Here is a 53,272-nt window from a genome sequence, read left to right as displayed (position 1 = left end):
AGGCTCAGTTGACCAAGCACACGATCGACCATCCGAATCATCTCCCTATCTTCCTTGCGAACGGAATCACCAATCCGATTCTGTGCAAAGGCCTCACAAGGGGGGAGATCGGCCGTTACGCCGGCTTTCGCCAACCTCCAGCGTTGGAGAAAAGGCGCCGTCGTCAAAGCTGCCAATCTCCCCCCAAGTGGGGGAGATGTCCGGCAGGACAGAGGGGGGCGCGACAGAACGTCGACTTTGCGGATTGGCGATTTTTCTTGCAACCCTCGTTGCCCTCATCCTCGCCGCCCCCGCCTCCGCCGCAAAAATCGACGACCAGTTCCGCGCCTGGCTCAACAGCGATCTTTGGCCCGAGGCCAACGCCAAGGGCATCTCCAGAAAAACCTTCGACGCCGCCTTCGATGGCGTCAAACCGAACCTCAAACTGCCCGACCTCGTGATGCCGGGCAAAAAGGCGAAGACGCCGCAAAAGCAGCATCAGGCGGAGTTCGGTTCACCCGGCGCCTATTTCGCCGAAAAAACGGTCCGCGCTGTCACCGCTGGTGGCCGCACGCGCAAGGCGGCCAATGCCAGGACCATCGCCGCGATCGAGAAGCGCTACGGCGTGCCGGGCGAGGTGCTGCTGGCGATCTGGGGTCGCGAGAGCGGCTTTGGCGCGGCAAAAATGCCTTACGATGCTTTCGAAGTTCTGGGCACCAAGGCGTTCATGGCGACCAGGAAGGATTTCTTCCGCACCGAGCTTATGGCGGCACTCGAGATCGTCGAGCGTGGGCTGGCCCCGGTCGGCGCGATGAAGTCGTCCTGGGCAGGCGCGCTCGGCCAGCCGCAATTCATGCCGACTTCGTTCCTGACCCATGCCGTCGATTTCGATGGCGACGGTCGGGTCGACATCTGGAACTCGGTGCCGGACACGCTGGCCTCGATCGCCAACTATCTCGTCCACTATGGCTGGATTAAAGACCGCGGCTGGGGCTTCGAGGTGACGGTGCCGGAAGCGGTCTCCTGCTCGCTCGAAGGTCCGGACCAGGGCCAGAGGATTTCCGAGTGGGCTGATATGGGCATCAAACGCGTCGCGGCAAGACCGTTTCCGGCGCGCGAGTTGAAGGCCGAAGGCTTTCTTTTGATGCCAGCCGGCCGCAGCGGTCCGGCCTTCATCGTCACGCCCAATTTCTACGTGCTGAAGCAATACAACACCAGCGATCTCTACGCCCTGTTCATCGGCCACGGCGCTGACCGCATCGCGAATGGCGACAGCAATTTTTCAGGGCGTTGGGGTGCGGTCGGCGGGCTCCACAGGTCTGACATCGCCGCCTTGCAGCGGGCGCTGGAGGCCGAGGGCTACGACGTCGGCAGCGCCGACGGCCTGCCCGGTTTCAAGACGCGCCGCTCGATCGGCAAGTGGCAGGCCGGGAAAGGTCGCGCCGCCACCTGTTTTCCCGACGCCGACCTGGTCACCGCGTTGAAATAGCTGCACTCCGGGCGTCGCTCCCGGCCATGGTGGCTGCCTGATCTGGCCCAACCAACAGTCTTGTAAATGCTCGTTGCCGTGCTTGAAAGCGCCGGATATGGTGAGGCGGAACTGGGCAAAAATTGCCCCGACAACCGGTCCAGGGGCCATCGTTCGGTTAGAGCGCCGCGCGTCCGTTGGACGCGCAAAGGACGCTCTAAGACTTTGACCTACACATCGTGCCTTCCGAAAATCGATTCCGATTTTCGGGCCGATGTGGCAAAAGAACGCTGCAACCCTGAGCCGGGAACTCAGGTCAACAAAAACAGGGAACAGTTAAAAATGATGATGGAAAAGTTTGCTCTACGCTCCCGCTTCTTGCTCGCGGGCGCAGCCATGTCCGCGCTGCTTCTGGCCGGCGCACCTGCCTTTGCGGTCACGCCCGCCGACACGCTGGTCGAGGGTTTCGCGATCGACGACATCATCTCCATGGATCCGGGCGAAGCGTTCGAGCTGTCGACCGCCGAGGTCACCGGCAACACCTACGATCTTCTTGTTCGCCTCGATCTCAGCGATACCTCCAAGGTCAAGGGCGATCTCGCCGAAAGCTGGAGCGTCTCCGACGACGGGCTGACCTACACCTTCAAGCTCAAGCCCGGCCTGAAGTTCGCCTCGGGCAATCCGATCACCGCGGCGGACGTCGCCTATTCGTTCGAGCGCGCCATCAAGCTCGACAAGAGCCCGGCGTTCATCATCGGACAGTTCGGCATCAACGGCGACAACGTCACTGAGAAGGCCAAGGCCATCGATGACACGACGTTCCAGTTTACCGTCGACAAGGCCTATGCGCCGAGCTTCGTCCTGAACTGCCTGTCGGCAACCGTCGCCTCGGTCGTCGACGCCAAGCTGGTCAAGGAACATGTCGCCGCGGTCACGCCGAGTGCCGACTACAAATACGACAATGACTTCGGCAACGCCTGGCTGAAGACCGGCTATGCCGGCTCCGGCGCCTTCAAGCTGCGAGAATGGCGGGCCAACGAGGTCGTCGTCATGGAGCGCAACGACAATTATCACGGCGAAAAGGCCAAGCTTGCCCGCGTCATCTACCGCAACATGAAGGAAAGTTCGGGCCAGCGCCTGGCGCTGGAGGCCGGCGACATCGATGTTGCCCGCAACCTCGAGCCGAACGACCTCGACGCCATCGCCAAGAACGCCGATCTCACCACCACCAGCGCGCCGAAGGGCACGGTCTTTTACATCAGCCTCAATCAGAAGAACCCGAACCTCGCCAAGCCCGAGGTTCGCCAGGCCTTCAAATATCTTGTCGATTATGATGCCTTGAGCTCGACGATCCTCAAGGGCATCGGCGAGATCCACCAGACCTTCCTGCCAAAAGGCGTGCTCGGCGAGCTGGACGAAAATCCGTTCAAATTCGATCTCGCCAAGGCCAAGGAACTGCTCGCCAAGGCCGGCTTGGCCGACGGCTTCAGCGTCACCATGGACGTACGCAACACCCAGCCGGTGACCGGCATGGCGGAATCTTTCCAGCAGACGCTCGGCCAGGCCGGCGTCAAGCTGGAGATCATTCCCGGCGACGGCAAGCAGACACTGACCAAATACCGCGCCCGCAACCACGACATCTATATCGGCCAGTGGGGCCAGGATTATTTCGATCCGAACTCCAACGCCCAGACCTTCGCCAGCAACCCCGACAATTCGGATGAAGGCAAGACCAAGACCCTGGCCTGGCGCAACGCCTGGGACATTCCGGAATTGACCAAGCAGACGGAAGCGGCCCTGCTCGAGAAAGATCCGGCCAAGCGCGCCGCAATGTACCAGGATCTGCAGAGGGAGATTCTCGAAACCAGCCCTTTCATCATCGTTCACCAGCAGCTGGAAGTGGCCGGCCTGCGCAAGAACCTCAAAGGCTTTGCGCTCGGCCCGAGCTTCGACACCAACTTCGTCGGCCAGATCTCCAAGGAGTGATGCCGGCGGACGCGCCGCATGAGCACTGTTGAAAGCGAAGTGACGGCAGGGCGCGGCAGCGCCCGTGCTGTCGCAGTCGCGTCGTCGATCGCCCGTTTCCTGGTCATCGCTATAACCACCTATCTCGGTCTTCTCGCGGTGACCTTCTTCATCGGCCGGGTGATCCCGATCGACCCGGTGCTGGCGGTGCTCGGCGACCGGGCGCCGGCCAATGTCGTCGAGCGCACCCGCCGCGAGATGGGGCTCGACCTGCCATTGATCGAGCAGTTCTACATCTATGTGAAAAATGCCCTGAACGGCAATTTCGGCACCTCGGTGCTGACCACCAATCCTGTCATGACCGACATTCGCCGCGCCTTTCCGGCGACGATCGAGCTGGCGACGCTGGGAACTCTGATCGGTGCATTCCTTGGTGTGCCGCTCGGCGTGCTGGCCGCGGTCCGGCGCGGCAGCATCATCGACCAGATCGTGCGCATCATCGGCCTGGTCGGCTACTCCGTGCCGATCTTCTGGCTGGGACTGCTGGCGCTCGTGCTGTTCTACGCCAAGCTGCAATGGGTGGCTTTTCCCGGCCGCCTCGATATCGTCTACGAATACACCTTCACGCCGATCACCGGCTTCTATCTTCTGGATGCGCTGTGGCAGCGGCAGTGGGATGTGTTTCTCGATGCCTTTCGCCACATCATCCTGCCGGCCTCGTTGCTCGGCTATTTCTCGCTTGCCTACGTCAGCCGGATGACTCGCTCGTTCATGCTGAACGAGCTTGCCCAGGAATACATCGTCGCAGCGCGCGCCAAGGGCCTGTCGGAAACACGCATCATCTGGGGCCACGCGCTGCGCAACGCGGCGGTGCCGATGGTCACCGTGATTGCGCTTTCCTATGCCGGCCTGCTCGAAGGATCGGTGCTGACCGAGACCGTGTTTTCATGGCCGGGTATCGGCCTTTACATCACCAATTCCCTGCAGAACGCCGACATGAACGCCGTGCTCGGCGGCACCATCATCATCGGCTCGGTCTTCATCGGCATCAATCTCCTGTCCGACCTGCTCTACCGAGTGCTCGATCCGAGGACCAAAGTGAGATGAGCGCTGAGGCGATCCAAAGCCGTCGCGACTGGCTGCTCAGCGAGCGGCCGGCGTCGCGCATGCAGGCTAGGCTCGGCCGCGCCTATGTGGCGTGGCGGCGCTTTTCCGCCAACCGGCTGGCGTTTCTCGGCCTGCTCATCATCATCGCTTTGCTGGTGGTCGCGGCCCTTGCCGATATGCTGGCGCCCTATTCGCCGACATTCGGCGACCTCAAGGGTTCGCGCCTGCTGGCGCCGAGTGCCGAGCATTGGTTCGGCACCGACGACCTCGGCCGCGACATCCTTTCGCGCGTCATCTTCGGCTCGCGATGGACGCTCTACGTCGTCATTCTCGTCGCCGTCATTGCCGCCCCTATCGGCCTGCTGGTCGGCACGGTCGCCGGCTATGCCGGCGGCTGGATCGATGCGATCCTGATGCGCATCACCGACATCTTTCTCGCCTTTCCGAAGCTGATCCTGGCGCTCGCCTTTGTCGCCGCACTCGGCCCCGGCATCGAGAATGCGGTGCTCGCCATCGCCATCACCTCGTGGCCGCCTTATGCGCGTATTGCGCGTGCCGAAACGCTCACCGTGCGCAATTCGGATTACATCAAGGCGGTGCAATTGATGGGCGCCTCGCCGTTCCGCATCGTGCTGCGCCACATCATGCCGCTCTGCATCTCGTCGCTGATCGTCAGGGTGACGCTCGACATGGCCGGTATCATCCTGACCGCGGCCGGTCTCGGCTTCCTCGGCCTCGGCGCGCAGCCGCCGCTGCCGGAATGGGGCGCGATGATCGCGTCGGGCCGCCGCTTCGTGCTCGATCAGTGGTGGGTGGCCGGTGCGCCGGGCTTTGCCATCCTCTTCGTCAGCCTCGGCTTCAACCTGCTCGGCGACGGCCTGCGCGACGCGCTCGACCCCCGGAGTGGTGACCAGTGAGCGGCGACCGATGAGTGGCGACCCAATGAGCACGCTTCTGGAGGTCGACGATCTGCGTGTCACCTTTCCGACGCGCCCCGGCCGGCTCGAGGCGGTGCGCGGCGTTTCCTTCTCGCTCGGCCGCGAACGGCTTGGCATCGTCGGCGAGAGCGGTTCCGGCAAGTCGCAGACCGGCCGCGCCATCATGGGTCTGACCCCGCCGCAGGCCGAGGTCACCGCCAGGAAACTTGCTTTCGACGGCATCGACCTGCTCGCCGCCTCACCCCGCGACCGCCGTGCCCTGCGCGGGAAGCGTATCGCCATGATCCTGCAGGATCCGAAATACTCGCTCGACCCGGTGATGAGCATTGGCCGCCAGATCGTCGAGACGCTGCGCACGCATGAGAAGGTCGGCAAGGCCGAAGCGCGCGACCGCGCGCTCGCCATGCTGGAGGCGGTGCAGATCCGCGATCCCGCCCGTGTCTTCGACCTGCATCCACACGAGGTTTCGGGCGGCATGGGCCAGCGCGCCATGATCGCCATGATGCTGATCGCCGGGCCGGAGATGATGATCGCCGACGAGCCGACCTCGGCGCTCGACGTCACCGTGCAACTCGACGTGCTCGGCATCCTCGACAGGCTGGTCAGCGAGCGCGGCATGGGGCTGATCTTCATCTCGCACGATCTGCGCCTGGTTTCCTCCTTCTGCGACCGGGTGATCGTCATGTATGCCGGCAAGGTCGTCGAGCAGCTGGCGGCCTCGGAACTCGGCCGCGCCCAGCATCCCTATACGCGCGGCCTGCTCAACTGCATGCCCAAGATCGGCGCCGACCGTCACCCGCTACTGGTGCTCGACCGCAAGCCGGAGTGGGCGGCATGACGGCGGCACTTTCCGTCGACAGGCTGGAAGTGATCTTCGACCGTTTTCGCGCGCTGAAGGGTGTCAGCCTCAAGGTGCAATCGGGCGAATCCTTCGGCCTGGTCGGCGAATCCGGCTCCGGCAAATCGACGCTGCTGCGGGCGATCGCCGGTCTCGCCCCGGCCGCTTCAGGCAGCATCACCGTCAACGGCAAGAAACTCGGCGCGCGCCGCGACAAGGCTTTCTATCGCGAGGTGCAGATGGTCTTCCAGGACCCTTACGGCTCGCTGCATCCTCGCCAGACCGTCGACCGCCTGCTGCAGGAGCCGCTCGCCATCCACGGCTTTGCCGATGGCGAGAAGCGCATCCAGCGGGCGCTGGACGAAGTCGGCCTGGGGACCGGCTTCCGCTTTCGTTATTCGCATCAATTGTCGGGCGGCCAGCGCCAGCGCGTGGCAATTGCCCGCGCCCTGATCCTCGAACCGTCGATCCTGCTGCTCGACGAGCCGACCTCGGCGCTGGACGCTTCGGTGCAGGCCGAAGTGCTTAATTTGCTGGAGGAGATCCGGCGGCGGCGCAAGCTGACCTTCCTGATGGTCAGCCACGACCTCGCCATCATCACCCATATGTGCGAGCGGCTGATGGTGATGCAGAACGGCGAAGCAGTGGAGCACCTCACCGCGGGTAATCTCGTCGAGCGCCGTGTGACCAGGGATTATACACGCAATCTTTTGCGGGCCAGCGACGGGTTTGTGCGGACTGCGTGAGCGGCTTGCTTTCAATTCCCCCGCGTCGCGTTCCTTCGCGCCCCCCTCTGGCCTGCCGGCCATCTCCCCCACAAGGGGGAGATCGGCAGCTTCGTCGACGGCTTCCTTCGGCGACGTTGGAGATTGGCGAAGCGATTAATGACAGCCAATCTCCCCACCCGTGGGGGAGATGGCGGCAGGCCAGAGGGGGCGCGAAAGAACACGACGTTAACGGCGGCAGGCCCAATCGCCTGGCGGCGGTGCCAACTTGAGGAAAACGTGAAATAAGATCAGAACAATTCCCGGCAATCATCCAAACGAGAACGGGGCGCCGGCCCGGCGAGGGACATCATGAAGAATTCAGCCATTTCCGAACGCAAGAACCAGTCGATCTCGCGCGGGGTCGGCATGACCACGCAGATCTATGCCGACCGCGCCGAAAACTCGGAAATCTGGGATGTCGAAGGCCGCCGCTATATCGACTTCTCCTCCGGCATCGCCGTCGTCAATACCGGCCACCGCCATCCCAAGGTGATCGAGGCGGTCAAGGCGCAGCTCGACCGCTTCACTCACACCTGCCACCAGGTGGTGCCCTATGAGAGCTATGTCAGGCTGGCCGAACGGCTGAACGGCATGCTGCCGGGCAAGTTCGACAAGAAGACGATTTTCGTCACCACCGGCGCCGAGGCCGTGGAGAACGCCATCAAGATCGCCCGCAACGCCACCGGCCGGCCGGCGGTCATCGCCTTTGCCGGCGGCTTCCATGGCCGCACCTTCATGGGCATGGCGCTGACCGGCAAGGTCGTGCCCTATAAGGTCGGCTTCGGCGCCATGCCGGCCGATGTCTTCCACGCGCCGTTCCCGGTGGCATTGCACGGGATCTCGGTCGCCGATTCGCTGGCCGCGCTCGACCGGCTGTTCAAGGCCGATGTCGATCCGGCCCGCGTCGCCGCCATCATCGTCGAGCCGGTGCAGGGCGAGGGCGGGTTCTACGAGGCGCCGCGCGAGTTCATGACGGCGCTGCGCAAGATCTGCGACCAGCACGGCATGCTGTTGATCGCCGACGAAGTGCAGACCGGCTTTGCCCGCACCGGAAAGATGTTCGCCATGGATCATCACGAAGTGGCGCCCGACATCACCACCATGGCCAAGAGCCTGGCCGGCGGCTTTCCGCTGTCGGCGGTCACCGGCCGCGCCGAAATCATGGATGCACCCAATCCCGGCGGGCTGGGCGGCACCTATGGCGGCAGCCCGATCGGCGTTGCCGCGGCGCACGCCGTGCTCGACGTGATCGACGAGGAAAAGCTCTGCGACCGCGCCAACACACTGGGCAACAGGCTGAAGCAGCGGCTGCAATCGATCCGCGACGACACGCCGGAGATCGTCGATATCAGAGGCCCCGGCTTCATGAACGCTGTCGAGTTCAACGACGTGAAGAAGGGCTTGCCGTCGGCCGAGATCGCCAATGCGGTCCGGCTGAAGGCGCTCGATAAGGGCCTGATCCTGCTCACCTGCGGCGTCTACGGCAACGTCATCCGCTTCCTGGCGCCGATCACCATCCAGGACGGCGTCATGAACGAAGCGCTCGACATCCTGGAAAGCTCGATCCGCGAGGTCCGCGCCACCTGAGCGGTTGCGGCTTGCCTTCTCCCCTTGTGGGAGAAGGTGGATCGGCGCGGAGCGCGGAGACGGAAGAGGGGTGTTGGACGGAGTGCTGTTGATGCCAAGCTGGAGCACCCCTCATCCGACCTCGCTTCGCGAGGCCACCTTCTCCCACAAGGGGAGAAGGGAAGAATCAGCGCAGGAAACCGCCGTTCGCAGGCCGGCATCACCTGAATATCAACATATCCTTATTCAGCGGCGCGGACGGGCTCTTCCTGCTGGAAGGCGGCGAGCGCCGCCTTCAATCCGTCCGGTCCTGTCGCAACCGTCTGCGGCGTCGGCGAGAAGCCGACGCCGAGCATCTTGCGGCCAAGCATATGGTCGCCCGGCCGGTTGACCGATTCGATGCCGAGCAGCCGGTTTGCCGCATAGTGATAGATTGAGAATCTGTTCTCGTTGACGTCGCCGAGCACGACATGGCTGTCGCCGCCCGAAATCAGGCCGACCATCTGCAGCTTCATGTCGCCGATATCAGACCAGAACCATGGCACCGCCGCAAAGGCGTCCGCATGGCCGAGGATGGTGCGCGCGGCAAGACGCGCCTGGTCGGTTGCATTCTGCACCGATTCCAGCCGCACATCGCTGCCGGTGAGCCAGTGTCGGTAGGAGGCGGCATCGCCGATGGCGAGGATTTCGGGCACAGATGTGCGCATCTGCTGGTCGACGCGGGTGCCGTTGGCGACAGTGATACCTGCGGCTTGCGCCAGCTCGACGTTCGGCACCACGCCGACGCCGATGATGACCATCTGCGCCGGTAGCCGCTCGCCGGATGCGGTGATTGCCGCCGAGACACGGCCGTTCTCGCCTTCAAGCCGCGCAATCGTGGTGCCGGTGAGGATGCGCACACCGGTCGCTTCCAGCCGCTGCCGTACATGGCGCGCGATGACCGGCGCCACCGCCCGGCCAAGCAGCCGGTCGACCGCCTCGACCACGGTGACCTTGCGGCCGGCCGCGGTGAGCGTCGCGGCGATTTCCAGTCCGATGAAGCCGCCGCCAAGGATGACGCCATCCTCGCTTTGCGCGCTCAACTCGCGGATCAGCCGCGCATCGGCGAGCGAGCGCAGCGACACCACGCCTGAAAGCTCCGAACCGGGCAGCGGCAGGATGCGCGGCCGCGAACCGGTCGCCAGGATGAGCCGATCGAAAGGCAGCACGCCGCCACCTGCTATCTCCAGCCTGCGGCCTCCGGCATCGATTCGGTCGACCCTGATGCCCGGCCGGTAATCGATCGCGCTGCCGGTATAGAAGGCCTCGCCGCGCAGCGGCTGCGGTTTGGCCTCTTGCTCCTTGATGAAGGTCTTCGACAGCGGCGGCTTGTGGTAGGGCAGTTCGTTCTCGTCGCTGACGAGGATCACGGGTCCGTCGTAACCGTCCTCGCGCAGACTGGCGGCCGCTTGCACGCCCGCATGACCCGCACCGACAATGACCACACCGTTTTTCATCGCAGCCCCAATTCCTTAATCCAAGTCTAGGACGTCTGGCCAAGTGGCGATTGTCTGACGCCGCCGCAAGACCGCCTTTGCGGGTCGCACCCGGAATGGCGGTCCGTCAATAGTGCTGTTTAACGACGACACTACAAAATGCGGCTAAAGTTGACACTTGCAGTTAGAATAATTCTAAACTGTTGTTTCGATTGGCTTTTCTCTCTGAAATTGATTGACTTCCGGCGCCTTCATCGCTTTATGGAAGCTTGCGCGTCAAGCGCTCCCTTTGATGTCTGGGCCTTGAACCCTTTCGATTGGAGGCATTTCGATGTCTTTTTTCCGCAAACCGCGCTATGCCGCGGCCTGTTTCTCGCCCAATGGCATGGGCTTGCCTTGGCGCCGATTGCCTGCCGACGCGCCTTTGGCGCCGGCATTTCACTGAATTCCGAGGAGATGACAATCATGAGAGCGATGATCACGGCACGATATGGCAGGCTCGCCGCGATCGGCGCCACCGCGGCATTGACGGCGGCGATATTCGTGCTGCCGGCCAAGGCGGAAACCGATGCCAAAACGGTCATCAAGACCTATTCCGACATTGCGCTCGCCAAATATGAGGATTCGCTGACCACGGCTCAGGCGCTCGACAAGGCCGTCGACGCGCTGCTCGCCAAGCCTTCGGTGGAAACGCTGACTGCTGCCCGCGCGGCTTGGAAGGCGTCGCGTGTTCCCTATCAGCAGACCGAAGTCTACCGCTTCGGCAACGCCATCGTCGACGACTGGGAAGGCAAGGTGAATGCCTGGCCGCTGGACGAAGGCCTGATCGACTATGTCGCCGCCGGCTACGGCACCGAGTCGGACTCGAATGCGCTCTACACCGCCAATGTGATCGCCAACAAGTCGATCGAGATCGACGGCAAGAAGATCGACGCCACCAATCTTACTCCGGAGTTCCTCTCCGGCACGTTGCAGGAGGCCGGCGGCATCGAGGCCAATGTGGCGACCGGCTATCACGCTATCGAATTCCTGCTGTGGGGCCAGGACCTGCACGGCACCGGCCCGGGCGCCGGCGAACGGCCCTATACGGACTACGATCTCGCCAACTGCACCGGCGGCAATTGCGATCGTCGCGCGCAGTACCTGAAGTCGGCCAGCGACCTTCTGGTTTCCGATCTGCAGAACATGGTCAACGAGTGGAAGGAGGGCGGCGCCGCCCGCAAGAACCTTCTCGATGGCGAGCCGAAGACAGGCATCTCGACCATCCTCACCGGCATGGGCTCGCTGTCCTATGGCGAACTCGCCGGCGAGCGCATGAAGCTCGGCCTGCTGCTGCACGATCCGGAAGAGGAGCATGACTGCTTCTCCGACAACACCTACGATTCCCATCTCTACGATGCCGTCGGCATTCGCGCCGCCTATCAGGGCAGCTACACGCGCCTCGATGGCACCGTCGTCGAAGGTCCCTCGGTATCAGGCATGGTCAAGGAGGCCGATCCGGCGATCGACAAGGAACTGTCGGACAAGCTCGAGGTCACCGTTGCCAAGATGGAAGCCATCAAGGCGCGGGCGCTTGGCGGCGAGGCCTATGACCAGCAGATCGGCGAAGGCAACACGGAAGGCAACGCCACCGTGCAGGCGGCGATCGATGCCCTGGTCGACCAGACCAAGTCGATCGAACGCGCCGTCGGCACCCTGAAACTCAATGCCATCGCCTTCGAGGGCTCGGACAGCCTTGATGCGCCAGACAAGGTGTTTCAGTAAGGCGTCAAGAACCTTGAGCACGATCCCGAACCGAAGGTCCGCGTAAAAGAAAAGTGGAAACCGGTTTTCGGCTCGATTGAGAAAATAACCCACACGGGCGCCGAGCAAGCGCCGTCAGCCAAACAGAGCAAATAATGCTGATCTGCCATTGCAACATCATCACCGAGAAGGAGATTGAGCAGACGATCGTCGGGCTGCTGGATCAGGATCCTTGGCAGCTCATCGTGCCGGCGAAGATCTATCATGCCATGCAGAAGCGTGGTCGCTGTTGCGGCTGCTTCCCAAATGTGGTCGAAACGATCATTCGGGTAACCGAAAATTACCACGCCCGCTCGGAGGCGAGCGGTGTGGATGTCGTTTCACACCTGGATCGCGTCAGAGGCCTGCGCGTCCAATACGGGAGCAGAACCCATGAAAGGCGAACAGCAGATCATAGAGCGGCTTAACGAGGCTCTATTTCTGGAACTTGGAGCGGTCAATCAGTACTGGGTGCATTTCCGGCTGCTGGAAGACTGGGGCTACGCCAAGCTGGCGAAGAAGGAACGCGCTGAATCGATCGAGGAGATGCACCATGCCGACCGGCTCGTGGCGCGCATCATCTTCCTTGAAGGCCATCCGAACCTGCAGTCGGTAGCGCCGCTGCGCATCGGCCAGAATGTCAAGGAAGTGCTCGAATCCGATCTTGCCGGCGAATACGACGCGCGCACCGCCTACAAGCGTTCGCGCGAGATTTGCGAAGAAGCAGGCGACTACGTGACGATGAAGCTGTTTGAGGATTTGCTGTCCGACGAGGAAGGTCACATCGACTTCCTCGAGACGCAACTCGACCTGCTCGCCTCGATCGGCGAGGAAAAATATGGCCAGCTCAACGCGGCATCGGCCGACGAGGCGGATTAGGGACATGCGGGAATGCGGCGCCCCTTAGATTTCTTGCGCCGCTTGCGGCGGGCCGAGGACTACGGCCTGCCGTCCCAGCAAAACCCGCGAAACAGCTGGCTTCGCGGGCTTTCGCTTGCCGTAGTGGTCCCACTTACGGCCTCGGCGCTGGCCGGCGCTTCCGAACCGGCGGGCCTCGCCACCAGCCGTACCGATCTGACGCCGAAGGATCTGGCGCGCGTCATCGCCATCACGGAGCCGACCAAAGATTTTTCCAAGCCCGAGCAGTTCGAGCCGATGCAGGGCGGCGCCAGCACGTCACGGAAAGATGCTAACAAGGACGCTTTCTCGCAATCTTCCGCCAATATCACCTTCGAGGAAGAAGGCACCTTCAAGCTCGGCAATGCCCTTTTTCGCAAGAACTGGGTGTCGTCGCCCTCATCGACGCAGGCATCGGACGGGCTTGGGCCGCTGTTCAATGAGCGGGCGTGCCAGAATTGCCATCTGAAGGACGGTCGCGGTCGTCCGCCGGAAGGCAACAGCGGTACCACCTCGATGTTCCTGCGGCTGGCGCGGCAGGCGAGCACCGAGGAGGAGAAAGCAGCCCTGGCCGCCCGCAAGGTGCTCAACTTCCCCGATCCGGTCTACGGCTCGCAATTGCAGGAATTGGCCGTTCCGGGCCTTCGGGGCGAAGGCAGGAAGCGTGTCGACTATCAGGAGCAGAAAGTCACGCTACCGGACGGCACCGTGGTTTGGCTGCGCAAGCCGAGCTATTCGGTCGACCACCTTGCCAATGGGCCGCTCGATCCGCACACCATGCTTTCGCCGCGCTTGACGCCGCCGATGATCGGCCTCGGCCTGGTCGAGCAGATCGCGCCGGCGGACATTCTCGCCCATGCCGATCCGGACGATCGGAACAGTGACGGCATCTCCGGCAAGCCCAACTTCGTGCGCGATGGCCAGAGCGGCGAACTGACGCTCGGCCGCTTCGGCTGGAAGGCGCAGACGCCATCGATCCGACAGCAAGCGGCGGACGCATTCGCCGGCGACATCGGCATTTCGACGCCGGAAGTGCCGAGCCACTGGGGCGATTGCAGCGCAGCCGAAAAGGCATGTCTTGACATGCCGAACGGCGTCCAGGAGCGCCTTGGCCCGGTTGAGGCGCCGCCGCCGGTCGTGGATCTCGTCACCTTCTATTCGCAAAACCTCGCCGTGCCGGCGCGGCGCGATCTCGACAAGCCCGATGTGCTCGCCGGCAAGAAGCTGTTCTACGACATGGGCTGCATTTCCTGCCATACGCCGAAATTCGTCACCCGTCGCGACACGCCAAACAAGGCGCAGGCCTTCCAGTTGATCTGGCCCTATTCCGATTTTCTGCTGCACGACATGGGGCCGGGTCTCGCCGACGGGCAAGCGGTGGGCGAGGCTACCGGCAGCGAGTGGCGCACGCCGCCGCTGTGGGGCATAGGCCTTACCCAGACCGTCAACGGCAACAGCTTCTTCCTGCATGACGGGCGCGCGCGCACCCTGAGCGAGGCGATCCTGTGGCATGGCGGCGAGGGGCAGAAGGCGCGCGACCGCTTTGCCGCCGCCAACGCGCCCGATCGCGCCGCACTGGTCAAATTCCTGGAGTCGTTGTGATGTCGAAGCGTCTGGCGTTTGTCCTGGTTCTCCCGCTGGTCCTCGCCGGCGGATTGCCGGCGTCCGCAGCGGTGAAGGCTTCCGACGTGCTCCAGCGAGCGATCGACGGCTTTGTCCGCCGGGCCTATGCGCGCCTGCATGACCATGCTGACAGCCTGATCAAGGCATTGCGCACGCTTTGCGACGCCCCCTCGCAGGACCATCTCGATGCGGCGCGCACCGAATTCTCCGGCACCGTGGATGCCTGGTCGGTCGTGGAAATCATCCGTATCGGACCGATAACCGAGAACAACCGGCTGGAGCGCATGCTGTTCTGGCCGGACCGCAAGAGCATCGGCCTGAGGCAGGTGCAGGCGGCGCTGGCCAGTAAAGATCAGACCGCCGCCGATCCGGCCCAGCTGGCGACAAAGAGCGTCGCCATGCAAGGGCTCGGCGCGCTGGAATTCGTGCTCTACGGCGATGGCGCCGAGCGGCTCGCCGGAAAGGACGATCCCTATCGTTGCGCTTACGGCGCCGCCGTCGCCGGCAACATCAAGACGATTGCCGCCGATGTCAGCGACGCCTGGAACAGGCCCGACGGCTTTGCAGCACTCTGGGCCAATCCGGGCCCGCAAAACGCGCTCTACCGCGACGGCACCGAAGCGGTGACCGAACTGGTCGGCGTCTTCATCAACGAACTGGAAATGGTCCGTGACGTGCGCCTGAAAGGTTTTCTGGGCAGTAGCCCGCAGGCCGACAAGCCGAAACAGGCGATCTACTGGCGCTCACAAAACACCGCGCGTTCGCTGACCGGAAATCTTGCAGGCATGGACGCGCTGTTCCAAGCCTCGCAGCTTGGCGACGCGCTGTCGCCCGACGCGCGCTGGATGGCGGAATCGATCCACATCCAGCTTGTCAACGGGGCCGCCGACGCCACGGCCATCAGAGGTCCGATCGACGAGGCGCTTGCGGATCCGGCCCTGCGCCAGAAGCTCGACCATTTCTCGTTGGTGACATCCAGCCTGTCGACCCTGATCGGCACTAGGCTGACGGCCGAATTCGGCCTGACCGCCGGTTTCTCTTCGCTCGACGGAGACTGAGCATGATCTCGAAACGGCGTCGACTTTTGGGGCGAGTTACTCGGCGAGGAAGTTTTGACAGGCCGGACGCGCTTGCGTTGACGGATCGCACACTTTGGAGATTGGCCGAAACGCCCATCGCTTCGTCATCCTGGGGCGGAGCAAGGAGCGCAGTGACGCGGCGCAGACCCCAGGATCCATGCCGTGACCTCAGAGCGTTGCTTAGGTGCAGAATTCTGCTCCGCCGTACTCTTCGGCTGAGATTACGGCATGGATCCTTGGGTCTCCGCGACGGAGCTTCGCTCCTGCTCCGCCCAAGGATGACGAAGTTGGGGAGGCTTCGGCCAATCCCGAACGCCTGCGATGATCCATTCAAACGATCGATGGATGCTGGGCGCCAAGAAGCCGTCCGATCTGTCAAAATCACCGTGTCGAGGAATGAGACCGTGTCCGAGAGGACCGTCTCTTGAAAACTCCTTTTATCGATCGTCGTGATTTTCTCAGAAGCGCAGGCGTTGGCTTTGTTGCCGCGATGGCGCCTTCGGCATGGGCAAGGACGCTTAGCACGGACGCGGTCTTCGCCACGGCGTTCGTCAAGCGCGACGGCAGCTATGGCGCGGCGATCCTGTCCGAGGCCGGCAAGGTGCTGCATGCTATCGACCTGCCCGCTCGCGGTCACGACGTCACCTTCGATCCGGTGTCGCAGCGCTCCGTGGTCTTTGCCAGGCAGCCCGGCACGTTCGCGGTTGTGTTCGACCACACCGGCCGCGACATGCCGCTGACCATTGCCAGCGTCAGTGGCCGGCATTTCTTCGGCCACGGTGTGTTTTCGGCCGACGGTGCGCTGCTCTACGCCACCGAGAACGATTTCGACAATGCCGCCGGCGTGGTCGGCGTCTATGACGCGCGTGCGAAATTCAAGCGCATCGGTGAGTTCCCGACCTACGGCATGGGTTCGCACGAGCTCCTGCTGCTGGGCGACGGCAGGACGATTGCCGTCGCCAATGGCGGCATCGAGACGCATCCGGATTATGGCCGCGCCGAGCTCAACATCGCGACGATGAAGCCATCCTATGTTCTGGTCGACCGCCTTACCGGCGATCTCGTCGAAAAGCACGAACTGCCGCCGGGGCTGCACCAGCTTTCGATCCGTCACATGGATCTCGACCGGTCCGGCACGGTCTGGTTCGGCTGCCAGTACAGAGGGCCGGGCACCGATCGTCCGCTGCTGGTCGGCCGCGCCGCGCGCGGCAAGGAATTGCAACTGCTTGACATGCCGCAAGACGTGCTCTCCGGCTTCAGGAACTATATCGGCTCGGTCGCCGCCAACCCCGCCGCAGGCACCGTCGCGGTGTCCTCGCCGGAAGGCAACTCGCTTGCGGTGATCGATGCGGCCAGCGGCCGGATCGTCGCCACCAATGCATTGGCCGAGGTCTGCGGCGTGGCGCCCGACGGGACGAGCTTCATGGCGACGACCGGCACCGGAGAAATCCTCGAAGCGGGCGGCGCGACACGGTCCGAACCGGACTATGTCTGGGACAATCACATGCTGCGCATCGAACAGGTCGGATAAGTGCTTCCGGCACCGGTTCACCGACGGTTGCGTTCGCCAGACGTTACCGCCTTCAGGCGAGGGGGCGAAGCGAAGCCGCCAAGCGATTTGTGCATTATCCCCTTGCGGGGATGAGCCATGGCAGGCACAGGGAAATTGTTTTTCGAATCCCTGTGCCCAAGCGGGTGCTCCAACCGGCCGCCTCATGAAGTTGCTTGCCATCGACTGTGCCGCCAATCTCTGCGCCGCCTGTGTCTACGACGCGGCGGCCGGGAAGGAGCTTGGCCGTTCGGTGCTCGATCTCGGAAAGGGCCATGCCGAGCATTTGATGGCCGTGATCGAAGAGGCGTTGAAGACCGGCGGCGCCGACTATGCCGGCCTCGGCGCCATCGCGGTCTCCACCGGCCCGGGCTCCTTCACCGGACTGCGCGTCGGCGTCTCGGCGGCGCGGGGCCTGGCGCTGGCGCTGAAAATCCCGGCAGTCGGGGTGACGACGCTGGAAGCGCTGGCGGCGCAAGCGAACGAGACATTTCCCGGCCGCGCCGCGCTGGCCACGCTCGACGCCGGGCGCGAGGAGATCCACGCCGCGCTTTATGACGAAGTGTCGGTTCTGCGCTATGGTCCGGCCGTGATCACGCTTTCGCAAGCCGTCGCCATGGTGGCGGATAGTTCTCCGGTTCTTGCCGGCACGGCGGCCACGCAAATCGCCGCGTCGGCCGGGCGCGCGCTCGACATCGGCCCGACAAGTGCCACGGCCGACATCGCTCTCTATGCTCGGCTGGCCGCGATCAAAGGCGAAGGCGAAAAGCCGAAACCGCTCTATCTGCGCGGCGCCGACGCAAAACCGCAGGCCGGGTTTATTCTCGCAAGGCAAAAAAACTGATGCGCATTCCTTTCCTCCAGCCGCGCCGCAGGGACTTTGCGCTCGAGCCGCTGACGATTGCCGACAGCGCGGCCTTGTCGGTGCTGCATCGCGAGGATTTCGTCCGGCCGTGGAGCGATGACGAATTCGCCGCACTGCTCGAGCAGGACACGGTGTTCGGCTATGCCGCGCGCGAGACCGGACAGGGTGCCAAGCCGCCGGTCGGCTTCGTGCTGGCGCGCCTGGCTGCCGGCGAAGGCGAGATCCTGACTGTCGCGGTGGCGCGCTCCCATCGCCGCCAGGGGCTCGGCTGGCAATTGATGGACGCGGTGCTGCGCGAACTGCATGCGCAGCGCGCCGAGGCGCTTTTTCTCGAAGTCGACGAGACCAACGTCGCCGCGATCGCGCTCTACCGGCGGCTGGGATTCCGCGAGGTCGGCAAACGTGCCAACTATTACAGATCGCCCGAGCACGGCCCGACCGGAGCGCTTGTTATGCGCCGCGATCTTCGCTAGCGCATCGGCCCGAAAATCGGAACCGATTTTCGGAAAGCACGATGCGTAGATTCAAAAGTGTTAGAGCGTACTTTGTGCGTCCAATTGGACGCGTCGCTCTAGCCAGAACTATGGGCAGGGCCAAGAGCGTATGATCGGAAAAATCAGGATTTTCCTGGCACTGGGCCTGGTTGTCGTAGGATCGTTGATCCTCGTGCCGTTGCAGATCCTGTCGATGAAGACCGGGCTCTGGCGCGAGACTTTCATCCTGAAGATCTGGCACCGGCTCATCATCCGGGCGCTGGGCATGCGTATCCATGTCAAGGGGTCCCTGTCCAGCCAGCGTCCTCTATTGATCGCATCGAACCACATCTCCTGGACCGACATCATGGTGCTGGGGTCGATGGTCGATGTGACGTTCATCGCCAGGGCTGACATGGCCGGCTGGCCATTGATCGGCATGTTGTCAAAGCTGCAGCGCACCGTCTTCATCGAGCGCGAGCGCAAGCGTTCGTCGGGCGACCAGGCGAGCGAGATCGCCAGCCGCATGGCCAAGGGCGACGCCATGGTGCTGTTTGCCGAAGGTTCGACTAGCGATGGCAACATGATCTTGCCGTTCAAGAGCACGCTGTTCGGGGCCGCCTCGATGGCGATTTCGGAAGGGGCGGCCGAAAAGGTCTTCATTCAGCCGGTGGCGATCGTCTACACGCGCCTGCACGGCGTGCCGCTCGGCCGCAGGCACCGGCCGATTGCCGCCTGGATCGGTGACGAGGATTTGATGCCGCATCTCAAGGTTCTGATGGCAGAGGGCGGGCTCGATGTCGAAGTGCATTTCGGCGAGCCGATTGCCTTTTCCAAGGGCTCCAACCGCAAGGAAGCGGCAAGGCTGATGGAAAGTCAGGTGCGTGATATGGCGCAGGCGGCGCTCGCCGATCCGCGCCCGAGCCGGTAGCCGGAAAAGCTCCGGCCAGAATCGTCTGTTTTTTGTCACCAAAAGGCGTTAGAAGCCGCCGGATGGAACTGAACACGATAGAACGGGACGACATCGAAAGCGCGGCCGAAAGTGCGGTCGTACCATCTGCCGCGACCAGGAAGGTCTTCGTCAAGACCTATGGCTGCCAGATGAATGTCTATGATTCGCAGCGCATGACCGACGCGCTGGCCGCTGACGGCTATGTGGCGACGGATACCATCGGTGAAGCCGATCTGGTGCTGCTCAACACCTGCCATATCCGCGAGAAGGCGGCCGAGAAGGTCTATTCCGAACTCGGCCGCATTCGTGAGATAAAGGCCGAACGGGCTCGGGCCGGCCGCGAGATGCTGGTCGGTGTCGCCGGCTGCGTGGCGCAGGCCGAGGGCTCCGAGATCATCCGCCGCTCGCCGGCGGTCGATCTGGTCATCGGCCCGCAGACCTATCACCGGCTGCCCGACGTGCTGGCGCGGGTGCGCGGCGGCGAAAAGATCGTCGAGACCGACTACGCCATCGAAGACAAGTTCGAGCATCTGCCGCAGCCGAAAAGCGCCGAGATCATCAGGCGCGGCGTCACCGCGTTCCTGACCGTTCAGGAGGGCTGCGACAAGTTCTGCACCTTCTGCGTCGTGCCCTATACCCGAGGCTCGGAAGTGTCGCGGTCGGTGGCGCAGATCGTCGCCGAGGCCGAGCGGCTGGCGCAAGCCGGCGTGCGCGAGGTGACGCTGCTTGGCCAGAACGTCAATGCCTGGCATGGCGAAGGTGAAAACGGCGAGGAATGGGGTCTTGGCCGCCTGCTGTTCCGGCTGGCCGAGATTCCCGGGCTGGCGCGGTTGCGCTACACCACCAGCCATCCGCGCGACATGGACGACGAATTGATCGCCGCTCATCGTGACTTGCCGGCGCTGATGCCCTATCTGCATTTGCCTGTGCAATCCGGCTCCGACCGCATACTCAAGGCGATGAACCGCAGGCATACGGCAAAGGACTATCTGACGCTGCTCGACCGGATCCGCGCCGCACGGAGCGATATCGCGCTTTCGGGCGACTTTATTGTCGGCTTTCCCGGCGAGACGGATGCGGATTTCGAGGCGACGATGGACCTTGTCCGCCAGGTGAACTATGCCTCGGCCTTCTCGTTCAAATATTCGCCGCGCCCCGGCACGCCGGGCGCCGAGATGGCCGATCATGTGCCGGAAGCCGTCAAGGACGAGCGCCTGCAGCGACTGCAGGCGCTGCTGCTGAAGCAGCAGCAGGATTTCGGCGCGAGCCTGGTCGGCAGCATCATAGACACGCTGATCGAGAAGCCGGGCCGCCAAGCCGGCCAGAAGGTCGGCCGCTCGCCGTGGCTGCAGCCGGTTATTGTTGATGAAAAGTCCGGCGAAATCGGTGAGATTATCCAGGTACGAATCACGAAGACGGGTTACAACAGCCTGTTCGCCGAATTGGCCTGAAGGTCTCGGCAGATGAGGAGAGACGGTTGAGCGCTGCGGAAGTGAAGAACCTGCCCCAGAACCTACCTTCGGGGGCTTCGGATATGGCGCACATCGTTCTGACTTTCGACAACAACAAGCTTGCCAGCGCCCTTTATGGCCAGTTCGACGAGAATCTCGCCAGGCTCGAGCAGAAGCTTGGCGTCGATATCCGCTCGCGAGGCAACCAGCTGACCATCAAGGGCTCCGCCTCGGCCGCCGAGCAGGCGCGTCGCGCCCTGGATAATCTCTACGGCATTCTCCAGAAGGGCGCTGACATCGGCCAGTCTGACGTCGACGGCGCCGTGCGCATGGCGATCGCCGCCGACGACCAGCTGACGCTGCCGACGCTGGAGCGCAAGGGCAAGGTGTCCGCCGCCCAAATATCGACGCGCAAGAAGACGATCTATGCCCGTTCGCTCAACCAGGACGCTTATATGCGCGCGCTGGAGCGGTCCGAACTCGTCTTCGGCATCGGTCCGGCTGGCACGGGAAAAACCTTCCTGGCGGTGGCGCATGCGGCGATGCTGCTCGAACGTGGCATGGTCGAGCGCATCGTGCTGTCGCGGCCGGCCGTCGAGGCCGGCGAGCGGCTCGGCTTCCTGCCCGGCGACATGAAGGAGAAGGTCGATCCCTATCTGCGGCCGCTCTACGACGCGCTTTACGAGATGATGCCGGCCGACAAGGTCGAGCGGGCGATTGCCGCCGAGGTGATCGAGATCGCGCCGCTGGCTTTCATGCGCGGCCGCACGCTGGCGCACTCCGCCGTCATCCTCGATGAGGCGCAGAACACCACGCCGATGCAGATGAAGATGTTCCTGACCCGTCTCGGCGAGAATTCTCGCATGATCGTCACCGGCGATCCGACCCAGATCGATCTGCCGCAAAACACCAAGTCCGGTCTGGTCGAGGCGCTCAGGATCCTCGACGGCGTCACCGGCATGGTGACGGTGCGCTTCAACGAAGGCGACGTCGTCAGGCATCCGCTGGTCGCCGAGATCGTCAAGGCCTACGACCGCGACGGCAAGCTGGCGAGGGGCCTAGGCGCCGAAAGCTGATGATGCGGCCGCATGGCTGAGGACAAAAAGTCTGTAGGCGGGGATCTTTCGGTTCCCGTCGACATCGATATAGCGGTCGAAGCGGGCGACTGGCCGGAAGAGGCTGCGCTGACGCGGCTAGTCGATCGCGCCGTTGCCGCTGCGTTTGCCGAAATCGGCGTAGCCGGCCGTTCCGAACTCAGCATCGTTTTTTCTGACGACGTCCATATCCGCAGTCTCAATGCGGGTTGGCGCGGCAAGGACAAACCGACCAACGTCCTGTCTTTCCCGGCTTTTCCGCTTGCCAAGGGCGGTCCGCTGTCCCCCATGCTGGGCGACATCGTACTGGCCGCCGAGACGGTCGCGCGGGAAGCCGCACTGGAAGACAAGCCTGTCGAGAACCATATCATCCATCTCGTCATCCACGGCCTGCTGCATTTGCTGGGCTACGATCACGAGACCGACGCCGAGGCCGAGGAAATGGAAGCCGTTGAACGCGCAGCGCTTGCGAGGCTTGCCATTCCCGATCCCTACGCGTAACTAAAAAGATCAAATGACCGGACGACGATGAACGACAAACCTGAGACTGCCGCCCGCCCAGACGCCGGCAGTGCAACCAAGCCATCCGAACAGACGGAAGAGGGCTCTAGTCCGAGTACCACGACCGGTAGCTTCGCCAGCGAGCCATTGTCTGCCGGTCCTTCCCTGTTCGATCGCGTGCTCGGCCTGTTCAGGCAACGCAACGGCACCAGCCTGCGCGAGGAGATCGCCGACGCGCTTGCCGAAACCGCGAGCGATGCCGGCGCCTTTTCGCCCGGCGAACGGGCCATGCTCAACAACATCCTGCGCTTGCGCGAGGTGCGCGTCGAGGACGTCATGGTGCCGCGCGCCGACATCGAGGCGGTCGAGATCACGACGAACCTGGGCGATCTTCTGGGGCTGTTCGAGCAGTCCGGCCATTCCCGCATGCCGGTCTATTCGGAGACGCTCGACGACCCGCGCGGCATGGTCCACATCCGCGACGTGCTCGCGCACATCACCAAGATCGCCCGCGTCAGAAAGGGCAGGACGACCAGGAAAACCGCCGCCGCCACGCTTCTCGATCTCGCCAAGGTCGATCTCACGCGCACCATAGGCGACCTGACCCTGATCCGCCCGGTGCTTTTCGTGCCGCCGTCGATGCTCGCCTCCGATCTCATGGGGCGGATGCAGGCGATGCGAACCCAGATGGCGCTGGTCATCGACGAATACGGCGGCACCGACGGTCTGGTCTCGCTCGAGGATATCGTCGAGATGGTGGTCGGCGACATCGAGGACGAGCATGACGAGGACGAGCCGATGATCACCCAGACCAGCGAGGGCGTGTTCGTCGTCGACGGCAAGGCCGAGATCGACGATGTCGCCAAGATGATCGGCGAGGATTTCGCCGCCGGCGAGCATGGCGAATATGTCGACACGATCGGCGGCATGATCTTCAACACGCTTGGCCGGGTTCCGGCCCGCGGCGAAGTGGTGCAGGCCATTCCTGGCTTCGAATTCCATGTGCTCGACGCCGATCCGCGCCGCGTCAAGCGCGTGCGCATCATGGAGACCCAGAAGGGCGAGCGCCGCCGGCGCGCCGTTCGCGCCGAGCAGGCTGGATAGACGCCGCTCGCCCGATGACGGTCGAGGATCCGTTCAAGCACGCAACCTTGGGCTCAGGTATATTCTAAAAGGATCCGCGCGCCGCACTGATCTGGCTTGAAAAGGCTTTCGGCTTCGAGCCGAGCATGGTGGTCAGCGACGCTTACGGCAGGCTGGTCCATTCCGAGATGCGGTTCGGTGACGCTCCGTTCCATGCGACGAGGCTGAGCGGCTAGGCGAGCTGCAGATCGAAGGCTGGCACCGATATCGTCTCGTCTGAGTTTCAGTAATGGGTGGACCGGTGCTCTGGGAGAATATCTGATGTCGTGGAAACTCGATGAGATCGTGGAAACGTCTGCGGGTGCTGTGGCAGCGGGTCGATTTGGCAGGGGGCCTGCGCTCGTGCTGGCACACGGCTGGCCGTGGTCTTCATTCTCATGGCATCGGATTATTCCAGACCTTGCAAGGCGGTATCGTGTTCATTGGTACGATATGCCCGGATACGGGCGATCCGCCAAAGCCGCGGAGCAGCGCACCTCACTCGATGTGCAAGGAGAAGTATTCGCCGAGATGCTTGCGCATTGGGACCTTGAGCAGCCTATGGTCGTTGCCCATGATTTTGGCGGAGCGACGACGCTACGGGCGCATTTGCTGCATGGCTGCGACTTCGAACGGTATGTCCTGATGAATGTCGTCGCCATGCGCCCTTGGGGATCGGAGTTCTTCGATCATGTCGGTCGCCATGTGGATGCCTTTCTGGGCCTGCCGCCGCATATCCACAGGGCGGTCGTGGAGGCATATATCAAAGGGGCGATCGCAAATGACATCGATATCGGAGATTTCGAAAAACTTGTCGAGCCGTGGCTTGCCGAGGAAGGACGAGGAAGCTTCTATCGGCAATTCGCGCAAGCCGACGAAAAATATACCGCCGAAGTCGAGCCGGCGTTCGGGGAAATTCGGTGTCCGGTAAAGATAATCTGGGGCAAGGACGATCCATGGATCCCGCTGGAGCGAGGCGAAGCGCTTCATGCGCTGATCCCGCAGGCATCGTTCGAAACGCTGCCTGGCGTCGGTCACCTACCGCAGCTCGAAGCCCCGGATCTCGTCCTGGAGCGGCTGAACGCATTTCTATCACGCGCATCCTAGTGATATACCGGCAGGCGATGCCTGCGCGACAATTCATATGCGACGCTTGTCTTGTCTTGCCGGCGTCAGTCGCCCCACCTATCCAGCAGACCTTAGAGAGTTGAAGCTTGAGTCGTCGTTCATCTATCCAGACTGTGAGCCAAAAACGACCATTGTCGGACGTCCGCAAGGAGTCGATCGCCGAAATTCAATCCGCAGGCTAGCTGAAGCGGTAGCGTTTGGAGCGCGGACTGCGGCCTGATAAATCTTCTGCCGTGATTCGCACGACTCGGAAGCATTGATGAAGCGCCTGGCCGGTCGGATAATTCTGCTATGGGGTTGGCGTCGCGCGCTTGTGGCGTTTCTTGCCGGCGCGCTGGCGGTTCTTGCCCAAGCGCCTTACGATTTCTTCGCCGTCTGTTTTATTTCGTTTCCGCTGCTGGTCTGGCTCCTTGACGGCGCGACCGGCGAAGTTTCCGATGGCTGGTTCCGGCGTTTGCGGCCGGCCTTCGCCATCGGCTGGTGGTTCGGCTTCGGCTATTTTCTCGCCGGCCTGTGGTGGATCGGCTCGGCACTTCTGGTCGAAGCCGACAGTTTCGCCTGGGCGCTTCCCTTCGCAGTGGTCGGAATTCCGCTGGCGCTCGCCTTTTTCTACGGCTTCGCGACAGCGGTTGCCCGGCTGCTGTGGAGCAACGACATCGGCCGCATCGCTGCCCTTGCCTTCGGCTTTGGCCTGGCGGAATGGCTGCGCGACTTTCTGTTCACCGGCTTTCCCTGGAATGCCGTCGGCTACGCGGCGATGCCGGTGCCCTTGCTTATGCAGAGCGCGTCGGTGACCGGCATGGTCGGCATGAACGCGCTGGCGGTCTTCGTCTTTGCATTGCCGGCCCTGCTTGCGGCGCGCCGGCATGTCCGGCTGGGGGCTGCACTGCTTGCCGTTCTCGTCGTGGCCCATGTCGGCTTCGGCTATATCAGGCTTGCTGTTCCCGAGCAGCCGGCGGAACGCAACCTCGACGTCCGCATCGTGCAGCCGTCCGTCGACCTCAGCGAGAAGTGGGACGCTTCGGTGCCCGACCGGATATTCGCTACGCTGATGGGACTTTCGGCCAAGGCGCCGGAGACCGGCCCGGAGACTGGCCACGACAAGCCGCAATTGATCCTGTGGCCAGAAACGTCCGTGCCGTTTTTTTTCGCCGAACGTCCCGATGCGCTGACCGCGCTGGGAGAGATGCTTGGCGAGGGCCAGATGCTGATCGCCGGCGTCGTCCGGGAGGAGGGCGGCTCGGCGGCAGATGCCGACAGGCGGTACTACAATTCGGTGGTGGCGATCGATGACAAAGGTGAAATCGCAGATGCCGTCGACAAGGTTCATCTGGTGCCCTTTGGCGAATATCTGCCTTTTGCCGACCTGCTTGGCCGCTTCGGGCTCAAACAGCTCGTCGCCGGGCCGACAACCTACGCGGCGGGCAATGAGCGCCATCCGATCGCGCTGCCCGACGGTATCCGCGTGCTTCCGTTCATTTGCTATGAAGTCATCTTTCCCGATCTGGTGGCGGTTGACGCAACGTCAGCCGAGCTTATTGTGAATGTCACGAACGACGCGTGGTTCGGTGATACGCCGGGCCCATACCAGCATTTCAGGCAAGCGCAGATTCGTGCCGTGGAGAACGGGGTGCCCTTGTTGCGCGCAGCCAATAACGGCATCTCCGCTGTCGTCGATCCGCGCGGGCGCATCCTCGACGCGCTGGCGATCGACGCACGCGGAGCTATTGATGTCCATGTGCCGATTTCCAATCAAGCCATCGTTTCTTCCAGCCAAAGACGCATTAACGGGCTGCTGATCTTGTTGCTGTTTGCCCTGGCCGCTTTCACATTCAATGTAAGGCAAAGGCTACGGGCGAATTGACAGTCGACACATTAGAAACTCATACTGTAACGGCCTGAAATTTCTCGAAGTCGGTACGTCGTTGTGTTGGGGCACTGGCCGCCGGCTTCGTTTGGGCAGAAAAAACACAAAAAGCCGGAAAAATTCGGCGAGGAAAAAATGGCAGAAGAAAATAAGAAGAAGCCGAATCCTATCGACATCCATGTCGGAAGTCGCATCAGGCTTCGTCGCAATATGTTGGGAATGAGTCAGGAGAAGCTGGGCGAGAACCTCGGCATAACGTTTCAGCAGATACAGAAATACGAAAAGGGGACCAATCGCGTTGGTGCCAGCCGTTTACAGGCAATCGCCTCGATACTCGGCGTTCCTGTCGCTTTCTTTTTCGAGGACGCGCCGGGCCAGGAGACCGTGGGCAACCGCGGATTTGCCGAGGATACATCAATGGCTTTTGCCGTCGAATTCTGCGGCAGTCCTGAAGGTCTTCAACTCAACCGGGCCTTCGTCAAGATCGCCGACGTGAAGATACGCCGCAAGATCATCGAGCTTGTAAAGGCCCTTTCCACCGACGAAGTCGATTGACTGGCCGATTGATTTGGCCGTTGTAAAGCCGGAAATGGCGGCGCCGCGATAGCGGGGCAGGCAAATTCTCGCGATCTCGCCCATCGTGGAATTACATCCCATGGGCATGCTGGAGAGCGGATCGATTTTGCTCGACACCCATGCTCAAAGTCTTTTTCATCAACATGCTGAAGCTAAGCAACGTGTTGGAGCTGAGCGCGCTTGCGGCATCCTGCCGCCGGTCACAGTGGTACAAGATAATAGCGCGATTTTCATGCCAGAATGACCGCACCGCTTGACGAGCGCCGCCCGGCACAGCTAACACGTGGCGCGCCAATCGGCAGCGTGCCGATATTTTTTCAAGAGGGGACACCCGTGACGCGGCAAAACTATCTATTCACCTCGGAATCCGTTGCCGAGGGTCATCCCGACAAGGTCTGCGACCGTATCTCCGACGAGATCGTCGATCTGGTCTATCGCGAGGCCAGAAAGACCGGCATGGACCCCTGGAAGGTCCGCGTCGCCTGCGAAACGCTGGCCACCACGAATCGCGTCGTCATCGCCGGCGAGGTCCGCGTCCCCGAGACCCTGCTCAAGAAGGACAAGGCCGGCAACATCCTGATGGATGCCGCCGGTCATCCGCTCGTCAATCCGGCGAAGTTCAAGTCGGCCGCCCGCAAGGCGATCCGCGAAATCGGCTATGAACAGGCCGGTTTCCACTGGAAGACGGCAAAGATCGAGGTTCTGCTGCACGGCCAGTCGCCGGATATCGGCCAGGGCGTCGACAATGCCTCCGACCGGCAAGGCGAGGAAGGGGCCGGCGACCAGGGCATCATGTTCGGCTATGCCTGCCGCGAGACGCCGGATCTGATGCCGGCGCCGATCTACTACAGCCACAAGATCCTCGAATTGCTGGCCGCCGCGCGCCATGAGGGTAACGGCGATGCCGGCCGGCTCGGGCCGGACGCCAAGAGCCAGGTCACCGTCCGCTATGTCGACGGCAAGGCCGCGGAAGTGACGCAAATCGTGCTGTCCACCCAGCATCTCGACGCCAGCTGGGATTCGAAGAAGGTCCGCAACGTCGTCGAACCCTATATCCGTGAGGCGCTGGGCGAGCTGAAGATCGCCGACAGCTGCAACTGGTACATCAACCCAACGGGCAAGTTCGTCATCGGCGGGCCCGACGGCGACGCCGGCCTGACCGGGCGCAAGATCATCGTCGACACTTACGGCGGTGCTGCGCCCCATGGCGGCGGTGCTTTTTCCGGCAAGGACACCACCAAGGTCGACCGTTCCGCAGCCTATGCGGCACGATATCTCGCCAAGAACGTGGTGGCGGCCAAGCTCGCCGACCGCTGCACCATTCAGCTTTCCTATGCCATTGGCGTCGCCCAGCCGCTGTCGGTCTATGTCGACCTGCACGGCACCGGCAAGGTCGATGAGGCAAAGCTCGAGCAGGCGCTGCGCACCGTGATGGACCTGTCGCCGTCCGGCATCCGCCGTCACCTCGATCTGAACAGGCCGATTTACGCCAAGACGTCGTCTTATGGCCATTTCGGCCGCACGGCCGGCCGCGACGGGTCCTTCTCCTGGGAAAAGACCGACCTCGCCAAGGCGCTCAAGGATGCACTCGCCGAAGCGCCCGCCGAAGCAGTCGCGGCCTAGCCGCGGCGTCCATTGATCCGAAAGACATGGATCCGAAAGTCCGGCCAAGCCGTGCGACCGAGGCATTTTTCGGTCGCCGGCGCGGCAAGACCATCCGTCCGCAGCAGGCGGCGGCACTGGAAAGCGGCTTCAGCATCTACCGGCTCGATCTGACGGCCGGACCGCCGGCCGAATTGCGCAGCCTGTTCAAAGCCGATGTCCGCGCCATTCATCTCGAAATTGGTTTCGGCGGCGGCGAGCACCTGCTGCATCGGGCGACGGCGGCTCCTGAGACCGGTTTTGTCGGAGTCGAGCCTTTCGTCAACGGCATGGCCAAGATGATGATGGCGGTCAGGGAACGGCCGCTTGCCAATCTTCGGGTCTATGACGACGACGCCACGCGCCTGCTCGACTGGCTCCCGCAAGCCTCGCTCGACGGCATCGACCTGCTCTATCCCGATCCCTGGCCGAAGAAGAAACATTGGAAACGACGCTTCGTCAGTCCGGTCAATCTCGACCGTTTCGCGCGCGTCCTGAAGTCGGGCGGAAAATTCCGTTTTGCTTCCGATATCGATAGCTATGTGAACTGGACGCTGCTGCATTGCCGGGCACATGATGCGTTTGCGTGGCAGGCTGAAGAGGCAGCCGACTGGCAGCGGCCCTATGAGGGTTGGCCGGGTACACGCTACGAGGCGAAAGCCGTTCGCGAAGGCCGTCGACCGGCCTACCTCACCTTCGTCCGAAGATAGACATGTTGCGTTAAGCTGCGCACATCGTGCGCTTTGCCGTCGACGAGGACCAAAGACGTCCTCGCCCTGCGTCGCCGGTCTTAGAAGCGACCGATCTTGTTGAAGGCGGCCGGATCCATGCCGAGATTGCGCAGATCGCGCGCGCGTGGCTTGCGGCCGGCTTCAACGGCGTGCGAAGCGGCGACGGCGCTGCCGAACACGGTGAAGAAATCGCCGATGGCCGAGAAAACCTTGCGGTTGGTCATGATTATGCCCTTTCGCCTGCTGCGATGCGTGATTGAATTTGTGCAGCGCAACATAGATAGGCGCGTATTGCCTGATCTCACAGGGACGTTGCCGCATGGCCGCCATGCGCTCTGTGCAACGCTGCCGCCTCCGGCCCTTTTCGACCCAGCCCTGCATGAGCCCTGCATGCGGACTTGAAACAACGGCCGCGATCGTCTATATCAGCCTCAAATTCTTGGTCGGTATGGCGAAGAGTGGGTCCACCCGGTCCCGCTCTTTTTTATTACCTTCCGACCGCCAATGAAGCGACAGGAATCGAATGACTGCAACGGTACCCGACAGCGACGACCGCATCATCCGCGAAAGCGGCGTCGATGCGCGCATCGCGCTGATCGTGCAGCCGGTGCTGCGTGCCATCGGCTTTCGCCTAGTCAGGGTGCATCTGACAGGCCAGAACGGGCTGACGCTGCAGATCATGGCCGAACGCGAGGACGGCACCATGACCGTCGAGGATTGCGAAGAGGTCAGCCGGGCAGTGTCGCCGGCGCTTGATGTCGATGATCCGATCGAAAAGGCGTATCATCTCGAAGTGTCGTCGCCGGGAATCGACCGGCCGCTGGTCCGCAAGTCAGATTTCGCGACCTGGACGGGTCATCTGGTGAAGATGGAAACCTCGGTCCTTGTCGCCGACCGCAAGCGCTTCAAGGGCAAGATCGCCGAGAGCGACGCGGATGGCGTGCTGATCGAGCGCGACAAGGCGGCTTATGGCGAACAGCCGACGGTGCGCGTGCCCTACGATGCGATTGCCGAAGCACGGCTGATCCTGACCGACGACCTTATCCGCGACGCACTGTCGAAGGACAACAGAGCGCGCAAGGAAGCCAAGAAGCGCCGCGGCGAACCCGAAGACGCGCCAGACGGCGCAGAGGCGGGCGCGGAAGATGAAACCGAACAGGAAATGTGATTGGGCTGCCGGGCGCAAAGGCTCGGCAATAAGCTCGGGAGAAAAAAGATGGTTGTAAGCGCAAACAGGCTTGAACTGCTGCAGATCGCCGATGCGGTCGCGCGTGAAAAGTCGATCGACAAGTCGATCGTCATCGCCGCCATGGCCGATGCGATCCAGAAGGCGGCGCGCTCGCGCTATGGCCAGGAAACCAACATCCGTGCCGACATCAATCCGAATACCGGCGAGATGAAGCTGCAGCGGCTGATGGAAGTGGTCGAGAAGGTCGACGACTATGCGACGCAGATCGCCATTTCCTCGGCGCGCGAGCGTAATCCCGACGCCCAGCTCGGTGACTTCATTGCCGAACAGCTGCCGCCGATGGATTTCGGCCGGATCGCCGCCCAGTCGGCCAAGCAGGTCATCGTGCAGAAGGTGCGCGAGGCCGAGCGTGACCGTCAGTATGACGAGTACAAGGACCGCATCGGCGAGATCGTCAACGGCACCGTCAAACGCGTCGAATACGGCAATGTCATCGTCGATCTCGGCCGTGGCGAGGCGATCATCCGCCGCGACGAGCTGATCCCGCGCGAGAACTACAAATACGGCGATCGCGTCCGCGCCTATGTCTATGACGTGCGTCGCGAGCAGCGCGGTCCGCAGATATTCCTGTCACGCACCCATCCGCAGTTCATGGCGAAGCTGTTCACCATGGAAGTGCCGGAAATCTACGACGGCATCATCGAGATCAAGTCGGTCGCCCGCGATCCGGGTTCGCGAGCCAAGATCGCCGTCATCTCGCGTGACAGTTCCATCGATCCGGTCGGCGCCTGCGTCGGCATGCGCGGCAGCCGCGTTCAGGCGGTGGTCGGCGAGTTGCAGGGCGAGAAGATCGACATCATTCCGTGGTCGCCTTCGGCCGCTTCCTTCATCGTCAACGCGCTGCAGCCGGCGGAAGTCGCCAAGGTCGTGCTCGACGAGGACGCCGAACGCATCGAGGTCGTGGTGCCGGACGACCAGCTGTCGCTGGCCATCGGCCGCCGCGGCCAGAACGTCCGGCTCGCCTCGCAGCTCACCGGCTGGGATATCGATATCCTGACGGAGCAGGAAGAGAGCGAGCGCCGTCAGAAGGAGTTCGTCGAACGCTCGGCTCTGTTCATGGATGCGCTCAACGTCGACGAGATGGTCGGCCAGGTGCTCGCCTCCGAAGGCTTCACCAGCGTCGAGGAAGTCGCCTATGTCGATGCCGACGAGATCGCGTCGATCGACGGCTTCGACGAGGACACCGCCTCGGAAATCCAGGCCCGCGCCCGCGAGTATCTGGAGAAGATCGAAGCCGAGCATGACGAGAAGCGCAAAGCGCTGGGCGTCAAGGACGAGCTGCGTGAGATCCCCGGCGTGACCACCGCCATGATGGTGACGCTCGGCGAGGATGGCGTGAAGACGATCGAGGATTTCGCCGGCTATGCGGCCGATGACCTGACCGGCTGGAAGGAACGCAAGGACGGCGAGACGAAGGTCTTCCCGGGCGTGCTCGCCAGTCACGGCGTGTCGCGCGCCGATGCCGAGCAGATGGTTCTGGCTGCCCGCCTCAAGGCCGGCTGGATCACCGAAGACGAGCTTGCAGCCGAAGACGTGACGGCTGACGAAGCCGTTGGTGCGTGAGGTGAAACCGCATCGCACACAACCCGCCCTTGGACGAGATGAACGATCGCACTTGCATCGTCACGCGCAGACAGGCCGAACCGGATGAAGTGATCCGTTTCGTCGTCGGTCCGGATTCGGCCGTCGTTCCGGATATCAAGAAAAACCTGCCCGGCCGCGGTTGCTGGGTGACCGCCGACCGCTTACATATTGAAAAGGCGGCAGCGAAGAACCTGTTCGCTCGCGCCTTCAAGGCGCAGGTGACTGTGCCGACCGATCTCGGCGGCATGGTCGACGGGCTGCTTTCCAGATACGCTCTGGGCATGCTCGGTCTTGCCCGCAAGGCAGGCGCGATCGCGCTCGGCGCCACCAAGGTCGAGAGCGCGGTGCGTGGTGGGCTGGCGCTCTTCGTGTTGCACGCGACCGAAGCGTCAGATGACGGCGTCCGCAAGATCAGCCAGGCGCGACGGGCAACCGTCCACCTCGGCGGCCCCGCCATCCACGCCTACAAACTTTTCTCCGAGGCCGAGTTGAGCTTGGCATTGGGGGGTACAAATGTGATACATGCTGCCGTTCTCGCGGGAGACGCGGGCAGGGCGGTCCAGAAGCGCATGGTTGCGCTCGACCGGTATCGGGGCGGTTCCCCGGGCGATCTGGCAATGCTTGCGGCCGTTGCTGACGAAGATGATGCCGCAGAGGATATGGAATGAGCGATACGAAATCGGGCGACGACAAAACGTTGAGTGTTACGCCGAAGAAGACCTTGACGCTGAAGCGCCCCGGTATGGAACAGGGCACCGTGCGCCAGAGTTTCTCGCATGGCCGCACCAAGGCGGTCGTGGTCGAGACCAAGAAGCGCAAGTTCTCGCTGCCCGGCGACAAGCCGGAGCCGGCTTCTGCCCCTGTGTCCGTCTTCACGCCGAAGCCGCCGGTCGCGGCGGCGCCTGTTGTGCAGGAAGCGCCCAAGGCGCCGCCGCCTCCGCCGCCTGTCGAACGCGGCGGCATGGTGCTGAACGAATTGTCGCGCAATGAGATGGAGGCGCGCCGCCGGGCCCTTGAGGGGTCGAAGGTGCGCGACGTCGAGGATCGCCAGCGCGCCATCGACGAGGCTAAGCGCCGCGCCGAGGATGAAGAGCGCCGCCGTCGCGAGCGCGAGGAGTCCGCGCGCCGCCAGGCCGAGGAAGAAGCCCGGCTGCAGGCCGAGGCCGAGTCCCGCCGACGTGCCGAGGAAGAGGCGCGCCGCCGCGCGCCGCTGGCCGCCGAACTGGCGACAGTCGACGACGAGGACATCAAGCCGAAGCGGACCGGCGCCGGTGCCCCGGTGCGCCGTCCGGTCACGCCCGAAGTGGCGCGTCCGGCCAAGCCGACCAAGGGCGAGGAAGATCGCCGCCGCGGCAAGCTGACGCTGAATGCCGCACTTTCCGATGAGGATGCGCGTGCGCGTTCGCTGTCGTCGATGCGTCGGCGCCAGGAGAAATTCAAGCGCGCGCTGCATAATGAACCGCGCGAGAAAGTCATGCGCGAAGTGATATTGCCCGAAACCATCACCATCCAGGAACTGGCGCAGCGTATGTCCGAGCGCGCCGTCGATGTGGTCAAGTTTTTCATGAAACAGGGCCAGATCCTGAAGCCGGGCGACGTCATCGACGCCGACACGGCCGAGCTGGTCGCCACCGAATTCGGCCACACGGTTCGCCGCGTCGCCGAGTCCGACATTGAGGAAGGCCTGTTCAACATCGCCGATCGCCCAGAAGATCTGGAATCGCGGCCGCCGGTGGTAACGATCATGGGCCATGTCGACCACGGCAAGACATCGCTGCTCGACGCCATCCGCAATGCCAATGTCGTGTCCGGCGAGGCCGGCGGCATCACCCAGCATATCGGCGCCTATCAGGTCGAGAAGAACGGTCACAAGATCACCTTCATCGATACGCCCGGCCACGCCGCCTTCACGGCGATGCGCGCCCGTGGCGCGCAGGCGACAGACATCGCCATCCTCGTGGTGGCGGCCGACGACAGCGTAATGCCGCAGACGATCGAATCGATCAGCCATGCCAAGGCGGCCGGCGTTCCGATCATCGTGGCAATCAACAAGATCGACAAGCATGATGCCGACCCGCAGAAGGTGCGCTCGGAACTGCTGCGCCACGAAGTCTTCGTCGAATCGATGGGCGGCGAGGTGCTGGACGTCGAAGTGTCGGCGACCAAGGGCACCAATCTCGACAAGCTGCTCGAAGCGATCCTGCTGCAGGCCGAAATCCTCGACCTGAAGGCCAACCCGGACCGTACCGCCGAGGGCGTCGTCATCGAAGCCCAGCTCGACAAGGGCCGCGGTCCCGTCGCTACCGTGCTGGTCCAGACCGGCACGCTGATGCCCGGCGATATCCTCGTTGCCGGCAACGAATGGGGCCGGGTGCGCGCGCTGGTCAACGACCGCGGCGGGCAAATCAAGGAAGCGCCGCCGGCGATGCCGGTGGAGGTGCTCGGTCTGCAGGGAACACCGCAGGCCGGCGACCGCTTCGCCGTGGTCAACAATGAAGCCCGCGCCCGCGAGATCACCGAATACCGCCAGCGTCTGGCGCGCGAGAAGGCGGTGGCCAAGCATGCTGGCCAGCGTGGCTCGCTCGAACAGATGATGTCGCAGCTGCAGACGAGCGGGCTGAAGGAATTCCCGCTGGTCATCAAGGGTGACGTGCAGGGCTCGATCGAGGCGATCAACGCGGCGCTGGACAAGCTCGGCACCGACGAGGTGCGTGCGCGCATCGTCCATGCGGGTGCCGGCGGCATCACCGAAAGCGATGTGTCGCTGGCGGAAACCTCGGGTGCCGCGATCATCGGCTTCAACGTCCGTGCCAATGTGCAGGCGCGCGCGGCTGCCGCGGCGGCAGGCATCGAGATCCGCTACTACTCGATCATCTACAATCTCGTGGATGACGTGAAGGCGGCGCTCTCCGGCCTGCTGTCGCCGGAGCGTCGCGAGACCTTCATCGGCAATGCAGAGATCCTCGAGATCTTCGACATCACCAAGGTCGGCAAGATCGCGGGCTGCCGTGTCACCGAAGGCAAGGTCGAGCGCGGTGCGGGCGTTCGCCTGATCCGCGACAATGTCGTCATCCACGAAGGCACGCTGAAGACCCTGAAGCGCTTCAAGGACGAAGTGGCGGAGGTCCCGGGTGGCCAGGAATGCGGCATGGCCTTCCAGAACTACGAGGACATGCGCGTCGGCGACGTCATCGAGTGCTTCCGCGTCGAGATGGTGACCAGGACGCTCTGAGTTCGAGCGTCTTGAGTTCGAGCATCTACTGAGACCGGGCGGTGGTCGAAAGGCTGCCGCCCAAAGCATATGAGACATGCGGCGCGGTCCCATCCCGTGCCTCACGATTTCAGGATAGAGAAAAATGCCCCGTTCAACCACGTCAGGCCCATCCCAGCGCATGCTGCGTGTCGGCGAGCAGGTGCGGCACGCGCTGTCGGAAACTTTGCAGCGCGGCGAAATCCTCGATCCCTTGATCGAGAATGCCGTGGTGTCGGTCTCGGAAGTGCGCATGTCGCCCGATCTGAAGATCGCCACAGCCTTCGTCTCGCCGCTTGGCGCTGGTGATGCCAATGCGGTGGTCGAGGCGCTCAACAAGCATGCGAAATTCGTGCGCGGCCGCGTTTCCGGCGCGCTCCGGCAGATGAAGTACATGCCGGAATTCCGCTTCCGGCTCGACACCAGCTACGATAATTTCCAGAAGATCAACGAATTGTTGCACTCGCCCGAAGTGGCGCGCGATCTCGGCACAGATGCCCAGATTGACGACCAGAACAAAGACAGTGACAAGGACGAAAAATAGTGGCGCGTCGCGGCAAGAAGAAGGGCCGGCCGATCTCCGGCTGGCTGGTGCTGGACAAGCCCGTCGGCATGGGTTCGACCGAAGCCGTCTCCAAGATCAAATGGCTGTTCCAGGCTGAAAAGGCCGGCCACGCCGGCACGCTCGACCCGCTCGCTTCCGGCATGTTGCCGATTGCGCTCGGCGAAGCGACCAAGACCGTGCCCTATGTCCAGGATGGCGCCAAGGTCTACCGCTTCACGGTTGCCTGGGGTGAGGAGCGTTCGACCGATGACCTCGAAGGGCCGGAGACGAAAAGCTCCGACCAGCGTCCGGCAGAAGCCGATGTGCTTTTGCTGATGCCGAAATACACCGGGGTCATCATGCAGACGCCGCCGCAATTTTCGGCCATCAAGATCGCAGGAGCGCGCGCCTATGACCTCGCTCGCGACGGCGCGACGGTCGACATCCCGGCGCGGGAAGTCGAGATCGGCCGTCTCGATCTTATCGAGCACAGTGCTGATCGCACCATTTTCGAGGTCGAATGCGGCAAGGGCACCTATGTGCGCTCGTTGGCCCGCGACATGGGCCGCGACCTCGGCTGTTTCGGCCACATCGCCGAACTGCGCCGGATCGAAGTCGAGCCGTTCACGCAGGAAGATTTTGTCACCCTCGCCGAGCTGGAAGCCGCCCGCTTCGGCGAACAGGGCGATGAAGATTCGGATTCAGCGGACATGGTGCCAGTCGATTTCGACGCCATCGATGCGCTTCTGGTCGACACATCAGCCGCGCTCGACTGCCTGCCGCAGATCGCGATCAGCGACGACGCTGCAACAAAAATCCGCCTCGGCAATCCGGTCATCATCCGTGGCCGCGACGCGCCAGTGGAAGCCGAGGAAGCCTGCGCTACGGCGCGCGGCAAGCTGGTCGCCATCGGCGCCATCGAGCAAGGCATGTTCAAGCCGAAGCGGGTCTTTGCCGGGTGAGTCCCGTCGTCTAATCTCGATGAGACTTAAACATCCGAGGGGCACATGGCAAAGGCCGAGACGATCAAGAAGCGGGCGCCGGTGACAGCACGGCGGCCGCCGGTCGGCGCATCACCGGGCACACTGATCGCCGACCCGGCGGCGCGGCGTAGCGAACTGCGACTGACGCTGATGTCGCCCGACAAATTCGAGACAATCGAAAATGCCAGCATCGACGACGTCAACGCTCATTGCGACACATGGCCGGTCATCTGGCTCGACTGTACTGGTCTCGCCAACATCCCGCTGATCGAGGAGATCGGCCGGATTTTCAGCCTGCATCCGCTGGCGCTGGAAGACGTCGTCAACACCGGCCAGCGGCCAAAAGTGGATTTCTTTGAGGACCATGCGTTCGTGGTCGTCAGGATGATCGACGACGTCACCGCGCATCGTTACGAGCAGATCGCGGTGTTCTTCGGCAGGAACTTCGTCGTCACCTTCCAGGAGCGCGAAGGCGATCCGTTCGATCCCGTGCGCAAGCGCATCGAAAGCTCGATGCCCAATCGGCTACGCACACGCGGTGCCGACTATCTCGCCTATGCGCTGATCGACGCCATTGTCGACAGCTATTTCCCGCCGATCGAGACCGCTGGCGAACTGGTCGACAGCATCGAGGACCAGATGCTGCGCGCGGCGGACAAGCACCAGATGCGGCGGCTTCACGAGTTGCGGCGCGACGCCAATGTGCTGAAGGGGGTACTTTGGCCGATGCGCGATGCGCTGGCGACGCTGATCCGCAACGACGTGTCCTACGTGAAGCCCGAGACCAAGATTTTCCTGAACGACACGCTCGATCACTCGCTTCGGCTCATCGAACTGATTGAGACCCAGCGCGACATGCTGACCGGTCTGATCGAGATGCATCTGTCGCTGAGCCAGGCGCGCACCAGCGACGTCATCAGCTATCTGACGATCGTCTCGGTGATCTTCATCCCGCTAACCTTTCTCGCTGGCGTGTGGGGCATGAACTTCGATCCCGAAACCTCGCCGTGGAACATGCCGGAGCTGAAGGCCCAATACGGCTATCCGGCGGCGCTCGTGTTCATGGCCGTTGTCGCGATTGGGCTTATCGCCTTCTTCAGATGGAAGAAATGGCTTTAGCGGAAGGGGAAATCTTGTTTATGCAGCAAAAAGCCGGCTTGTGAATTGGGCTGGTGTTTTCTGGGGAATTGCACTATATGCGCCGCAGCATCGTGCAATGACATGTTGCTTGTACCGGCCCCTGCTGGACGACATCCCGGCCGAGGGCGTCCCGTTTCCTCAAACAGATAAGGAAAAACACGATGTCGATTACTGCCGAGCGTAAGAAGGAATTGATGGGTGAATTCGCAACCGCCAAGGGCGATACCGGGTCTCCGGAAGTCCAGGTGGCCATCCTTTCCGAGCGCATCAAGAACCTGACCGACCATTTCAAGGACCACAAGAAGGATAACCATTCCCGCCGTGGTCTGCTTGCTCTCGTCTCCCAGCGCCGCAGCCTGCTTGATTATCTCAAGCGTAAGGATGACGCGCGTTATCAGACGCTGATCGAGAAGCTCGGTCTGCGCCGTTGACGAATTGACCGGCGGGTTCTTTCGAGAGCCCGCCGGTCGCGCATTGGAGCAGTCCATTGCTCTAATGAAGGAAGTAGAGCGCCGCGCATCGATTTGGACGCGCACATAGGACGCTCTGAAAGTTTGAATTTGCGCAAGGCATTTTCCGAAGGCCGCGGTTTTCGGGATCATGCGCAAGGCCAGTCGGATCGATTGGCCAGACCCGGTTTCGAGATAGCACAGGGCCATTCGAAACCGCCCATGGACGGTCATGGGGCAGGATTGCAGGACGCTCGCGCGGCCACCGCGCCGGATTTACCCGAGCTTCCCGTTGTCTTGCCCGTGGCTGCCCGAGAAACGAAGCCAGGGGAAAGGGGCACTCGCGCACGGTGAAACGGCGCGGCCCTTTCCGCATATGAAGGACAAGACATGTTCAATCATCACAAAGTGGAAATCGAATGGGGCGGCCGTCCGCTCATCCTCGAAACCGGCAAGATTGCGCGCCAGGCTGACGGCGCGGTGCTCGCCACCTACGGCGAAACCAAGGTTCTCGCCACCGTCGTTTCGATGAAGGAACCGAAGCCCGGCCTCGATTTCTTCCCGCTGACCGTCAATTATCAGGAAAAGACCTATGCCGCCGGCAAGATCCCGGGCGGCTATTTCAAGCGCGAAGGCCGTCCGAGCGAAAAGGAAACACTGGTCTCCCGTCTCATCGACCGTCCGATCCGCCCGCTCTTCGCTGACGGTTACAAGAATGACACGCAGATCGTTGTCACCGTCGTCCAGCATGATCTCGAAAACGATCCGGACATCCTGTCGATCGTCGCCACCTCGGCGGCCTTGACGCTGTCCGGCGTCCCCTTCATGGGCCCGATCGGCGGCGCCCGCGTCGGCTACATCAATGGCGAATATGTGCTCAATCCGCATGTCGACGAGATGCAGGAGTCCAAGCTTGACCTGATCGTCGCCGGCACCTCAGACGCAGTGCTAATGGTCGAGTCCGAAGCCAAGGAGCTCGGCGAGGATCTGATGCTCGGCGCCGTCATGTTCGGCCACCGCGGCTTCCAGCCGGTGATCGACGCGATCATCAAGCTGGCCGAGGTCGCCGCCAAGGACCCGCGCGATTTCACCGCGCCAGACTATTCGGCGCTTGAAGCCGAGATGCTGAAGATCGTCGAAGGCGAGCTTCGCGACGCTTACAAGATCACCGACAAACAGAAGCGCTATGCCGCCGTCGACGCCGTGAAGGCGAAGGTCAAGGCTGCGTTCGCGCCCGCAGAAGGCGAAGAAGCCAAGTATACGTCCGAGCAGATCGGCACCGTATTCAAGGAGCTCCAGGCCAAGGTGGTGCGCTGGAACATCCTCGACACCGGTTCGCGCATCGACGGCCGCGATCTGAAGACGGTCCGCAAGATCGTCTCCGAAGTCGGCGTCCTGCCGCGGACCCATGGCTCGGCGCTGTTCACCCGCGGCGAGACCCAGGCGCTGGTCGTCGCCACGCTCGGCACCGGCGAGGACGAGCAGTATGTCGATTCGCTGTCCGGCATGTACAAGGAGAAGTTCCTCCTTCACTACAACTTCCCTCCCTATTCGGTTGGTGAAACCGGTCGCATGGGTTCGCCCGGCCGCCGCGAGATCGGCCACGGCAAGCTGGCCTGGCGCGCGATCCGCCCGATGCTGCCGACATCAGACCAGTTCCCCTACACGCTGCGCGTCGTCTCGGAGATCACCGAGTCCAACGGTTCGTCGTCGATGGCCACCGTCTGTGGCACCTCGCTGGCGCTGATGGATGCCGGCGTGCCGCTGGCCAAGCCGGTCGCCGGCATTGCCATGGGTCTGATCAAGGAAGGCGAGCGCTTCGCGGTGCTCTCCGATATCCTTGGCGACGAGGACCATCTTGGCGACATGGACTTCAAGGTCGCGGGCACCGCCAACGGCATCACCTCGCTGCAGATGGACATCAAGATCGAGGGCATCACCGAGGAGATCATGAAGATCGCGCTGGACCAGGCCAAGGATGGCCGCCAGCATATCCTCGGCGAAATGGGCCATGCGCTGTCCGGCGCGCGTTCCGAACTCGGCGAATTCGCGCCGCGCATCGAGGTCATGCACATCCCGACCGACAAGATCCGCGACGTGATCGGCTCGGGTGGCAAGGTCATCCGCGAGATCGTCGAAAAGACCGGCGCCAAGATCAACATCGAGGACGACGGCACGGTCAAGATCGCTTCGTCCAACGCCAAGGAGATCGAGGCGGCGAAGAAGTGGATCCACACCATCGTCGCCGAGCCGGAAGTCGGCGAGATCTACGAGGGCACGGTCGTCAAGACTGCCGACTTCGGCGCTTTCGTCAACTTCTTCGGTCCGCGTGACGGCCTCGTCCACATCTCGCAACTCGCCAATGATCGCGTCGCCAAGACCTCTGACGTCGTCAAGGAAGGCGACAAGGTCTGGGTCAAGCTGATGGGCTTCGACGAGCGCGGCAAGGTCCGCCTGTCGATGAAGGTCGTCGACCAGGCCACGGGCAAGGAAATCGCCCGCGACAAGAAAGCCGAAGGCGAAGAAGACGCCGCCTGAGCGACCTGACGATGCAATCGAAGCGGGCGCGCCGGAAGGTGGCGCCCGTTTTCATTTTCAAAGCAATCCAGCTGCACTTCGAGATCGAAAAAATGTCCGCCGAGCCGCTGAAGACACTGTTCCACCCATTTGAGGCCGAAGCTGTCACCTTGCCGCATAAGGGCGAGCGTGTCCTCTTTCTCGGCGCTGAACCGGGCTTCCACCTGCCCGAAGGTTTCGATGCAGCACTGCATCTGGTGCAAGGCTTCCGCCCGCATTTTCGTGCGCTGCAGCGGTCGGGATTCACGGTCACGCCGCGCCTGGAGGGCGAAGGTTTCGATGTGGCACTGGTGCTTGCCGGCCGTCATCGCGGGCGAAACGAATTGCGCATCGCTGAGGCGATTGAGTGTGTGAGGCCGGGCGGATCGATTATCGTTGCCGGCGCCAAGGACGATGGCATTGCCAGCCTGCGCAAGCGCATCGGCGAGCTTGTGCCGCTCGACGGCCAATTGCCGAAACATCACGGCATCGCCTTCTGGTTCCGTCGACCGGCCGACGCTGCGGTCGTCGCGGCAGCGCTTCGCGCCGCCAATCCAACCCTTCTGCTCGAGACCCGGTTCCGCACCGCGCCAGGCATGTTCTCTTTCGACAAGATCGATACAGGTTCGAAATTGCTGGTGGACAACCTGCCTACCGACCTCCGTGGCAGCGTTGCCGATTTCTGCGCCGGCTGGGGCTATGTGGCGGCCGAGGTCGCCGCCCGCTCACCTGGCATATCGGCGCTCGAACTCTACGAGGCCGAGTTCGATGCGCTGGAGGCGGCGAAAGGCAATATCGGCAACACAGCGGCGGAGCCCAATTTCTTCTGGATCGATCTTTTGAGCGAGCCGGTCGAGCGGCGCTATGACGCCATCGTCATGAACCCGCCCTTCCATCGCAGCCGGGCGACCGAGCCGGAGATCGGTGCCGGCATGATCCGCGCGGCGGCAAAGGCGCTGAAGCCGGGTGGGCGGCTGTTCATGGTGGCGAACCGCCAGCTTCCCTACGAGCCGGTGCTGGCGGCCGCCTTCTCCAACCATGCCGAGATCGCCCGCGATGGCATGTTCAAGGTTCTCGCGGCGCGCCGCTGAACGCGGAGTTCACCAGACCAAGGCATCTTCTACGGGCCGAATTATTCTCGCCCGTTGTCGATCCGCTTCAACTCATCCAGCGCCGGCATCGAGACGATGTGATAGCCGGAATCGACATAGTGGATTTCGCCGGTGACGCCCGACGACAGGTCGGACAGGAGGTAGAGCGCGGAACCACCGACTTCGTCGATGGTCACTGTACGGCGCAGCGGCGAGTTGCGCTGCTGGTAGGAAAACATGTGGCGTGCATCGGAAATCCCGGCGCCGGCCAGTGTCCGCACCGGTCCCGCGGATATGCCGTTCACCCTGATGCCGCGCGGGCCATAGTCGTTGGCGAGATAGCGGACGCTGGCTTCCAGACCGGCCTTGGCCACGCCCATGACGTTGTAGTTCGGCATGACACGGACGGAACCGGCATAAGTCAGCGTGATCATCGAGCCGCTGCCCTTCATCAGCGCGGCGGCATGACGGGCGACCTCGGTGAAGGAGTAGCAGGAGATGACCATGGTGCGGACGAAATTGTCACGGCTGGTGTCGGCGTAAAGGCCCTTCAGCTCGTTCTTGTCGGAAAAGCCTATGGCATGGACGACGAAGTCCAGCCCGCCCCAGGCTTCGCCTAAGGTCTCGAAGGTAGCGGCAACCGATGCGCTGTCCTCGACATCGCAAGGCACAACCAGCGAGGAACCGAGCTTGTCGGCGAGCGGCTTGACCCGGCGCCCGAAGGCTTCGCCCTGATAGGTGAAGGCGAGTTCTGCCCCATGCTCGGACAGTTTCCGGGCGATGCCCCAGGCGATCGAATGGTCGTTGGCGACACCCATGACAAGCCCGCGCTTGCCCTTCATCAATCCGTCCATGGTCGGCAATCCTTATGCGGAATAGCGCTGGAAAATCAGCGTTGCGTTGGTGCCGCCGAAACCGAACGAATTGGATAAAACGGTGTCGATCCTGGCGTTGTCGATGCGCTCTCGCACGATCGGCATGCCCTCGAATTCCGGATCGAGCTGCTCGATGTGGGCGCTTTCGCCGATGAAGCCGCCTTGCATCATCAGGATCGAGTAGATCGATTCCTGCACACCGGCCGCACCCAGCGAATGGCCGGTCAGCGATTTCGTCGAGGTGATGAAAGGCATCTTTTCGCCGAACACCTCGCGGATCGCGCCCATTTCCCTCGAGTCGCCGACCGGCGTCGAGGTGCCATGCGTGTTGATGTAATCGACCGGCGAAGAGACCGTCGCCAGCGCCTGCCGCATGCAGCGCACCGCGCCTTCGCCCGAGGGCGCCACCATGTCGTAGCCGTCGGAGGTCGCGCCATAGCCGACGACCTCGGCGTAGATCTTTGCGCCGCGCGCCTTGGCGTGCTCGAGCTCTTCCAGGACCAGCACGCCGGCGCCGCCGGCAATGACGAAGCCGTCGCGATCGACGTCATAGGCGCGCGAGGCGGCCGATGCCCGGTCGTTGAACTTGGAGGACATGGCACCCATCGCGTCGAACAGGTCCGACATCGTCCAGTCGAGATCCTCATGACCGCCGGCGAAGACCATGTCCTGCTTGCCCCACTGGATCAGTTCGTAGCCATTGCCGATGCAATGCGCCGAGGTCGAGCAGGCCGAAGAGATTGAATAGTTGACGCCGTGGATCTTGAACCAGGTGGCGAGTGTCGCCGAAGCGGTCGACGACATCGCCTTTGGCACGGCGAACGGGCCGATGCGCTTGGGGCTGCCGTTCTTGAGCGTAGTTTCGGCGGCTTCGACGATGGTTCGGGTCGATGGTCCGCCCGATCCCATGACGATGCCGGTGCGCTCATTGGTGATGTCGTTCTCGCCAAGCCCGGCGTCCACGATAGCCTGGTCCATGGCGACATGGTTCCAAGCCGCACCTTGCGAGAGGAAGCGCATGGCGCGACGATCGATCAGCGCGGAGGGGTCGAGCGTCGGCGCTCCCCAGACCTGGCAGCGGAAGCCGTGTTCGGCGAAGGAATCGGAAAAGCTGATGCCGGACCTGGCATCGTGGAGCGAGGCCTGCACCTCATTGGCATTGTTGCCGATCGACGACACGATGCCGAGGCCTGTCACTACGACCCGTCTCATTCGCAACTCCTTCCGGCGCATGAGCCCGAAACCTGTCGGACAAGGATCATGCGCAATTAAGTTCTACAGCTTCCTTTGCGCGTCCCGCGGACTCGCGGCGCTGTGGAGGCGGCCGGTCAGGCGGCTGCCGATTGCTTGGACAGACCCACCTTGAGATCCGTTGCTGCGTATATGGGTTCGCCATCCGCCTTCAGCCAGCCATCGGCGATACCGAGCACCAGCCGGCCGCGCATCACGCGCTTGAAGTCCACGGCATATTCCACCTTCTTGACCGACGGCGTCACCATGCCTTTGAATTTCACTTCGCCGGTCGAGAGCGCCATGCCCTTGCCCGGCTCGCCGAGCCAGCCGAGGTAGAATCCCGTCAATTGCCACATGGCGTCGAGACCCAGGCACCCCGGCATGATAGGATTGCCGATGAAATGGCAGGCGAAAAACCACAGGTCCGGCTTGATGTCGAATTCCGCGCGGATGAAACCCTTGTCGAAGGCACCGCCCGTCTCGCTGATTTCGGTGATGCGGTCAAACATCAGCATCGGCGGATAGGGGAGCTGGGCGTTTCCAGGTCCGAACAGCTCGCCGCGGGCGCAGGCAAGCAGTTCTTCGTAATCGTAGCTGGATTTCGAAACCGCCATCAATCTCGTCCCCGTAATCGTCCGGGCGGTAGCGCGCCCTTGTCGTTGGTTTCCTAACACAATCTATTTCCGGCCGGAAACCGGCGTTTGCGCTTAACCTGCCCGTCTGCCTGGGTCAATGCGCGCTATTGATCGTATTCGGCCGACAGAATATATGTCGGGGGGTGTCCAGTTTCGCTCAATGTTCGGTTTTTGGCATTCTGGGCATGTCTTGAGGCAAAACTTTGAGCTTGGACGGATAGATGGATCTGGGCTGCCGGAAGGAAAATGTCGCTGTGGACAAGCGGGTTCGCGAAGCTGGCCTGAGGCCGACGCGTCAGCGCATTGCGTTGGCCGATCTGCTTTTCGCCAAAGGCGACCGCCATCTGTCGGCCGAGGAGTTGCACGAGGAGGCGATCGCCGCCGGCGTGCCGGTTTCGCTTGCCACCGTCTACAACGCCCTTCATCAATTCACCCAGGCGGGCCTTCTGCGCATCCTGGCCGTCGAGGGGTCGAAGACCTACTTCGACACCAACACCTCCGATCACCATCATTTCTACATTGAAGGCGAAAACAGGATCTTCGATATCGCCAGCGGTCCTGTCACGGTTTCCAACCTGCCGAAGCCGCCGGAAGGCATGGAGATCGCCAATGTCGATATCGTGGTGAGGCTGCGCCCCAAACGCTCCGATTGATCCGCGCTTCATGAGGCCGCGAGATACAGTCTCGGCCGTGATCCCGAACCGACAAGAAGAGGTCAGTTCTTGACCCGTTCGCCCGGATAGGCGCCCCAGACAAGCGACTGGGCGAGCCAGCCGGTGTGGCCGTTGAAGGTCATTTCGCACCACTGGCCGTCACAGGACTTGATCGTGCCCATGGCGCCCGGCTCGATGATCGCGACGATGCTGGCATCCTTTTCCGGGTCGTCGAGAAGGTTGACTCGGGCATCTTTGCCCCGCTGCCAGGGAGCTACGATCGCCGTGCGGCGGCCTGAAAGCAGCGACTGGTTGATCCAGCCTTCCGAGCCGTCGGCATCGCGCACACGACGCCAGGTGTCGAATTCCTGGATGATCTCCATCGGCAGGCCGGGCTTCATATACATCCAGTCGACGGAATAGTTGACGCCTGGTCCGACGCGGGAGTTGACGCGGCCCGCTTTCAGGCTGACGAAACGCGGCAGCGGCAGGCCGCTCGGGCCGAGCGTTGCGCTCTGGGCGGGTGCTGCCGCATTCTGTGCCGCCACATGCGGGGAATGAAGGAGAGCGCCGAGAAATGCTGCGCTGAGGGCCAGGCGGAGCGACGCGAAACCAGACACTTTCATTCCTTTCGGCGCCGGCTCATCGGCCTTGGCGCCCCTTTTTCTTTGTCTTCGGCGGAACCTCTTGTTACATGATGAACTGGCACCGCGACCGGCCTGCAGTTTCGCCTGTCTTGGTTAAAGAGGTCTCAACGAGGTCGGGTTCGAGGAAACAATGGTAGGCAGAAAAAGGCCCCTCGTCGTCATCACGCGCAAGCTGCCCGACCCGGTCGAGACCCGCATGCGTGAGCTGTTCGACGCCCGGCTGAATGTCGATGACAGGCCAATGACGCAGCCAGAACTGGTCGCGGCGGTCAAGGAAGCCGACGTGCTGGTGCCGACCATAACCGATCATATCGACGCGGCGCTGATCGCTCAGGCTGGCGACAACCTCAAGCTGATCGCCAATTTCGGTAACGGCGTCGACAAGATCGACGTGTCAGCAGCTGCGAAGAAGGGCATTACCGTCACCAACACGCCGAATGTGCTGACCGAAGATACGGCCGACATGACCATGGCGCTGATGCTGGCGGTGCCGCGGCGGCTGGCGGAAGGCGCCAATGTGCTGACCGGTGACAAGAAATGGGCCGGCTGGTCGCCGACCTGGATGCTCGGCCGGCGTATCTGGGGCAAACGCCTCGGCATTGTCGGCATGGGCCGCATCGGCACCGCTGTCGCCCGACGGGCCAAGGCCTTTGGCCTGTCGATCCACTATCACAACCGCCATCGCGTGCTGCCGGCGGTCGAGGACGAGCTGGAGGCGACGTATTGGGAAAGCCTCGACCAGATGCTTGCCCGCATGGACATCATATCGGTCAATTGTCCGTCGACGCCGGCGACTTTCCACCTGCTTTCGGCGCGGCGGCTGGCGCTTTTACAGCCGTCTGCTTACATCGTCAACACAGCGCGCGGCGACATCATCGACGAGGATTCTCTGGTCAAGCTGATCCAGGACGGCAAGATCGCCGGGGCGGGCCTCGATGTCTACGAGCATGAGCCGGCGCTGAACAGCAAGTTGCTGAAGCTCGCCGCCAAGGGCAAGGTCGTGCTGTTGCCGCATATGGGATCGGCGACGCTCGAAGGCCGTATCGATATGGGCGAGAAGGTGATCATCAACATCCGCGCCTTCTTCGATGGCCATCGCCCGCCCGACCGCGTGCTGCCGCTGCGGACGTGATGCTCATCTTAAGTTAGCGTATGCTTACGAAAGCACCTTGCGCATGGTGATCGAGGTCGGATTGTCGTAGCCGTTGTGCGCCGTCCGTTCGGTTTCGCGAAAGCCGAGGCGGGCAAAGGCCGCGTGGTTTCCGGTCAGTTCGACCCGCGTCTGAAGCTCGATCGCCGGCTTGCCGCGGTTGCGGGCAAGATCCTCGACAGCTTGCATCATCTGCCTGCCGACGCCTTGCCGCTGAAGGCCCGGGTCCACCGCCAGCTTTCCGACATAGAAATCATCGGTCCGCTCCAGAACAAAAACGCAGCCGACGATCCTGCCGTCCTTCAGCGCCGCAAAGCCAGTCTCTTGCCGGGCCTTGTCCCGGAGATATTCGACCGTGAGCCGATGCGCCGAGGATGGCGGATCTATGACGCCGTCCATCGAGGCGAAGGCGCTCATGATCAGCGCCAGCACCTCGTCCCATCGGTCGAAATCGGCCGGAAGCTGGGCGATGGAAACCGGGCTACCCAAGATCTAGTTTCTCTTGTAGCGGATCGTATCGAACCGCGCGGCCAACGCATCGTAAAGCAGCAGCCGGCCGACCAGCGGCTCGCCGATGCCGGCGATCAGCTTGATCACCTCCATCGCCTGCAGCGTGCCGACGACGCCGGTCAGCACGCCGAGCACGCCGGCCACAGCGCAGGATGGCACCAGGCCGGGCGGCGGCGGTTCCGGAAAAAGATCGCGATAGCTTGGATTCGGCCTGGCGTCCGTGCCGGTCTCGAACGGTTTCAGCACGGTCACCGAGCCGTCGAAGCGGCCGACGGCGGCATGTACCAGTGGCCGCTTTTCCGCGGCGCAGGCGTCGGCCACCGCATAGCGTGTTTCGAAATTGTCGGAGCCGTCGACGACGATGTCATAGCGGGCTACGAGAGCAGGGGCGTTGTCCGCCGTCAGCCTGAGATTGTGCAGTTCCACGGCGACGTTGGGATTGATGCGGGCGATCGCCGCTTTGGCACTGTCGGTTTTCGCCATGCCGACAGTGTCGGTGCCGTGGATCACCTGTCTTTGTAGGTTTGATAGCGAGACGCTGTCGTCGTCGACGATGCCGAGCGTGCCGACGCCTACGGCGGCAAGATATTCGAGCACCGGCGCCCCCAGCCCGCCGGCGCCGATGACCAGGACCCGGGCACGCTTCAGTCGCTGCTGGCCAGCGCCACCGATTTCAGGCAGCACGATGTGGCGGGCGTAGCGTTCGAGTTCTTCGTCGGTCAGAGGAGTCATCGGCAGACCTTAGCGCGGCGCAAAAATCTTGTCAGGCGTGAATGCATGTCGCCCAAAAGTGCGTGGCGGTTTTGGGATAACGTCAAGCATAAAGTTCAGATGGTTGGCCTAACCGTGCCATGATCGACGGTCAGGAACTGCGCGCGTTCCTTGAGACTGGAAAACAGCGCCGCATCGGTTCCGGTCATGAAAGCCTGGCAGTTCAGCTCTTCGAGGATCGAGAACAGCGCGGCACGCCGGCCTGCGTCGAGATGGGCAGCGATTTCGTCGAGCAGCAGGATCGGCGTCATGCCCGACATCTCGCCGGTCAGCCGGGCATGCGACAGGACCATGCCGACCAGCAGCGCCTTCTGCTCGCCGGTCGAACAGAGTTCGGCCGGCATCGCCTTGGGCCGGTGCCGCACCACGAGATCCGAACGATGCGGGCCGTCGAGCGTGCGCCCGGCGGCGCGGTCGCGATCGCGGCCTTCGGCAAGCGCTTGGCGGAACCGCTCTTCGACATCGACAGCCGCGGTGGTGCCGACTTCGCTCTCCAATGTGCCCGACAGGCCGATGTCGGCTTGCGGAAACGGACCGGCGCTTGGCAGCCTGTCGATCATGGCGGCGAGCAGGCGCACCAGTTCGGCACGCGCCGCGGCAATCGCCACACCGGTTTCGGCCATTTGCGTCTCGATCGCATCGAACCAGGCGCCGTCACGCGAGCCTTCCGCGAACAGCCGATTGCGGCCGCGCATCGCTTTTTCGTAGTCGAGCGCGCGCTTGCCGTGGCCCGGATCGATCGCCAGCACCTGCCGGTCGAGAAAGCGCCGGCGGTCTGCGGCCGGCCCGGTGAACAATGCATCCATCGCCGGTGTCAGCCAGACGACGCGCAGCCATTCCAGCATGTCCTCCGCCGAGCGCGCTGCCGCGCCATTGATCCGCACCCGCCGGGCGCCCTCGCCGCCGGCATCGCCGCCTGCAATGCCGGTGCCGATCTCGACCGGGCCGCCCGGCCCATCGAGCCGGGCATGGATGGCAAAGCCGCCGTCGCCACCTTCGCGCGCTACGTCGGCATAAGGTGCACGGCGCAGGCCGCGACCCGGCGTCAGCAGGGAAATTGCTTCGAGCAAGTTGGTTTTGCCGGCGCCATTGTCACCAGAAAAGATTACGGCGCCGGGGTCGAGGTCGATCGACAGCATTGCGTAATTGCGGAAATTTGTAAGTGACAGCTTACTTATATGAATCTGCTGGTCGCGCTCAGGCTGCTTCGCAACTCCGGTCATATCAGCGAGATGGCCTCGTTCGGGCCTAAAGCGCACCGCGTGTGACCGGCCTCATGCGACGCGCTTTAGGTTGTTGTTTTATGCATGTCGTTATCGCAAAACCGCTGCACACTTTTGCGCGACATGCATTAGACCCGCATCGGCATCAGCACGTAGAGCGTGGTTTCGTCGGCCATGTCGTGGATCAGCGTTGGCGAACCGGCATCCGCCAGCATGAATTTTGCCTCAGTGCCGGTCAACTGGGCGGCGACGTCGAGCAGATATTTGGCGTTGAAGCCGATTTCGATCGCGTCGGACGAATAGTCCGCGGCCAGTTCCTCGGTGGCGCTGCCCGAATCCGGATTGTTGACCGCAAGCGTGACCTGGCCTTCTCCAATCGAAAGCTTCACCGCCCGGCCGCGTTCGGACGAAATGGTTGAGACACGGTCGACGGCGGCGGCGAAACTTTGGCGGTCGATGATCAGCTTCTTGTCGTTGCCGGTGGGGATGACCCGCTGATAGTCCGGGAAGGTGCCGTCGATCAGCTTCGAGGTCAAAACGACACTGCCGATGGTGAAACGGATCTTGGTGTCCGACAATTCGGTGGTCACGGCGATATCAGGGTCGTCGACAAGTTTTTGCAGCTCGCTGACCGTCTTGCGCGGAATGATGATGCCCGGCATGCCTTCGGATCCTGCCGGCGCGTCGATCTCGGCGCGCGCCAGCCGATGGCCGTCGGTCGCTACCGAGCGCAGCTTCAGCTTGCCGTCGGCGTCATGCGTGTGCAGATAGATGCCGTTCAGGTAGTAGCGCGTCTCTTCGGTGGAGATGGCGAATTGGGTTTTCTCGATCAGGCCCCTGAGCGCGACCGAATCGAGCCGGAAGATGTGCGAGAACGATCCGGCCGAAAGCTCCGGGAAATCGGATTGCGGTAGGCATTGGAGACGGAAGCTCGAGCGGCCCGAGGTCACCGTCATGGCGTTGCCGTCCTCGTCGGTCTTCAGCATGACCTCCGCGCCGTCGGCGAGCTTGCGCACGATGTCGTAGAGCAGATGCGCCGGAACCGTCGTCGCCCCGCCGCGCTCGACCTTGGCGGGCGTGGCTTCGGTCACCTCCAGATCGAGGTCGGTAGCCTTCATTTCGAGGGTGGCGCCTTCGGCGCTCAGCAGCACATTCGACAGGATCGGTATGGTGTTGCGCCGCTCGACCACGCGATGAACGTGGTTGAGCGACTTCAGGAGATTTGACCGTTCCAGGATAACACGCATGACGAAACAGGCTCGCTTGAATGAATGAGCGGGTCTCCGGCAAGCGGCAACCCCGCGAAAGGTCTGAACAGGCTCAGAATCTGCACAAACTGACAGGAAAAAACCCGTGAACGCAAGCCCGCGCTACCGGTTCGGGCCGGTTACGCGGGGTTTCTGGGGATAAAACTGGCGAAGTCCGCAGGCCAATGCTTGTCGCCCAAAAGCATGCCCTCGGGCCTGACCCGAGGGTGCGCGGCGGTTTTGGGGCAACGACATGCATAAAAACAAAGATCTCAAGCGCGTCGCAGCCATCCAAATGCGACACGCTTTGTTTTTCGGGCCGGTCAGGCCTGATCGTTGATCAGTCTTCTCAGCAATTCGAGCTCCTGCGCCAGCGTGTTGTCGACGCCTGAAAGATCCTCGATCTTGCGCACGGCATGCAGCACCGTCGTGTGGTCGCGGCCACCGAAACGCCGTCCGATCTCCGGCAAGGAGCGCGGTGTCATCACCTTCGACAGGTACATGGCGACCTGCCGCGGCTTGACGATGGTGCGCGTGCGCCGGTTGGACAGGAGTTCTGTCTTCGACACATTGTAGTGGCGCGCGACGATGCGCTGGATGTCCTCGATGCGCACCCGCTTCGGCTCGCCCGAACGATAGATGTGGCCGAGGATCTCGTCGATACGGTCGATGGTGATCTGCGGTTCGAACGACTGGCGGAACAGAAGCTGGTTGAACGCACCTTCGAGTTCGCGCCCGCTGCCGGTCACCGTGCGCGCGACATGGTCGAGGATCTCCTCCGAGATGTCGAGCGACGCATCATCGGCCTTGGCGGTGGCAAGGCGCAGCTTGAGCATGCCGATGCGCATAGCGAAATCCGGCGCCGACATTTCGAGTGCGACGCCGCCGTTGAGGCGCGAGCGGACGCGGGGCTCCAGCGATTCCAGTTCCGACGGCGGCCGGTCGGCGGCGACCACCACCTGCTTGGCGCTGTCGAGCAGCATGTTGATCAGGTGGCAGAATTCATGCTGGATCGACTTGCCCTGCAGGAACTGCATGTCGTCGATGATGAGAAGGTCGATGTCGCGCAGCTGTTCCTTCAGCGTCAGCGCGTTGTTGTCGCGGATCGCGGTGGCAAACCGCCACATGAAATATTCGGCCGTGAGATAGACGACACGCGACTTCGGATTTTGCTTCAGCGATTCCGCCGCGATCGCCTGCAGCAGGTGCGTCTTGCCCAGCCCCACCGTCGCGTGAAGAAAGAGCGGATTGAAGCGCACCGCGCTCGACTGCGATTCCGCCACCGCTTTGGCGGCGGCGAAGGCCACCCGGTTCGACGGACCCTCGATGAAGGAGCCGAACGTGTAGCGCGGGTCAAGCGGCGAACCGAGCACATTGTGCCGGAATTCGGTCTCTGCAGGCATTCCCGGGCGAGGTGCCGGTACCCGCTCCACCCTGCCGGGGCCTGCTGTTCCCGCGGCCAGCGCCGTTTGCACTTGCCTGGTCATCTTGCGCGCCGGGGCCACTTCGGGCTCAACGCCGTTGCGGCCCGGGCGGGTAGCGGTGCGCACGACGATCTCGATCTTGAGGATTTCAGGATCCTCGTGTTTCCACAGCTCGGCGATGAGGTCGAGATAGTGGCCGTTGATCCACGAGCGCAGGAAGGCGGTGGGCACCGAGATGCGGACAATGCCCCGGGACGCCTCGGCGACCTTCATGCGTCCGAACCAGCTCGAATAGACTTCGGTTCCCAGACGCGCCTTCAACTGGGCCTTGACCCGGTCAAACTTTTGCTCCGCGGCGATGGAAGCCGACATATCGTCCCCTTCGGTTAAGGTTCCAGGGAATGGCAGGTCGTCCGTAAGCTCCCTTTCGATGCCGCTCTGCATGATCGAGTTCCTTGTCCTTTTGTACCTTTTTCCGCCGGGAATGCGCCTCCTGCATCCATGTTTCCGGCGACCGTGTCTTCGCTGCGACACCATCGCCGCCGCCGGCAGATGATGTCGCCTCATTGTCAGGAATCCGGCGCCGGCTCCTCAGAGCCAGCCCGCTTTGGTCATGTCAGGGCA

At 62.7% G+C, this 53,272-nt stretch carries 49 protein-coding genes; 38 read left to right on the top strand and 11 right to left on the bottom strand.

Annotation, left to right across the window (positions count from 1 at the left end; genetic code table 11):
- Nucleotides 1-196 precede the first annotated feature (196 nt).
- From NKH12_RS00770 to NKH12_RS00740, 7 genes are all read left to right on the top strand, one after another.
- Nucleotides 197-1,468 carry a lytic murein transglycosylase gene (locus NKH12_RS00770; protein ID WP_352951421.1) on the top strand — a complete coding sequence of 424 codons (1,272 nt, stop codon included), beginning with the start codon at nt 197-199 and terminating at the stop codon, nt 1,466-1,468.
- Nucleotides 1,469-1,789: 321 nt separating this feature from the next.
- Nucleotides 1,790-3,433, top strand: a complete 1,644-nt coding sequence (locus tag NKH12_RS00765) for an ABC transporter substrate-binding protein (RefSeq protein ID WP_352951420.1) — start codon at nt 1,790-1,792, stop codon at nt 3,431-3,433.
- An 18-nt stretch (nt 3,434-3,451) separates the two neighbouring features.
- A complete protein-coding gene (locus NKH12_RS00760; protein WP_352951419.1) occupies nt 3,452-4,519 on the top strand; it encodes an ABC transporter permease in 1,068 nt (355 codons plus the stop codon).
- On the top strand, nt 4,516-5,436 hold the full coding sequence (gene nikC, locus NKH12_RS00755) for a nickel transporter permease (protein ID WP_352951418.1): 921 nt from the start codon (nt 4,516-4,518) through the stop codon (nt 5,434-5,436). The genes NKH12_RS00760 and nikC overlap by 4 nt, the downstream gene beginning before the upstream one ends.
- A 25-nt stretch (nt 5,437-5,461) precedes the next feature.
- Nucleotides 5,462-6,295 carry an ABC transporter ATP-binding protein gene (locus NKH12_RS00750; RefSeq protein WP_352951417.1) on the top strand — a complete coding sequence of 278 codons (834 nt, stop codon included), beginning with the start codon at nt 5,462-5,464 and terminating at the stop codon, nt 6,293-6,295.
- Nucleotides 6,292-7,041 (top strand): ABC transporter ATP-binding protein, encoded by a 750-nt coding sequence (locus NKH12_RS00745; protein ID WP_352951416.1) that lies wholly within the window; start codon nt 6,292-6,294, stop codon nt 7,039-7,041. The genes NKH12_RS00750 and NKH12_RS00745 overlap by 4 nt, the downstream gene beginning before the upstream one ends.
- Before the next feature lie 330 nt (nt 7,042-7,371).
- Nucleotides 7,372-8,649, top strand: a complete 1,278-nt coding sequence (locus tag NKH12_RS00740; protein ID WP_352951415.1) for a 4-aminobutyrate--2-oxoglutarate transaminase — start codon at nt 7,372-7,374, stop codon at nt 8,647-8,649.
- Nucleotides 8,650-8,870: 221 nt separating this feature from the next.
- Here NKH12_RS00740 and NKH12_RS00735 read toward each other — a convergent pair whose 3' ends face one another.
- Nucleotides 8,871-10,124: an NAD(P)/FAD-dependent oxidoreductase gene (locus NKH12_RS00735; RefSeq protein ID WP_352951414.1), complete on the bottom strand. Its 1,254-nt coding sequence runs from the start codon at nt 10,122-10,124 to the stop codon at nt 8,871-8,873.
- 453 nt (nt 10,125-10,577) lie between these two features.
- On the opposite strand from NKH12_RS00735, the gene NKH12_RS00730 reads away from it, so the two are divergent.
- The 19 genes from NKH12_RS00730 (at nt 10,578) to trmB (ending at nt 29,413) form a co-directional block, all read left to right on the top strand.
- Nucleotides 10,578-11,867, top strand: coding sequence for an imelysin family protein (locus tag NKH12_RS00730; protein ID WP_352951433.1), 1,290 nt, complete (start codon nt 10,578-10,580; stop codon nt 11,865-11,867).
- A 134-nt stretch (nt 11,868-12,001) separates the two neighbouring features.
- Entirely contained in the window at nt 12,002-12,313 is a 312-nt protein-coding gene (locus tag NKH12_RS00725) for a (2Fe-2S)-binding protein (protein WP_065005901.1), read from the top strand.
- On the top strand, nt 12,279-12,764 hold the full coding sequence (gene bfr / locus NKH12_RS00720; RefSeq protein WP_077377191.1) for a bacterioferritin: 486 nt from the start codon (nt 12,279-12,281) through the stop codon (nt 12,762-12,764). Before NKH12_RS00725 ends, bfr begins: the two co-directional genes overlap by 35 nt.
- A 12-nt stretch (nt 12,765-12,776) precedes the next feature.
- Nucleotides 12,777-14,384 (top strand): di-heme oxidoreductase family protein, encoded by a 1,608-nt coding sequence (locus NKH12_RS00715; RefSeq protein ID WP_352951413.1) that lies wholly within the window; start codon nt 12,777-12,779, stop codon nt 14,382-14,384.
- Nucleotides 14,384-15,463 carry an imelysin family protein gene (locus NKH12_RS00710; protein ID WP_352951412.1) on the top strand — a complete coding sequence of 360 codons (1,080 nt, stop codon included), beginning with the start codon at nt 14,384-14,386 and terminating at the stop codon, nt 15,461-15,463. Before NKH12_RS00715 ends, NKH12_RS00710 begins: the two co-directional genes overlap by 1 nt.
- Nucleotides 15,464-15,908: 445 nt before the next feature.
- Complete coding sequence (locus tag NKH12_RS00705) at nt 15,909-17,015, top strand: DUF1513 domain-containing protein (protein WP_352951411.1); 1,107 nt, start codon at nt 15,909-15,911, stop codon at nt 17,013-17,015.
- Between the two features lie 184 nt (nt 17,016-17,199).
- Nucleotides 17,200-17,877, top strand: a complete 678-nt coding sequence (tsaB, locus tag NKH12_RS00700; RefSeq protein ID WP_352951410.1) for a tRNA (adenosine(37)-N6)-threonylcarbamoyltransferase complex dimerization subunit type 1 TsaB — start codon at nt 17,200-17,202, stop codon at nt 17,875-17,877.
- The gene (gene rimI, locus NKH12_RS00695) at nt 17,877-18,371 is read left to right on the top strand and encodes a ribosomal protein S18-alanine N-acetyltransferase (protein WP_352951409.1); all 495 of its coding nucleotides are present in this window, start codon (nt 17,877-17,879) and stop codon (nt 18,369-18,371) included. Before tsaB ends, rimI begins: the two co-directional genes overlap by 1 nt.
- Nucleotides 18,372-18,501: 130 nt before the next feature.
- Nucleotides 18,502-19,302, top strand: coding sequence for a lyso-ornithine lipid O-acyltransferase (olsA, locus tag NKH12_RS00690; RefSeq protein WP_352951408.1), 801 nt, complete (start codon nt 18,502-18,504; stop codon nt 19,300-19,302).
- A 62-nt stretch (nt 19,303-19,364) separates the two neighbouring features.
- On the top strand, nt 19,365-20,774 hold the full coding sequence (gene miaB / locus NKH12_RS00685) for a tRNA (N6-isopentenyl adenosine(37)-C2)-methylthiotransferase MiaB (protein WP_352951407.1): 1,410 nt from the start codon (nt 19,365-19,367) through the stop codon (nt 20,772-20,774).
- Nucleotides 20,775-20,857: 83 nt separating this feature from the next.
- A complete protein-coding gene (locus NKH12_RS00680; RefSeq protein ID WP_029356966.1) occupies nt 20,858-21,850 on the top strand; it encodes a PhoH family protein in 993 nt (330 codons plus the stop codon).
- Nucleotides 21,851-21,862: 12 nt separating this feature from the next.
- Entirely contained in the window at nt 21,863-22,369 is a 507-nt protein-coding gene (gene ybeY / locus NKH12_RS00675; RefSeq protein ID WP_352951406.1) for an rRNA maturation RNase YbeY, read from the top strand.
- A gap of 27 nt (nt 22,370-22,396) precedes the next feature.
- Entirely contained in the window at nt 22,397-23,473 is a 1,077-nt protein-coding gene (locus tag NKH12_RS00670; RefSeq protein ID WP_352951405.1) for a hemolysin family protein, read from the top strand.
- Between the two features lie 300 nt (nt 23,474-23,773).
- Nucleotides 23,774-24,598 carry an alpha/beta fold hydrolase gene (locus NKH12_RS00665; RefSeq protein WP_352951404.1) on the top strand — a complete coding sequence of 275 codons (825 nt, stop codon included), beginning with the start codon at nt 23,774-23,776 and terminating at the stop codon, nt 24,596-24,598.
- A gap of 280 nt (nt 24,599-24,878) precedes the next feature.
- Nucleotides 24,879-26,483, top strand: coding sequence for an apolipoprotein N-acyltransferase (gene lnt / locus NKH12_RS00660; protein ID WP_352951403.1), 1,605 nt, complete (start codon nt 24,879-24,881; stop codon nt 26,481-26,483).
- 138 nt (nt 26,484-26,621) lie between these two features.
- Nucleotides 26,622-27,041 (top strand): helix-turn-helix domain-containing protein, encoded by a 420-nt coding sequence (locus NKH12_RS00655; RefSeq protein ID WP_029356958.1) that lies wholly within the window; start codon nt 26,622-26,624, stop codon nt 27,039-27,041.
- Between the two features lie 100 nt (nt 27,042-27,141).
- On the top strand, nt 27,142-27,306 hold the full coding sequence (locus NKH12_RS00650) for a hypothetical protein (RefSeq protein WP_352951402.1): 165 nt from the start codon (nt 27,142-27,144) through the stop codon (nt 27,304-27,306).
- Between the two features lie 89 nt (nt 27,307-27,395).
- Nucleotides 27,396-28,685 (top strand): methionine adenosyltransferase, encoded by a 1,290-nt coding sequence (metK, locus tag NKH12_RS00645; RefSeq protein WP_352951401.1) that lies wholly within the window; start codon nt 27,396-27,398, stop codon nt 28,683-28,685.
- Nucleotides 28,686-28,711: 26 nt separating this feature from the next.
- Nucleotides 28,712-29,413, top strand: coding sequence for a tRNA (guanosine(46)-N7)-methyltransferase TrmB (trmB, locus tag NKH12_RS00640; RefSeq protein ID WP_352951400.1), 702 nt, complete (start codon nt 28,712-28,714; stop codon nt 29,411-29,413).
- Nucleotides 29,414-29,493: 80 nt separating this feature from the next.
- On the opposite strand, the gene NKH12_RS00635 is transcribed toward trmB, so the two are convergent.
- Nucleotides 29,494-29,658 carry a hypothetical protein gene (locus NKH12_RS00635; RefSeq protein WP_095517012.1) on the bottom strand — a complete coding sequence of 55 codons (165 nt, stop codon included), beginning with the start codon at nt 29,656-29,658 and terminating at the stop codon, nt 29,494-29,496.
- A gap of 299 nt (nt 29,659-29,957) precedes the next feature.
- Between NKH12_RS00635 and rimP the strand changes: the two genes are divergently transcribed.
- The 10 genes from rimP (at nt 29,958) to NKH12_RS00585 (ending at nt 42,280) form a co-directional block, all read left to right on the top strand.
- Complete coding sequence (gene rimP, locus NKH12_RS00630; protein ID WP_352951399.1) at nt 29,958-30,602, top strand: ribosome maturation factor RimP; 645 nt, start codon at nt 29,958-29,960, stop codon at nt 30,600-30,602.
- 48 nt (nt 30,603-30,650) lie between these two features.
- Nucleotides 30,651-32,246 (top strand): transcription termination factor NusA, encoded by a 1,596-nt coding sequence (gene nusA, locus NKH12_RS00625; RefSeq protein WP_352951398.1) that lies wholly within the window; start codon nt 30,651-30,653, stop codon nt 32,244-32,246.
- Between the two features lie 38 nt (nt 32,247-32,284).
- Nucleotides 32,285-32,935, top strand: coding sequence for an RNA-binding protein (locus tag NKH12_RS00620; RefSeq protein WP_352951432.1), 651 nt, complete (start codon nt 32,285-32,287; stop codon nt 32,933-32,935).
- Nucleotides 32,932-35,499: a translation initiation factor IF-2 gene (infB, locus tag NKH12_RS00615; protein ID WP_352951397.1), complete on the top strand. Its 2,568-nt coding sequence runs from the start codon at nt 32,932-32,934 to the stop codon at nt 35,497-35,499. Before NKH12_RS00620 ends, infB begins: the two co-directional genes overlap by 4 nt.
- 124 nt (nt 35,500-35,623) lie before the next feature.
- A complete protein-coding gene (rbfA, locus tag NKH12_RS00610) occupies nt 35,624-36,061 on the top strand; it encodes a 30S ribosome-binding factor RbfA (protein WP_352951396.1) in 438 nt (145 codons plus the stop codon).
- A complete protein-coding gene (gene truB, locus NKH12_RS00605; protein WP_352951395.1) occupies nt 36,061-37,023 on the top strand; it encodes a tRNA pseudouridine(55) synthase TruB in 963 nt (320 codons plus the stop codon). Before rbfA ends, truB begins: the two co-directional genes overlap by 1 nt.
- A gap of 45 nt (nt 37,024-37,068) precedes the next feature.
- Nucleotides 37,069-38,163: a magnesium/cobalt transporter CorA gene (corA, locus tag NKH12_RS00600; protein WP_352951394.1), complete on the top strand. Its 1,095-nt coding sequence runs from the start codon at nt 37,069-37,071 to the stop codon at nt 38,161-38,163.
- Between the two features lie 167 nt (nt 38,164-38,330).
- Complete coding sequence (rpsO, locus tag NKH12_RS00595) at nt 38,331-38,615, top strand: 30S ribosomal protein S15 (RefSeq protein ID WP_407660271.1); 285 nt, start codon at nt 38,331-38,333, stop codon at nt 38,613-38,615.
- A gap of 408 nt (nt 38,616-39,023) precedes the next feature.
- Nucleotides 39,024-41,171, top strand: a complete 2,148-nt coding sequence (gene pnp, locus NKH12_RS00590; protein WP_352951393.1) for a polyribonucleotide nucleotidyltransferase — start codon at nt 39,024-39,026, stop codon at nt 41,169-41,171.
- Nucleotides 41,172-41,263: 92 nt separating this feature from the next.
- Nucleotides 41,264-42,280: a class I SAM-dependent methyltransferase gene (locus tag NKH12_RS00585; protein ID WP_352951392.1), complete on the top strand. Its 1,017-nt coding sequence runs from the start codon at nt 41,264-41,266 to the stop codon at nt 42,278-42,280.
- A gap of 41 nt (nt 42,281-42,321) precedes the next feature.
- On the opposite strand, the gene fabI is transcribed toward NKH12_RS00585, so the two are convergent.
- The 3 genes from fabI to fabA all read right to left on the bottom strand — a co-directional run bounded on the left by fabI (nt 42,322) and on the right by fabA (nt 45,002).
- Nucleotides 42,322-43,134, bottom strand: coding sequence for an enoyl-ACP reductase FabI (fabI, locus tag NKH12_RS00580; RefSeq protein ID WP_352951391.1), 813 nt, complete (start codon nt 43,132-43,134; stop codon nt 42,322-42,324).
- 12 nt (nt 43,135-43,146) lie between these two features.
- Nucleotides 43,147-44,367 (bottom strand): beta-ketoacyl-ACP synthase I, encoded by a 1,221-nt coding sequence (gene fabB, locus NKH12_RS00575; RefSeq protein WP_352951390.1) that lies wholly within the window; start codon nt 44,365-44,367, stop codon nt 43,147-43,149.
- A gap of 116 nt (nt 44,368-44,483) precedes the next feature.
- Nucleotides 44,484-45,002 carry a 3-hydroxyacyl-[acyl-carrier-protein] dehydratase FabA gene (gene fabA / locus NKH12_RS00570; protein ID WP_352951389.1) on the bottom strand — a complete coding sequence of 173 codons (519 nt, stop codon included), beginning with the start codon at nt 45,000-45,002 and terminating at the stop codon, nt 44,484-44,486.
- A gap of 242 nt (nt 45,003-45,244) precedes the next feature.
- Here fabA and irrA point away from each other — a divergent pair, with 242 nt between their 5' ends.
- The gene (irrA, locus tag NKH12_RS00565; RefSeq protein WP_352951388.1) at nt 45,245-45,676 is read left to right on the top strand and encodes an iron response transcriptional regulator IrrA; all 432 of its coding nucleotides are present in this window, start codon (nt 45,245-45,247) and stop codon (nt 45,674-45,676) included.
- A 62-nt stretch (nt 45,677-45,738) separates the two neighbouring features.
- Here irrA and NKH12_RS00560 read toward each other — a convergent pair whose 3' ends face one another.
- The gene (locus NKH12_RS00560; RefSeq protein WP_352951387.1) at nt 45,739-46,296 is read right to left on the bottom strand and encodes an SH3 domain-containing protein; all 558 of its coding nucleotides are present in this window, start codon (nt 46,294-46,296) and stop codon (nt 45,739-45,741) included.
- 157 nt (nt 46,297-46,453) lie between these two features.
- Here NKH12_RS00560 and NKH12_RS00555 point away from each other — a divergent pair, with 157 nt between their 5' ends.
- A complete protein-coding gene (locus tag NKH12_RS00555) occupies nt 46,454-47,455 on the top strand; it encodes a 2-hydroxyacid dehydrogenase (RefSeq protein ID WP_352951386.1) in 1,002 nt (333 codons plus the stop codon).
- A gap of 24 nt (nt 47,456-47,479) precedes the next feature.
- Here NKH12_RS00555 and NKH12_RS00550 read toward each other — a convergent pair whose 3' ends face one another.
- The 5 genes from NKH12_RS00550 to dnaA form a co-directional block, all read right to left on the bottom strand.
- Nucleotides 47,480-47,962 carry a GNAT family N-acetyltransferase gene (locus NKH12_RS00550; RefSeq protein ID WP_502910711.1) on the bottom strand — a complete coding sequence of 161 codons (483 nt, stop codon included), beginning with the start codon at nt 47,960-47,962 and terminating at the stop codon, nt 47,480-47,482.
- A 3-nt stretch (nt 47,963-47,965) separates the two neighbouring features.
- Nucleotides 47,966-48,715 (bottom strand): molybdopterin-synthase adenylyltransferase MoeB, encoded by a 750-nt coding sequence (locus tag NKH12_RS00545; RefSeq protein WP_352951385.1) that lies wholly within the window; start codon nt 48,713-48,715, stop codon nt 47,966-47,968.
- A gap of 95 nt (nt 48,716-48,810) precedes the next feature.
- The gene (recF, locus tag NKH12_RS00540) at nt 48,811-49,977 is read right to left on the bottom strand and encodes a DNA replication/repair protein RecF (protein WP_352951384.1); all 1,167 of its coding nucleotides are present in this window, start codon (nt 49,975-49,977) and stop codon (nt 48,811-48,813) included.
- 128 nt (nt 49,978-50,105) lie between these two features.
- Nucleotides 50,106-51,224, bottom strand: a complete 1,119-nt coding sequence (gene dnaN, locus NKH12_RS00535) for a DNA polymerase III subunit beta (protein ID WP_095487902.1) — start codon at nt 51,222-51,224, stop codon at nt 50,106-50,108.
- Nucleotides 51,225-51,547: 323 nt separating this feature from the next.
- Nucleotides 51,548-53,020 (bottom strand): chromosomal replication initiator protein DnaA, encoded by a 1,473-nt coding sequence (gene dnaA / locus NKH12_RS00530; protein ID WP_352951430.1) that lies wholly within the window; start codon nt 53,018-53,020, stop codon nt 51,548-51,550.
- Nucleotides 53,021-53,272: the final 252 nt, after the last annotated feature.

This window comes from Mesorhizobium sp. M1322, assembly GCF_040318085.1.
Classification (GTDB): Bacteria; Pseudomonadota; Alphaproteobacteria; order Rhizobiales; family Rhizobiaceae; genus Mesorhizobium.
This window is presented reverse-complemented; position numbering and strand designations above follow the sequence as displayed.

Coding starts and splice junctions, on each gene's coding strand:
- NKH12_RS00770 (WP_352951421.1), top strand. CDS start 197: ATGTCCGGCAGGACAGAGGGGGGCGCGACAGAACGTCGACTTTGCGGA.
- NKH12_RS00765 (WP_352951420.1), top strand. CDS start 1,790: ATGATGATGGAAAAGTTTGCTCTACGCTCCCGCTTCTTGCTCGCGGGC.
- NKH12_RS00760 (WP_352951419.1), top strand. CDS start 3,452: ATGAGCACTGTTGAAAGCGAAGTGACGGCAGGGCGCGGCAGCGCCCGT.
- nikC (WP_352951418.1), top strand. CDS start 4,516: ATGAGCGCTGAGGCGATCCAAAGCCGTCGCGACTGGCTGCTCAGCGAG.
- NKH12_RS00750 (WP_352951417.1), top strand. CDS start 5,462: ATGAGCACGCTTCTGGAGGTCGACGATCTGCGTGTCACCTTTCCGACG.
- NKH12_RS00745 (WP_352951416.1), top strand. CDS start 6,292: ATGACGGCGGCACTTTCCGTCGACAGGCTGGAAGTGATCTTCGACCGT.
- NKH12_RS00740 (WP_352951415.1), top strand. CDS start 7,372: ATGAAGAATTCAGCCATTTCCGAACGCAAGAACCAGTCGATCTCGCGC.
- NKH12_RS00735 (WP_352951414.1), bottom strand. CDS start 10,124: ATGAAAAACGGTGTGGTCATTGTCGGTGCGGGTCATGCGGGCGTGCAA.
- NKH12_RS00730 (WP_352951433.1), top strand. CDS start 10,578: ATGATCACGGCACGATATGGCAGGCTCGCCGCGATCGGCGCCACCGCG.
- NKH12_RS00725 (WP_065005901.1), top strand. CDS start 12,002: ATGCTGATCTGCCATTGCAACATCATCACCGAGAAGGAGATTGAGCAG.
- bfr (WP_077377191.1), top strand. CDS start 12,279: ATGAAAGGCGAACAGCAGATCATAGAGCGGCTTAACGAGGCTCTATTT.
- NKH12_RS00715 (WP_352951413.1), top strand. CDS start 12,777: ATGCGGCGCCCCTTAGATTTCTTGCGCCGCTTGCGGCGGGCCGAGGAC.
- NKH12_RS00710 (WP_352951412.1), top strand. CDS start 14,384: ATGTCGAAGCGTCTGGCGTTTGTCCTGGTTCTCCCGCTGGTCCTCGCC.
- tsaB (WP_352951410.1), top strand. CDS start 17,200: ATGAAGTTGCTTGCCATCGACTGTGCCGCCAATCTCTGCGCCGCCTGT.
- rimI (WP_352951409.1), top strand. CDS start 17,877: ATGCGCATTCCTTTCCTCCAGCCGCGCCGCAGGGACTTTGCGCTCGAG.
- olsA (WP_352951408.1), top strand. CDS start 18,502: ATGATCGGAAAAATCAGGATTTTCCTGGCACTGGGCCTGGTTGTCGTA.
- miaB (WP_352951407.1), top strand. CDS start 19,365: ATGGAACTGAACACGATAGAACGGGACGACATCGAAAGCGCGGCCGAA.
- NKH12_RS00680 (WP_029356966.1), top strand. CDS start 20,858: ATGGCGCACATCGTTCTGACTTTCGACAACAACAAGCTTGCCAGCGCC.
- ybeY (WP_352951406.1), top strand. CDS start 21,863: ATGGCTGAGGACAAAAAGTCTGTAGGCGGGGATCTTTCGGTTCCCGTC.
- NKH12_RS00670 (WP_352951405.1), top strand. CDS start 22,397: ATGAACGACAAACCTGAGACTGCCGCCCGCCCAGACGCCGGCAGTGCA.
- NKH12_RS00665 (WP_352951404.1), top strand. CDS start 23,774: ATGTCGTGGAAACTCGATGAGATCGTGGAAACGTCTGCGGGTGCTGTG.
- lnt (WP_352951403.1), top strand. CDS start 24,879: ATGAAGCGCCTGGCCGGTCGGATAATTCTGCTATGGGGTTGGCGTCGC.
- NKH12_RS00655 (WP_029356958.1), top strand. CDS start 26,622: ATGGCAGAAGAAAATAAGAAGAAGCCGAATCCTATCGACATCCATGTC.
- NKH12_RS00650 (WP_352951402.1), top strand. CDS start 27,142: ATGGGCATGCTGGAGAGCGGATCGATTTTGCTCGACACCCATGCTCAA.
- trmB (WP_352951400.1), top strand. CDS start 28,712: ATGGATCCGAAAGTCCGGCCAAGCCGTGCGACCGAGGCATTTTTCGGT.
- NKH12_RS00635 (WP_095517012.1), bottom strand. CDS start 29,658: ATGACCAACCGCAAGGTTTTCTCGGCCATCGGCGATTTCTTCACCGTG.
- rimP (WP_352951399.1), top strand. CDS start 29,958: ATGACTGCAACGGTACCCGACAGCGACGACCGCATCATCCGCGAAAGC.
- nusA (WP_352951398.1), top strand. CDS start 30,651: ATGGTTGTAAGCGCAAACAGGCTTGAACTGCTGCAGATCGCCGATGCG.
- NKH12_RS00620 (WP_352951432.1), top strand. CDS start 32,285: ATGAACGATCGCACTTGCATCGTCACGCGCAGACAGGCCGAACCGGAT.
- infB (WP_352951397.1), top strand. CDS start 32,932: ATGAGCGATACGAAATCGGGCGACGACAAAACGTTGAGTGTTACGCCG.
- rbfA (WP_352951396.1), top strand. CDS start 35,624: ATGCCCCGTTCAACCACGTCAGGCCCATCCCAGCGCATGCTGCGTGTC.
- corA (WP_352951394.1), top strand. CDS start 37,069: ATGGCAAAGGCCGAGACGATCAAGAAGCGGGCGCCGGTGACAGCACGG.
- pnp (WP_352951393.1), top strand. CDS start 39,024: ATGTTCAATCATCACAAAGTGGAAATCGAATGGGGCGGCCGTCCGCTC.
- NKH12_RS00585 (WP_352951392.1), top strand. CDS start 41,264: ATGTCCGCCGAGCCGCTGAAGACACTGTTCCACCCATTTGAGGCCGAA.
- fabI (WP_352951391.1), bottom strand. CDS start 43,134: ATGGACGGATTGATGAAGGGCAAGCGCGGGCTTGTCATGGGTGTCGCC.
- fabB (WP_352951390.1), bottom strand. CDS start 44,367: ATGAGACGGGTCGTAGTGACAGGCCTCGGCATCGTGTCGTCGATCGGC.
- fabA (WP_352951389.1), bottom strand. CDS start 45,002: ATGGCGGTTTCGAAATCCAGCTACGATTACGAAGAACTGCTTGCCTGC.
- irrA (WP_352951388.1), top strand. CDS start 45,245: ATGGATCTGGGCTGCCGGAAGGAAAATGTCGCTGTGGACAAGCGGGTT.
- NKH12_RS00555 (WP_352951386.1), top strand. CDS start 46,454: ATGGTAGGCAGAAAAAGGCCCCTCGTCGTCATCACGCGCAAGCTGCCC.
- NKH12_RS00545 (WP_352951385.1), bottom strand. CDS start 48,715: ATGACTCCTCTGACCGACGAAGAACTCGAACGCTACGCCCGCCACATC.
- recF (WP_352951384.1), bottom strand. CDS start 49,977: ATGACCGGAGTTGCGAAGCAGCCTGAGCGCGACCAGCAGATTCATATA.
- dnaN (WP_095487902.1), bottom strand. CDS start 51,224: ATGCGTGTTATCCTGGAACGGTCAAATCTCCTGAAGTCGCTCAACCAC.
- dnaA (WP_352951430.1), bottom strand. CDS start 53,020: ATGTCGGCTTCCATCGCCGCGGAGCAAAAGTTTGACCGGGTCAAGGCC.